We start from the raw sequence: 41,650 nt of genomic DNA on the forward strand, positions 1-41,650 counted from the left end.
CGCGGCGGCAGACCGCGGGCGCCGCCGCGGCCGATGAGGTCGGTGGCGAGGGCGGTCAGCCGCTCGGGGTCGCCGAGCGCGTGGGTGGCGCGCAGCAGCTCGTTCCACAGGCGCTCGTCGGCCGGGGCGGTGCGCAGTGCGGCGTTGAGCGCCTCGATGGCCTTCTCCGCGCGGTCCTTCTCCATGTGGAACTCGGCGAGCGCGAGTCCGGTGTCCGCGACGAGCAGCGGCAGCTGGGCGTCGACGATCTCATGGGTGAGCCAGCGGTAGCGGCCGGCGGGCCGGTCGGCGAGCAGCGGCCCGCGCACCAGGACGAGCGCGTCGGTGAGCAGCCGCCCGCGCACAGCCCGGTTGCCCACACCCCGGCCCTGCGTGGCCTCGTGGTAGAGGGACCGCAGGACGTCCAGGTCGGAGACGACGGACTTGGCGAGGACGAGCCGGCCGGTGTCGTCGGTGCGCAGGCGGGGCGTGCCGTCGGGGTCGGTGCCGAGCCAGGCGCGCAGCCGCTCGATGAGTGCCTCGCGGACGTCGTCGGTGACCCCGCGCGGCCACAGCGCGGAGGACAGCACGCGCGGGTGCACGCCCTCGCGGTGCAGGAGCAGCATCGCGAGCGCCTCGTGCAGCAGGGCGCTGCGCTCGCCGTCCGGGGCGTCGAGGCCGATGATCTCGTACGAGCCGACCAGGCGGGCGTAGACGGCGGGCCGTCCCTGCTCGCTGACGTCGACGAGGAACGGCGGGGTGCTGGACGGGCCGTCGGGCCCGCGTTCGGGGTCGGCCTCGACGAACAGCTCGACCACCGCGCGCTGCTGGGCGGTCGGCAGGAGCTGGGCGTCGAGTTCGAGGCCGAGGAGCGGGGCGAGCAGCCTGCCCTCGCCGGTGATCTCCATCTCCCAGGCGGCGCCGGGCAGTTCGCCGGTCTCGGTGCCGACGAGGTAGCCGATGCCGAGGCGGCTGGCGTCGGCGGCGAGTTCGGCGAGCTTCACGGCGTCCTCGGGGGACGGCACGGCGGCGAGCAGGACGAGGTGGGGGGCCCAACGGGTGTGCTGGGCGGGCCCGGTGCGGCCGGTGAGCACGGAGTCGTGCCCGGCGGCGCCCAGCGCTCCCCTCCGCTGCCGGGTCTCGGCCTCCATGGTCTCCAGCAGCGCCTCGATGCCGTCGAGGTGGCGCAGCCGGTTCGGGGCGAGCGGGGTGAGGTCCTCGCCGAAGCCGACGAGGGTGATGGTCATGCGGTCCGACCAGCCGTTGGTGGCCAGCTCGGCGGCGACGGAGGCGAAGACGGCGGCGCGGTCGGCCTCGCGGCCGGAGAGGGAGACGAGGCCGGGCACCGACTCCAGGTTGAGCAGCAGCCGGGAGTCGTCCATGGTGCCGAGGCTGACGAGGCCCGGGTAGGGGGCGGCGGTGTCGGTGTCCTCGTACCTCTCGGCGTCGTCCTTGGCGAGCATCCAGAACGTCTGGTCCTGCCCCAGCTGCCAGGGCGTCGGCGGCTTTCCGGCGGGCTGGGCGAGCTGGAGGTGCAGATCGCCGTTGCTGAGCCAGGCCGCGTAGACGGTCGGCAGCGGCCGCGACTCGGCGGCGAGGGAGGCGGCGAGCCCGCGCAGCGACCGGTCCAGCAGCCGTACGCCCTCGGGGTCGGCGCCGACGAGGAGCGCGTCCTGCGCGTCCTGCGCGTCGCCGGTGGGGGTGGGGGGCTCCATGCCGCGCCGCCCGGTTCCGATGCCGCCGAGCGCCGACTGCCACAGGGCCTGGCGGCGCCGGTGGCCGAGGGCGCCGAGGAGGCCGGCGGCGAGGAGGGGGGCGCCGAGGAGGGCTTCGGGGAGGCCGAAGGAGTCTTTGTGGGCGGGGGCGGCGTGCTGCGGGGCCTGCTGGTGCCCGGCGTTGTCGTGGGCGGTGCTCTCCTGGGCGGGGGCGGGCCGCTGCTCGGGCAGGGAGATGGGCGAGGAGCCACCCCCGGTCTGCGCCTGCGCCTCTTTCCCTGTCCCGGTCTGCGCGTAGTCGTGGATCTGCTGCTGGACCTCGGGCGAGACGGCGGGCGCCTCATCGGGCATCTCGACCAGCTCGCCACCGCGCGCGTCGCCCGGCATCTCCATGATCCAGCCGGGCCGGATGAGGCTGGCCTCGGACAGCTTGGAACCGTCGGGCTGCGTACGGTCCTTGTTGAGCTCGAAGATCTCCTTGTAGCGGCGTCCGTCGCCGAGGTGCCGCTCGGCGATCTCCCAGAGGGAGTCGTGGTGGCGCCCCTCGGGCGGCTGGATCCGGTAGAACTTTGTGTCCCCCTGCTTGGCGCTCCCGTCGGCGTGCGCGGCGGCGTGGGAGGCCTGCTCGGCGAGCGCGGCGGCGGCACCGGCGGCCTGCTCCTGCTGCTGGGCGAAGAGCCCGGGCGTCTGCTGGGCGGCGGCGACGGACGGCTTCTGGTTCCCTTCCAAGCTCTGTCCCAGGGCGCTGAGTCCGGGCGTGAAGCTGGCCGCGGTGGCGCCGACGAGGAGCAGCGCGGCGACGAGCTGCCGGGCGAGCAGCTGGCTGGGCCCGGCGCCGGGCACCCGCCCCGGCACGCCGACGCCGGACAGCGCGGCCTTCATCTCCACGAGCACACAGGCGGTGAACTGCGCCCAGGCGAGCCAGACGACGAAGGTGAGGATCCTCAGGAACGTCTCGGTCGTCACCGGCTGCCGCAGCCACTCCATGGGCTCGAACGAGCTCGGCAACGGCCACCCCGCCTGTGTGGCGAGCGCGAACGGAACGCCGACGAGCAGCACGAGCAGCGCGACGAACGCGAGAAACGCCTTGAGGAAGTCCCCGAACGACCGCCGCCGCACCCGCACGGGCTGCGGCGTCCGGTTCCGCGGCACGGCGGAACCTCCCGCGGGGCTTCCCGACGAGCTTCCCGTCGAGCTTGACGGGCTTGAGGTGCGGCGTCGCGGCATGGCGGGTGTCCTGGTGTGGTCGTGTGGGAGGAGCGTGTGCTGCTGTGGGGTGTGGCGGCTCACGGGTCTGCTGAGCCTACAGAGATCTTATTGACTCGTATGGCCGCAGTCGAAGCACCGAGGCGGCGGCCGGAGTGAGACGACCGCCACCGACAGCGTCGCACGGGGCGACTTCATCCCCTTCGCAACCGCTACGCACCAACCTCACGTCCCCCACACAAGACCCCATTGCCTCTCAACTCGGCATCTCCACCCCCTGATAGCTTCGTTCTCTGTTGCACACAGCCGAACCAGGGGGAGACCGATCGTGGCCCGCCGCACCCTGTCCACGACCACCGCAGCACTGACGACAACCGCGGCCTTGCTGCTGACGGCTTGCGGGGGTGACAGCGACGCACCGGATGACATCAAGGGGGCGGACACGGGCGGCAGCCCTTCGGCTTCGACGAGCTCCGGCGCCGACTCGGGCCGTCCGGACATGAGCCTGCCGAGCTACCTGAAGGTCGAGTTCGAGGTGGATCAACCCTCCGACAGCCGTCACGCGGCAGCCCTCGACAACGCCAAGAACTACATACTCGCCCTGAATCACGGCATCACCGCCCAGGACCCCGAAGACCCGGCATATCGGTTCTATTCGCTCGGCAACGCTACCCAGTACGCCAGGAAACAGATCCAGTCCTGGGTCGACGACGAATGGACCGCTACCGGAACGGACGACTACTACGACGCCAGGACCGACGACGTCGCGAGTTCCGGCGGCGTACTCGTCACGATGTGCCGGGATCAGAGCAAGTTCTACGGCAAGAACGTGAAGACGCGGAAGATCAGGTACACGAAGGAAAGCCTCAACGACTACCAGGAGTTCCGGCTCCTGATGAAGCCGCCCCAGGGGGGCCAGAAGATCTGGAAGGTCCTGCAGATCGAGGTGCAGGGTCGGGTGAAGGAGTGCCGGCGATGACGTCCGCGCGGCACATCCTCAGCGGTACCGCAGCCCTGACTCTGATGGCCGCGCTGTGGTCGGGGAGCAACGCCCACGCAGCCGGCCCCGGCGACAACACCACGGTGCCGCCCGCCGATCAGCCGAGCGGTGGCACGGACGGCAAGGGAACGCTGTCAGCAGGTGTGTCCAGCATCCGCATCTCGTATCCGAGCGGCGGGAACGGTGGCGGCAGGCAAGGTGGTCTCGCCGCGATCGACCCGAACTGGAAGCCTCCTGCTTGCTGGTACGAGCCCGCCTTCACGCCCGAACAGCTCAAGAAGTTCGTGGACACGGACGGTGGCGGCGATGTCGGCATTCATGAGTCGTGGTTCGGCAAGGAACTGTGGACCGACCACTACCGGGACGGCAAGCCGGCGGAGAACTTCGACCTCCACGCACCCGCCAACAGCACGGCCGAGGGATACAAGGACTACAACCTCGGCAAGGACGGCTACTTCTGGCGGGGTGTGGCCCCCGACTCGTCGGATCCGGATTCCTGGGACTGCGGACGCATCATGTTCTGGGTCGACGCGGGAGAGATCCCCGACGATCCGAATGCTCCGACCCCGGAGATGCTCGCCGCATACGCGTACAACGCGATAAAGGTCCCCGAGACCGAGGTCGAGCTGAAGCCCGAAGCCAAGTCCACGGTGAATCTGCCGACCTGGGTGTGGCTGGACAAGGGCACCTTCAAGGAGGTCAAGGTCCGCGCCGAGTTGCCGGGCACCGGCCTGTGGGCGGAGACAACGGCCAAGCCGATCGCCCTGCACCTCGACCCCGGTACGAAGGACGCGGAGACCTACCCCGCCTCCGGCGACTGCGAGATCAACGAGGACGGTTCGATCGGCACGCCGTACACCAAGGGCAGCGCCGACATGACCCCACCCTGCGGCATCCGCTACCTCCGCGCCTCCAACGGCACCCCGTACCAGCTCAAGGCGTCGATCACCTGGCAGATCTCCTGGGCGGGAACAGGCGGCGCGACCGGCGACCTCCCCGACGGCACCTTCGAGACGACCCAGGACATGAACGTCCAGGAGATTCAGTCGATCAACCGGTGAACCGGGCTCACGCGTGCAGGTCGGCCTCGTCCATCAGCCGACAAGGCCGACCGACACGAGTCCCCCACCCGCGGCGACCGCACAGGCAACACTCCGCTGCCACGCGGCGACGCGCGCGGCATGCCCCCGCGTCGCCATCACCATCACGGAGTTCGCGGCGAACGCCGGCAGCAGGACGCCGAACATCGCGAACGCACCGACCGCCGGCAACGTCAGCTCAACCCCGGTCACCACGGCACCCGTCACCATCGCGACCACGGCCACCGCGTACAGCAGCCCCGCCACGTGCGTGACGTCGTCCCTCTTCAACGGAGCGGGCCCTCGCCGCTCGGCGTGCTCCCAGTGGCGCCGCTCGGTCCCGACCCGCGCCGACACGATGACCACCACTTCCACCACCAGCGCGATCACCGCCACATCCTCGACCGTCATCACGCACCTCCCTCACCTCGGCGGCCGAACCCGAATCTACGGCCGGGATGATCACGTTTGTGGCTTCTTGAGCAACATCAGAGGTTGATCTGCCCTGGGACCGATCGACGCATCACGCCGCGACAAGGTCACACCACACGTACTTGCCCCTGCTGCCGTCCCGCGCGAGCGGCTGCCAGCCCCACAGGTCGGAGCAGGCCCGCACCAGCGCGAGGCCCCGCCCCTCCTCCGACTCCGTGAGCCTGTCGAAGCAGCCCGGTGGGCCCGGCGGTTCCGGATCCGCGTCCCAGGCCCCGATCCGCAGCACACCGGCCGACCAGCGCACCCGGAGCGCCGCGGGCCCCTTCGCATGCCGTACGGAATTGGCGACGAGCTCCGCCGCGAGCAACTCCGCGGTGTCCGCGAGGCCGATCAGCCCGTGCATCGTGAGGATCAGCCGAACCGTGCGGCGACAGACGGTGACGGCTCGTACGTCGTTCGGGATGGACAGGGTGTACTCCCAGGGTGCTGGGGCGGTCTCTTCGACACCGGTTTCGGGCATGCGTGAACTCCCTTCAGGGGAAGGGGGATTGACTCATCGGCGGTATCGCGGGCGGTGGCTTCGCCGCAGCCGTCCTGGCATGACGGAGCGGTGCGCTTCCGGGGCCCCCGCGTCGCCGCACTGTGTGCGTCGCATCACTGACCGTAGGGCCACAATTTGGGACGTCGCAAGTCGTTGCCATAATCTCCACCCCGAACGTGTCACTGCCTCCCGGAAGTTGGAGGCGAGGAGGAAGCCATGCCGCGCAGGCAGCAGGCCACCGCACGCCAAGCACGGCTGGGCGCCGAACTGCGGAAACTACGCGAGGCCGCCGGACTCAAGGGGCGTGAAGCGGCGGCACTGCTCGGCACCGACTCGGCGCAGATGAGCCAGATCGAGGCCGGCGTGGCAGGCGTCAGCCAAACACGTGTACGGCAGCTCGCCGCTCATTACTCGTGCACCGACGAGCAGTTGATCGAAGCGCTGGTGGACATGGCGACCGACCGGACTCGCGGATGGTGGGAGAAGTACCGGGGGCTCCTGCCCACGCCGTTCCTGGACCTCGCCGAACTGGAGCACCACGGCGCCTACCGCATGGACGTCGAGTTCCTGCACGTACCGGGCCTCTTCCAGACCGAGGACTACGCCCGCGCGGTCTTCTCCTACCGGGTGCCCCAGCTACCCACGGAGGACCTCGACCTGCGCGTGCAGCACCGAATGGAACGCAGGAGGATCATCGAGGGCCCTCGGCCCGTTCCCTTCACGGCCGTCATCCATGAGGCGGCCCTGCGCATCCGCGTGGCGGACCGCACCGCCAGCCGCGCTCAACTCGGCCGCATTCTGCAGCTTTCTGAGGCGGACCACATCACCGTACGGGTCATCCCGTTCGACCTGGACGGCTTCGCCGGAGCCACCAACGCCATGATGTACGTAGGCGGAGTCGTCCCCAGGCTGGACACCGTCGTGCGGGACGCCCCACAGGGATCCTGCTTCATCGACTCGGAAGCTCAACTCACCTCCTATCGCACGCTGTTCCATATGGTGGAGTCCGTGTCACTCGACCCCGACCGTTCGCGTGACTTCATTCACCGTCTGACGAAGGAGCTATGAGGCAGCCGTGCCCACCCCCGACATTTGGCAGAAATCGTCGTATTCCGGCAGCGGCGACGGCAACAACTGCATAGAGATTGCCTGCTCCCCCGCCCGGATCTCCATACGCGACTCGAAAGTCCCCACTCACGCCCCCCTCTCCTTCCCCCACTCCGCCTTCATCTCCTTCCTCCAAACCCTCAAAACCGCCCCCCAGGGAAACAGGGCATGAGCTTTCGGGCGGCCAAAAAAACAGGGCAAGCGAGGCGAGAAGTAAATCCCGCCCCGCTTGCCCTCGGCGTCCCTGTGTCGGGACGTACGTCAGTACAGCGTCGCGCTCAGGTGGCCGTCCACCGAGACGCCCTGCGGCGAGACCGCGGCGCCGACGCCCGCGGTGAGGCCGAGGTTGCCGGCCTCGACGTGGACGCCCAGGGCGCCGGGCTCGGCGTGGATGCCGAGATTGAGGCTGGTGGCGACGCCGGCCTGGCCGCCGGAGACGAGCTCCAGGTCGGCGTCGGAGATTTCGGCGGTCTCGACCTGGGGGGCGAGGTTCATGACGCGATTCCCTTCATGTCAGCTTTCGGTGGCGGCACCCGCCCGATCGATCGGGGGATTCGCTACCGGCGATCTGCGCGAGCCGATCAAAGCACGTTCATGAATGAGCAGCCAGCCGTGAGGGAGCGATGCGGGAATTCCACGACGTCTCGAGGTCATCATTGTGAATTCCGCTTCACCGCCGGTCTCGAGTTCTTCACGCAAACCGGCCGTCCAGCGGGTTGCTCCCGTCCCTCACGGCGGTCGATCCGCGGTCATCGCCGGGCCTTGCGGCCGGTAAACGGCCTCCGCGTGAAATCTGTGCAGATCCATGGCAGGTTGGCGTCGTGAAGTTCGAGCTGATGCCGTACACCATTCGCCCCAAGAAGCAATTGCCGACGGCCGGAATCAAGGGAGAGGTCGGGCACTTCGGATCGGTCGTCGTGGCGCGCTGCCCGCTCTACCGGCCTCTTGAGAAGGGAATGGACACCGCGACGCTGAGCGGTCCCGCCTTCCCGGAGACGATCTTTCGGGGTAGGCGGAGGACGGGGCGTCCCTCGCTGTTCAAGGCCGAGCTGACGCTTGGCGGTCGCCGCGCTGAGCTGCGGTTCAACTCCCGGGCGCTGCGGAAGGCAGATCGCGCCCTGCGGATCACATACGGCGAACGGGGCTACACCTACACCGTGCAGGACCTCGGCATGGTGAGGATCCTGGAGAGGGAGGGAGTTCGGGTCTCGATCACACCCGGGCGACACGTCCCGCCGGCCACGACGTTCAGCGAAGGCACGGCCACCGGTCCCGTCGACGCGGTAGACCTGGCGATCGCCATCGTCCTCGAGGAAGTGGACACGGATGTCCTCACTCTGGGCGGAGCCTTGTCGTCCTCGCCGTTCGCTCTGCTGCAGTACTTCTCGGACCACGCCGACTGATGCTGTCCGGCTCGCTCAGCCGACCTCGTTCTCCGCGATCGCCTGGCCGTGGACCGTCACATCTCCGCCGTAGAACATGCCCGTGAAGACGGGGGCGTACGTCAACTGGACCTCGACCTCGACCTGTTGTGCGTTCGCCGCCACGCAGTGGGTCGCCGCGATGTCCGGGCCCGACATGTCCATCTCGCGGGCGAAGGCCTTCACGCGGGCGTCGCAGTTCTCGTAGTTGATCGGGGCCGGGCCGCCCACGTCGTCGTAGAGGGCCTCGCGGTCGATGTCCTGGGCGGCGTAACGGGCCGCCTGTTCCGCGATGTCGGCCGCCCGCTCCCGCTTGGAGATGGACATGCCGCCGTCGATCACGAAGGCCGAGAGGGAGAGGAAGACGAGGGCGAAGATGATGACCGCGCCCGCGCCCGAACCACGGTCGTCCAGGCGTGAGAAGCGGTTCAGCAGCCACGCATGCAGCGCGTCTCTCACGCCGTCCTCCGGTACGGATCCAGCGGCGAGCTGAAGCTCGACGTCAGCGTCGTCGGGATGTCCAGGCCCAGCATCGCAAGGCCCCGCACCTCGCAGCTCACCTCGACCGTGAAGATGGTGTCGGGCTCGAAGCCCGGGCTGGTCTGGACGACGGTCACCGGGCCCGCGCAGACGTCCGCGAGATTCGCCTCCGCTGCCTTGCGTGCCTCCGCCATCGCCGTCGCGTGGTCCTTCTGGATGGAGCCCGCGCGTGCCGCGTCGCGCGCCGCACCGTCCAACGCGCCCCGCCCGTCGACCAGTTGACCGAAGGCCACCAGCACCAGGATGAACAGGATCATCACCGGGGCGAGGATCACCACCTCGACGGTGGACAGGCCCCGGTCGTCGTCCCCCCGGACCGCGCGGGTGCCGAAGAGAGGGAACTCCATCTACGGCTCCTCCTGCACGAAACGCTCCACCGGGCCGACCGACTGCGCGTGCACCGTCAGATCCAGGCCCGGGAACACCGTGGGAATACGCGCCGTGACCTCCACGCCCACCGTGTTCTGCTCCGGCTGGAGCATCTTCACGTCCGGCGCCAGCACCAACTGCGGGCCCAGTTGCCGGATATAGCTGTCCACGACGTCCCGCGCCTCGCCGCGCCAGCCGCCCGGCTCGGCGTCCGCCGTCGCACGCGCCTTGCGGGCGCCCGCCTGCGCCGCCGCCTGGGCGACGTGATCGGCGAAGAAGTACAGCGCGAACTGCACCGTCGCGAAGATCATGAAGAACAGCACGGGCGTGAGCAGCACGAACTCGATCGCGGACATGCCGGAGTCACCGCGGGCGGAGGCGGCCTCGACCCGTCGGCGTACCCAGCGGCGTACCCGGAGGGCGCGCGTGGACATCGGCGTCGTACGTCCGGTCAGCAGGTCTTGCCCGCGTCCGCGCCCTTGATGCAGTCGCCGACCTTGTTGGCGCCTTCGCTCAGCGCGGCGTTGATGATGGCGGCCACGACACCGACGATCGCCACGACGACCGCGGAGATGATGACCCACTCCACCGCGGAGGCACCGCGGTCGAGTTCGCCGGAGCGGGCGCGCTCCACGCGGGCCCGCATGAAGGTGACCAGGAAGTCGACGGCGGGGATGCCGGTGTGGAAGGTACGGCCGTGGAAGGTACGTCCGTTCATGACGCGTTGTCCTCTCGAATTCGGTGCACGGAAAAGACGTAGGGCTTAAGGAGACACGTTCAGGGTCACGGTTCTCACACCTGGAACACCCGCATCGCCGCCGGGAAGATCAGGAACACGAGGAACCCCGCACACAGCAGCAGCTGCGCCACGAGCATCGACTGGGACTTCTCGCCCGCGCTGCCCTCGATCTCGGCGAGTTCGCGGTGCCGCATGGTCTCCGCGCGGGAGGCGAGGGACTCGCGGACCTTGGCTCCGTCGTCGGCGACGAGCGCGAGGGAGGCGGAGAGGTCCTTCAGCTCCTCCACGCCCAGCTCCTCGCCCAGCTGTCCCAGCGCCTGCCACTGGCTGATGCCGGTGATGCGGGCGTCGGCGAGGGCGTTGCGGATGCGGTGACTCGCCCAGCCGTCGGACACCTCGGCCGCCGCCATCAGCGCTTCGGGCAGACCGCGCCCGCCGGCCAGGCTCATCGACACCAGGTCCAGATAGGCGCCGATGACCCGGCGCAGGTCGCGCCGCTTCTCGGCGGCGTCCCGGCGTACCTCGAGGTCGGGCAGGAAGAAGAAGACGACGGCGCACAGCAGCGCCAGCCACACCGGAATGATCGGGCTCTTGCTGAAGCCGATCGTCCAGACGACCGCGAACAGGAACGGCCCGAAGAACAGCCCGCCCGCCGCCAGCAGCACCTTCGTCGCCAGGAACTTCTCCCAGCTGCGCTCCAGCACCGCCAGGTCGGCCCGCAGCGAGCGCTGCTCCCAGCCCTGCTGCAGATAGAACTCGGCCACCCGCGCGCCCACTTCGGCCCGCAGCGAGCCGAAGCGTCCGCTGTCCTGCCGCGCCGAGCGCGCCGACTCGTAGGCCGCGCCGCGCGCCCGCATCGCGTCGATCCGCGCGACCTGCGAGATCGCGCTGCGCCTGGTCGGCATCAGGGCGCGGACCAGGACGTAGACGCCCAGGCCGACGATCGCGCCGACCACGATCGGCATCGTCAGTTCCTTCACCGCCGTACCCCCTCTTCCTGCGGCAGCTGCTGCGGTGAGGCCGCGGCCCCGACCGTGCTCCGGGGCCGGACGAACTGCACGGCCGCCTCGTCGCGCACCAGGAAACGCTCCGGCGTCTCGATCGTGGACAGCTTGCGCAGCCACCAGAAGCCCAGCGCGAACAGCCCGCAGACACAGGCGAGGACGAGCTGCCCGACGGCCGTTCCGTACGGCTCGACGAAGTCGCGGTTGAAGATGGACAGTCCGAGCACGAACGCGATCGACACGGCGACGACGATCTGCACGGAGCGGCGGGTGGACGCCCGCTGCGCCATCACGCGCTGCCGCATGTCGACCTCCTCGCGCGCCGACTTGGCGAGCGCGCCGAGCACCTGCCGCAGACCGGGGCCGCGCAGCCGGGCGTTGAGGATGAGCGCGGCGACGATGATGTCGGCGGAGGCGTCGTCGATCTCGTCGGCGAGCTGCTGGAGCGCGTCGGGCAGCGGGGTGCGGGCGCGCAACCGGTCGACGAGAGCGTCGAGATGCGGGCGCAGCACGGGCGCGGCGGCGCGGGCGGAGGCCGGGATGGCCTGCTCCAGGCCGACGGCACCGGCGATGGTGTCGCGCAGCGACTCCGTCCAGGAGGCCAGCGCCTCCACCCGCCGCATCGCGGCCCGCTCTTCGGCGGCGCCGCCGAAGAGGCGGTCCCAGAAGAAGACGAGGACGGCGGCGGCGATGCCGGCGACGGCCCATCGGGTCAGCAGCAGCACGACGAGGCCGACGATCGCGGCGAGCGAGCCGCGCCGGCCCGCGAACCGGATGAGCTCGTTGGCCCGTTCGGTCGCCTTCTGCTTCTCGTGCTCGGGCTTGGCGGGCAGTCCGCGTACGGCGACGGCGAGCAGGGCGAGGCCGCCGCCGACGGCGACACCGCACGCCAGCGCGTAGAGCACGGTGGTGGAGAACAGCCCGCCCATGGAACCGAGCGAGCCGAGTGCGGCGAGCGTCATCGTCCCGGTCACCCCCACGTTCCGCTGGGCCGGTAGCCGTGTGCCATGAGTTCCTCCAGGCAGGCAAGGGGGGCGTGCGGCACGACCCGGCCGTCGGGAGTCTCCGCGAACACCTCGCTGGACAGCACCCGTCCGTCGACGCCGTTGACCTCGCGGACCGAGGTGACCATGCGCTGGAGCCGGCCGCCGTTCTGGAAGTCGTTGCGCCGCTGGATGAAGACGACGAAGTTCACCGCGCCCGCGATCAGCATCTGGCTCGCCTCGATCGGCAGCCGTTCGCTGGCCTGCAGGGCGTAGGTGGAGATGCGGTTGAAGACCTCGCTGGAGCTGTTGGCGTGGATCGTGGACAGTGAGCCGTCGTTGCCCTGGGACATCGCGTTCAGCATCGTCACGATCTCGTCGCCGAGCACCTCACCGACGATGACGCGGGAGGGGTTCATACGGAGACTGCGGCGGACGAGTTCCGCCATGGAAATGGCGCCCTGCCCCTCGGAGTTGGGCAGCCGCTCCTCGAACGCCACGACATTCGGGTGCAGTTCGGGGAACTGGTCGAGCCCGAGCTCCAGGGCGCGCTCGACGGTGATGAGCCGCTCGTGCGGCGGGATCTCGTTGGCGAGGGCGCGCAGCAGCGTCGTCTTACCGGCGTTGGTGGCGCCCGCGATCATGATGTTCTTGCGGGCGCGGACCGCACAGGCGAGGAAGTGGCCGAGCTCGGGAGTGAGGGTGCCGTTCCCGACGAGGTCGGAGATGAACACCTTGCCCATGCGCGCGCGACGGATGGACAGCGCGGGGCGGCGCGCCACGTCCATCACGGCGGAGAGCCGGGAGCCGTCCGGAAGCCGCAGATCGAGCTGGGGGTTGGCGGAGTCGAAGGGCCGGGAGGACAGTCCGGAGTACGCGCCCAGCACCTGGATGAGCTCGATCAGCTCCTCGTCGGTCTCGGCGACGGGCTCGCCGCGGACCTCGCGGCCGTCGGAGTAGCCGACGAAGACCTGGTCACAGCCGTTGATGTCGATGTTCTCGACCTCGGGGTCGTCCAGCAGCGGCTGGAGCCGGCCGACACCGAAGAGGGCGGCGTGCACGGCGGCCGCGTACTGCTCCTCCGTCTCGGCGTCCAGCGGAGTGCGGCCCGCGTTGATCTCGGCGCGGGCGTACTCCTCGAGTATCTGGGCTATGACGGCACGGGCGTACTGCCGCTCGTCCTCGGTGGACATCGGCGTGACGCCGTTGACCTGGTCGAGACGGCGCTGTTCGGCGATCCGGTCGCCGGCGTCCTGACGGAACCGCTTGACCAGCTGGTGATCGACAGCGGTCATCGCCCGGCTCCGGCGTGGCCGGTGACGGGGCCGCCGCCGTGGGGGTGGGCGGCCTGGGGGTTCTGGGGCTGGTACTGCTGGGCGTGCGGGGGCTGGGGGTGCGAGACCTGCTGCGGGGGCTGGGCCTGGGCGTGCTGCTGGGCCTGGGGCTGGGCCTGGGGCTGGGGCTGGGGCTGTACGTGCTGCTGAGCCTGAGCCTGCTGCTGGGCCTGAGCCTGGGCCTGGGCCTGTGCCTGCTGGTGGTGCTGGGCGTTGGCGGAGGCGGTCCAGGCGGCGCCGTACTGCTGGTACAGGTCGGCGGTCACCTTGCGGGCGGAGCGGATCAGCAGCGACTTGTCGAGCCGGCCGCGCCTGCGGCCCGCGAGCTGCTCGGCGCCGGCCGGGTCGTCGGCGAGGGTGCCGACCACGCGGGCGCCGGTCTGGGCGTGCACGAGCATGTCGTTGACCTGGGAGGCCAGCTTGGCGGCGTTGCCGGTGTCGGCGACGAGGACGACGCCGATGGCCGGGTTGCCGAGGTTGGCGGCACCGCGCGGGCCACCGTGCAGCTTGGTGGCGAGGGCGGCGGCACGGTCCCGGACGCGGGCGAGCGCCTCGGGCTCGGTGCGGGAGATGAGCAGGACGAGGGCGGCGTGCGGGAACAGTTCGACGGCCGGGGTGTCCCCGCTGATGCGCCCGCAGTCGGCGATGACGTCGGCGGGCGCGTGCGGGGAGTCGGCGAGCGAGGCGAAGGCACGGCCGAGGGTGGGCCACAGCCCGGCGAGCCCGGCGGCCTGCTCGGCGATGCCGAGGCCGACGAGCACTTCGAGGCCGCCGCTCAACGGCTGGACGTGGTCCCAGAGTTGGTCGGGCACGAGGCCGCGGCGGGCGGTGGCCGCGATGGAGAGCATGCCGGTGTTGGGGTTGAGCGGCCCGCCGTGCGCGGCGGCACTGCGGTAGACGAGGTCACCGCCCGCCGGGTCCGTCTCGGCGAGCAGCACGCGCCGCGGCCAGACCGCCGCGAGGGCGACGGCCGCGGTGGTGACGCCGGGGGAACCCTTGTCGGCGGCGAGGGCGATGAGGGCCATGGGTGGGGTGCCGCCTTCTCAGTTGCCGGGGACGTGCACGATGGCGACCTCACCCGCGGCTGCCGCCGAGGCCAGCGCGGCCGCGTCGGCCTGGTCGACGAGCAGGGTGAGCGTCTTGCTGCCGGTGCTCACGGTGGAGTCGCTGTCGTCCTTCACGGTGTTCACCCGGGCGTCGTCGACGAGGGCGCCGCCGGAGGAGGAGCCGGTCGCCCCGGAACCCGCACCGTCCGAGTCGTCGGAGCCGGCACTCGTGCCGCCGACGCGGTAGGCCGCCACGACGTCACCGGACTTGATGTCCGCGGGGTACTGCCCCTCCTTGAGAGCGAGACCGACGGACGCCTTACCGGCGGGCAGACTGCTCTTCTTGCCGAACATCTGCCCCTGGACGACCGTCTCCGGGTAGATGGTGGTCTTGGCCTTCAGCGTCTTGAGGGTGTCCAGCTGGCTCCAGAGGACGTAGTTGATGCTCTCGTCCTCGGCCACCATCACGGAGGTCACGTCGCTGTCGGTGACGGACGCCCCGGCCTGGATCTCGTTCTTGACCTTCACGACCTCGATACGGTCACCGGCCTGCAGCACCAGCATCGTCGCGCCGAGCGCACCCACCAGGATCAGCAGCACCGCCAGTGCGGCCAGTGCGGGTTTGCGCTCGCGAGGCGGCGTGGGAAGCCGGTCACCGACCGACGGCTGAGCAGGAGCCGCGGAACGACCTGCGCCCGCCCCCGTACGCTCTTGGATCTTCACGCAACCGCTCCCCGTACACCCAAGACGATGTCTGCCAAGTTCTCAGAAAATTCGGACACTTCACCCGCGTCCACTCGCGCGCAGACATGCGGGACGCGTCGGACGTACCCTCCCGACCTGGGCGGATAGCCAACGCTGAGGTGAGTGTCAAGCCCTCGCACCGTATCAGCCGCTCATACGCCCCTCAAGGCGCACCCGACGTCATGAACACCACACGGCACACTGTTACCCGCCTGCAACTGCAGCCCCGTGAAACCGGGTTGACGCCTACCCAGACCCCCATGTCACGCCCTGTGCGCAAGCGAACCGCCAACGTGCCGCGTCACCGCCCCCGCCCGCCCGATTCGTCACGCCTCACCCATCAGCCCTGCACGATTCACTCACGAGAGTCCACCCGGCCCATGCCATGATCTTCGCCCGGAACGGTGACACGGGGGCTTCAGGAGCGACGGGCGGTCAGCCGTTCACCTGCCGTGCGGCACGACTCTTGCCCTTGCCCTTCTTCCGCAGCTTCCGCATCCGGTCCCGCTCCTCCGCCCGCCGGGCCTCGAGGACGCCCCGGCGCCACCGCCGGCCGAGCAGACCGAGGGCCGTCACGGTGACGACGTAGGCGAGGAAGGCGGTGCCGGTCCCCGGGACGTACTCGCAGGAGGACGACCGGCAGTTCCTGCCGCGCAACCCGCTGAGCAGCAACAGCACCGGCCCCATCGCGGCGACCCAGCACGCGGCGGTTCCCGCGGAACGAGCGGCCCGCAACAGCCGTGGCTCGCTGTCCCCGTTCGCGACCCCGGACCTGGCCAACGCACCGAACCAGCCCAGCACGCTCACGATGCCCAGCACAGCACCGGCCGCCCAGGCCCCGCCAGGAATCCCGACGAGCGCCGATATCGCCTCCCGCCCGAGCCACCGGGCGCCTCCGAAGAACAGCAGAACGACCACGAGACCGACGACAAGGAAGAGGACGAAACCCGCGACCCCCCACGCATCCCTCGCCCGAAACCTACCGCCGGCCATCTCAGCCCTCCTGCTCCCGATCCCGCGCACCCCGGCCACCCGATTCGTCACGCCTCACCCACGAGCCCTGCACGATTCACTCACGAGGGGCCGGGCGGCCCATGCCATGATCTTCGGTCGGACCGATGACGGGACACCGCAGCAGGCCCGTAAGCAAGCCCCTCGAGGAGCCCCCCACATGAAGCGCACCGCGCTGACCGCCTCCGCTCTGTCCGTCCTCGCCCTCGCCACGCTCACGGCGTGCGGCGGCGACAAGGAGCCGGACAACTCCACCGGAGAGCCGAGGCCGACCACCTCCCAGGCTCAGCAGGCCACTCCGGCCCAGCGGCTGGCCCAGCTGATGGTACGGCCGGCCAACGTGGACGGGTTCTCGGTGGACAAGCCCGATGCCGAGTTCGCCTTCGCCACGTCCCCTGAGGAGGTCAAGGTCGACAAACCGGCCTGCGCTCCCCTGGCGTACGCGATGAACCAGCTCCCGCTGGGGGACCCGACGGCGGACCTCACACGGGTGGTGTCGAAGAGCATCAGCGACGCACACACGCACATCACCCTGACCACTTACGAGACCGGGGCGGCGCAGCCCGCTCTGGCCGATGTGAGGAAGGCCCTGAGCGCCTGCGGCGACGGCTTCACGGCGAAGGCGAGCGGCGGCACCAACACCTACGACTCGGTCACCGAGGAGAAGGTCGCCCCGGCCGGCGACGAGACCCTGGGCTTCAAGGCGACGATGACCTTCCGCGGCATCTCGCACACCCTGCACACGCAGGTGGTCCGCAAGGCCGACGTCCTCGGCGTCTACCACTCGGTCGACGGCCTGGCCATCGCCCAGGCCAGGCCGAGCGACGCCAAGCTGTCGGCGGCGGTGGTGAAGGCACAGAACGCGAAGCTCGGGTGACGGCCGTGGCGTCCCTGACCTCCGTGGTGTCCAGCGGCATCGGCGCGAGGGCCGGCCGCCTGCTCCTGGCCCTGTGCGCCTGCGTCGCCGTACTGACGACCGCCGCACCGCAGGCCCAGGCGGAGCCGCAACCGCGCCCGCGGGCACAGTCCCAGGCGGCCTACCTCGCCGACCGCCTCCGCACCCACCCGGTCCACGTCACCGACCAACTCCCCCGCGAGGTCCCGCTCTCCCTCGCCGACGACTTCGCCCGCGTGGCGAAGCGCACCGGTGTCCCCACGTACGTCCTGGTCCTGCCGGGCCAGAGCGCGCGCGAGGACGGCCTGCTGGCCGAGGTGCACGACCGGCTGGGCCGCGACGGACTGTACGTGTTGATCGACGAGTCGGAGGTCACGGAGGCCCGGGCCCACGGCGTGCGCGTCCCGGCGGAGGCCGCCGCGACCGTCGTGCGCTACGAACTCCCCTTTGACGCGGGCCCGTTGCGTGCCTTCGAGCGCTTCGTCGAGGTCGCCACCATGGCCCCCGAGGACGCGGAGAAGCTGGCCGCGGCGGCGAGCGAGGCGTACGGGGAAGACGGCGGCCCCGCCGACCTGTACATCGGCCCGGCGGACCGCCGTAACCAGTCCTTCCTCACGGGCATAGCCGTCACCGGCGTACCGCTGTCGATCCTGCTGCTGGTCCCGTACATACGCCGCCGCCGACGCGGCCCGCCACCGGCGCGCGGCAAGAAGAAGTCCCCCGCCGGCGCCCCTCTGTGGCGTCGCCTGCTCCTGCCCACGATCGCCCTGCTCACAGGCGCGGCGATCGCCGGCACCGCTCCCCTGGTCTTCGACCAGACCCGCAGCAGCGCGGCCCCCACACCGTCCCCACAGGACATGTCCGCGCGCGTCGAACGCGTCGCGGCGGCCCTGGCCCGGGACCCGATCTACCAGGACCCGGAGAGCCCGCAGAGGCTCAGCCCGTCCCAAGTCACCCGCCTGCAGGCCCGTATCGACCGATTCGCCAGGTCGGAAGGCGGCGGCCCGGTCTACGTCACGCTGATGCCGCACATGCCGGAGGACGAGACCGCCGGTGACGAGGACCGCTTCGCCGCGGCCGTCCACGCCAAGCTCAAGAAGGACGGCGTGTACGTCACCGCGGACCCGCTGAGCGGTTACATCCGCGCCTTCAACCACGGCCTTCACGTGGACAGTTACGACCTTCTCTTCAACGTTCCCGAATCGATCGAGTACGGATCCGCGAAGGCGGATCAGGCCGAGGACCACCTCCTCGGAGAGCGCCTCGACGCCTTGATGACGTTCCTCGACGAGGTGCCGCGTACCGAGGAACCGCGCTACAGCGGCACACCGCTGTCCGCCCCCAGCCCCGCCAAGGAGCACGCCCTCCCACCGCTCTTCGCCACCGACTTCTGGCCGGGCCTGATGGTCGGCGCCCTGGCGGCGCTGCTGCTGCTCATGGTGGTGGCCGCGATGTGGCCGGTGGTCGCCAAGGCGGGCAGACGTCTCGGCTGGGGACCGAGCCCGGACTCGCGCGACGCGGCACCTCAGGCTCCGTCGGAGGCGTACCTGCGACGCGTGGCGCGGGCGGAACTCCGAGCGGCGGCCGCGGCCGTCAAACGGACGGCGAGCGCGGACGACGAGGACGCGAACCCGTCGGCGTACACCCGATCCCGCAACGCCCACGACCGCTACGAGGCGGCGAAGTCCCTGGCGGGCGCCGACACGTCCCGCCTGCGCGACCCGGCGCTGGACCCGGCCCACTTGCTGGCGATCGCCGTCCTGGCCCGCGCGGCACGAGCGGCCCTGGACGGCGACTCCAGCCCACGCTGCTGCGCGGTGAACCCCCTGCACGGCTCCGCCGTCACTCGCCAGGACGTCCGCGTGTCGCCCGCGGGCAAGAGCAGGCGCCTGCTCCCGGTCTGCGAGCCCTGCCGCGATGCGGCGATCGCCGCGCCTCGCGAACTCCCGGGCCGGTTCCTGACCCTGCCGTGCGGACCCGACGGCACGGCCCGCATCCGCTACGACGAGGCCTCGCGCCGCCTGCTGTCACCGCTGTCGAAGGGATACGGCGAGCTGGTGACAAAGGTGAAGGAAGCGGCGCATGCCGGCTGAGCATCAAGCAAGTTCGCGGTGGCGAAACCACGAACCACACCAGTACCGTCATTGCCCTTGACTGCACATCTGTCCCACGGGGAGTCACTGTGAAGCGCCGAACTTTGCCCGTTGCTGTCGCATGCGCCGCGACAACAGCCCTCCTGCTGACGGCCTGCGGAGGCGGGGAGGAGAAGGCCGGCGACAACGACAAGATCGCCGGCGCCGACCAGGGCGCGGAGACACCGAAGGAGTCCACGAAGCCCTCGGCGGCCCCGGCGGAGGACAGGCCGGACGGCGTGGATGTGTCCCTGCCGAAGGACATGAACCTGGTGTTCGACTGGGAGAAGCCGAAGGACAAGAACGAGGCGGCGGCGATGGAGGACGCGGCGAACTTCCTTCGGGCCATTTATCGGGGCGTCGACAAACGAACGACCAAGGACGCGGCGGTGACGGCGTACGCCACGGGCGAGGGGCTGCACTACGCGGAGGTGCAGATCAACGAGTGGATCAAGGGCGGCTGGACGGCCACCGGCACCCTGCGCCACTACGACGCCGCCACACGGTCCGCCGAGAACGGCAACTCGGTGGAAGTGGCGTTCTGCGCGGACTCGGGCAGGTTCTTCGGCAAAGAACTCGAGACCGGCAAAATCCTCAGGACCAAGCCCAGCATCGAGGATTTCGACCACTTCAAGGTCATCATGGTGAAGCACCCCGCAGATGAGGGCCTGTGGCAGGCATCCAAGGTGTTCGTCGAAACCAAGGCGGCGAAGTGCCGATGAGCCGATCGCGACTCGTACGCCTCAGTGCGGCAGCCTTGACGTTGGCCCTCGTGCCCGTCGCTCTAACGGAAGCCGCCTATGCGGCGAAGCCCGTAGGTTCTGGCAAGGGAGCCAGCACAGAGGAGACCGGCGGAGGCGACAACAGCGGCATCTACGCCGCCGCCCGCATCCAGTACTCCGGCTCTGTCGCCAAGAACGGCGGCACCGGGAACGTGACGTCCACCGACGTCAACTGGACGCCACCGCCCTGCTGGTACGCGCCGTACATGGGCGCCAAGGACTTCAAGAAGAAGATGTCCAAGGACATCGAGAAGGCCAAGAACACTCCGGGCATGGGTGGCACCGCGGGCTCGGCGGTCGGCGAGGTGGAGCGCCACTACGAGGACGAGTACGGCTGGACCGACACCCCCGGCTACAAGGACTACAACGTCGAGAACGACGGCAAGGGGATGTTCTGGGCGGCCGTCGAGAACCCCGACGAGCCCGACCCCTTGAAGCGAAGCTCGTGCAACGACCTCCCCTTCTGGGTGCCCAACGGCGAGGCCCCGCCGCCCCAGTACGAGGAAGCCATCACGCCCGAGATCCTCGCAGCCCTCGCCTACCAGCACATGCAGCTCCCGGACACCAAGGTGACCCTCGCGCCGGCGGCCGCCACGAAGGTGAACCTGCCAACCTGGGCGTGGCTCGACAAGGCCGTCTTCGACGAGGTCCAGGCCACGGCGGCGATCAACGTCCCCGGCTTCAACCTCCAGTCGACGACCACGGCCAAGCCGGTCTCCCTCAAGCTGGAACCGGGCACCAAGGACGCCGAGACCTACCCGGCCTCCGGCGAGTGCGTCATCAACGCCGACGGCTCCATCGGCGAGCCCTACGCCAAGGGCAAGGCCGACGAAACCCCGCCCTGCGGCATCAAGTACCTCCGCTCCTCGGGCGAGGACACCTTCAAACTCCAGGCCACCATCACGTGGGACATCACCTGGCAGGGCACGGGCGGCGCCGGCGGCGACCTCCCGGACGGCACGTTCGGCAATGACCAGGCGGTGACAGTCCAGGAGATCCAGGCCGTCAACCGGTGATTAACGGAGGACGGCAAAGGTCGCAGAGCTGCTCACCTCGGGGGCGGCGCCGTCGCGAACTCTTCCTTGGCCGGGAGCAGGTCAGAGATCAGCTGCCAGACCTCCTTGGCATCGGTCCGAACCAGCTTGAGCGGGGTTGTGCCATCCACCTGGCCGGGCAGGATCGGCTCGGCGGGCAGCTCACGATGCCAATAGCCGAGAGGTCCGCAGTCCCACACTGCGAATCCGCGCACCTGCATGGCGGGAGTCCCCTCATCGTGGCCCCGCCATGCGGCAGTCATCCGCCAACTGGCACGCATTCCGGCGATGAGCTTGGCAAGCGTGCTGAGTTGCGACTTCTGGGTGAGTCCGGCGTCCTTGAGCGCCTCCCCGATCCGGTTTACGCCTTCCTCGGCCGTCAGGTTACGGAGGCTGTCCAGGGTGCTCAGCCCTGCGTTCAGGACGGCCATGGTGGTCTCGATCACCGGCGTGGCGACCTGAACAGTCTCCTCGCCCTGGAGGTTGACCATCCGCGCCAGCGCCCAGACGAGCATGTTCGGCTCGAGCCGGACGTACTCGGATTCGTCGGAACCCGGCCAGGACTCGTGGGAGTAGACGTAGCCGTCGCCGATGGTCACGCCGTGGTGAAGGGTGCCGTGCTCACCGAGCGCCTCCACGTGCAGGACGACGGTGGGTGCTCGCAGGGTGCTGACCAATGGGCTCAGCAAGATGTCGAGGTTTCCCGCCTCGTCCATCAGGCCGGCGTCGCGCAGTTCGCGGTCGGCCTCGTCCAGTTCGGAGGGTACTTCTTCCCCTGCGATGCGATGACCGATGACGGCCAGGTGGCTCTCGGCGAGCCGGAACCGACCCCGGGTGCTGTCATATGAGGGCATTGGGTGTCGCTTTCGCTAGCTGCAAAATGTGGCGGCGCTGACTCAGGAATTCCATCGGGTCAATGGAAAATGTCCAGCCAATTCAACGACCTGCTGAAAAAGGCGCGAACGGCCCCGCCTCTGGTCAGATTGCGCGTATTGACGCCGCACATCACGGCGGCCAGGGCGAGGTCAGTGGCGTCGGCCGGCCCCAGGACGGTGAGAGTGGCCTTCTTCCGTGCACCGCTGCCATGACGACGGGTCCGGATCTCCACCCCGTTCCTGACCAGAGCCCGGTCCCGGTGCCGCGCGCTGGTCGCGAGATAGCGATACTCCCTCCCGGCAACCTGCATCCGGAGCGCTCTTCCCGCTCTGGTCTGTGCCCAGCGGTTGCGCTTGAGCCGGACTCCTGCCCCGCCGACATTGAGCTCTGCAATGTAGAGCGAGGGCTTGCGTCCGTAAGCCCAGCCCATGAACGAGGTGGCGGGCACAGTGTCCCCCTTGACCTCGGTGACGTGACGGTCGCCGTGCCGACTCGCCGGGTAGACCACCTCGATCCGGCCGAACTCGCCTACGGTCCCCCGGTACCCGAACTTCCAGGCCAGTCGATGGCCCGAGCGGTCCTCCCAGCCGTCTAGAGCGTACGTGTACTGCTGCATGGTTCCTTCCCCTCGCGCCGTTCGGGCGCGGATGTGGCGTGGTCGGCATCAGTCGAACGGGTTGAGGGCACTGCCGAGTTTCTTGGCTCCATCGGCAATCGCCTCACCTGCTTTTTCAGCCTTGTCGCCGACCCACTCTGCGGCGTCACCGATTTTGTCCGCATGGTCCCAGGCCAGTGTTCCGGCATAGGCAAGTCCAGTGGCCGCAGTGAGACCGAGAGTGACGGGGTTGGGGGCAACCATGGCCGCGGTGAGCGAAGCGTTGAAGGCCGTCCCGGTCCAGTTGGACAGGTATTTGGCCTTGTCTTCCTTCCACGCTTTGCCGTGATCCATGGTTGCCAGGTTGGCGACGCCCCAACCGGTGGCGCCGAGCGAACCGACGATACCGGCGCCGCGAATCCATCCGGCGGCCTTGGCCGCATTCGCGAGACCCCCGCGTTGGGCGACCCGGAGCAAGTTGGACTCGGTCGCAGTGGGCATGTAGAAGGCGCCGTTGCGCATGTATCCCGCGAACATCGCCGCCTCGTCGGAGCCGGCCAGCACGCCGGTCGGCACCCGGGCCAGCCAACTCCCGGCCCTGGGAACCCTGGACAGCTTGTCCCAGTGACCACTGATCAGGCGGGCGGTGAGGGTGCCTGGCGCGTTGAGTATCTTGGATGACTTGAAGTAGGCACGGACCGATTTTGCGCTGAGCAGCCCCACGGTTGTCGACGTGAAGAACGCCGACAGATTGGCCGCTCCCTCGATGTACGTCGCGACTGCCTGACCCAGCTTCTCGTTGCCGGTGAGCTGAGTGACAGCATCGCCCTGCACCCTGACGAGCCAGTCGTCGAGAGACTCGCCGTCCTTCCTCTTGAGCCAGCTGTCGTCGAGCTCGCTGTTGGACGCCGTCGCATTGGCGACCAACAGGATGTCCGGCGGCAACTCCTTGTTCTTCAGTTGCTCAGGGGTGAACCCGGCGAGCAGCAGGCCGGCCAGCGGATCGTCGTTCTCCAAGCGGGCATATGCTGCTTTCCTGCGGAGTTCGGGCGCAGTATCCGAAACCCAGGCACGCATGGGCCGTATCGCGCTCAGCTTGTCCGACACCCCGAGTGCCGAGGCACGCGTGAAGGCCTCACCGAGTCTGTCTCCCATTCCTCCCCGCCCGTCGAGCAACTTGGCCAGCTGCTCGAGGTCGTTCGGATTCACCACTCTGTTCGGCTTGCCCGTCACACATCTCCCTCAGGTGATCAACAAAGCTCCTTCCTGAGCAGGAAGCAGCACAAGTGGTCGAATACCTTACCGTGGACGCAGATTGAACCGACGCCCACAGTCTCGGTAGAAACTCGGAGTACAAACGAATGTGGGTGATCAGATCTGGCGCGCTCGCGTCAGTGCGTCCAGCAGGGCATCGCGGTCGTGGGTGGCGATCAGCAGCGACTCGCCCTGCACGGTCTCGACCACGATCTCGTCCATACCCATCGGCACAGACCAGCCTCCTCCCATGAGCCGAGGCGGCACAGCCGCACGGCTCGCTCGACGCAGCTCCGCGAGTTCCTGAGGCGACCGAGAACCGAGGGCGGCGACGAACTCCGCATCAGTGGGCTGCTCACGAGCTTCCCTGAGCGAGTCGACGGTCAACGACTCCACCGCGATCGTCTCCCGCCCCACGGTCAACTGGCCGTTCTCAAGGCGGACTCGGTGGTAGATGCGCTTGGAAAGCGGCACGGCGTTGAAAACGACCGCAAGAAGCGTCGAGGCACCGACAATCACCAGCCAGACAGTGCTGTCCTCGGGAAGCAAGATACCCCCTTGATAAAGGACAAAGGCGACAAGAACCGCGATGCTGGCAATCATCCAGCGCTTCGGCAGCTTCTCTTGGTGCACCACCGCGCGCCCGTACGACGCCGTCGCCACGTTGTCACCAGATCCATACACGCCGCCCACGACCGCTCCCCTCAACTCCATCCGCTCTCCATGCCGGCCAGGCTACCCAGCGCCCGTGGCTGCGAGCCACTGCCCCTTACCCTGGGCGCCCTTTCCTGAGTCGTCAAGGACGGCGATTCTGATCCCTAGGGTGCCGAGTCGCCCGCCCAGAGTCCGCTCATTGTGAAGTGATTGTGGTGACTTCATGGCGAGCGCGATGGAGGTCGTCGACACCGCGAGCGTCGTCGCAGAAGCGTGGATGGCCGGGCAGCGATCGAACCTTAATACCGTGCCTTTAAGATCATTCAGCGTACCGACTGTCGCCCTGCATCACGGTGCGATGCTCGGTCCACTGTTTTCCACCGGTCAATGCAGAAACGGAATCGACAGACGTATGGGCGGGATGACATTCAAAGTGCAGCGCGCGGCATCCACCAAGGGAAGGCGGGGCGAAGCCGTTTCATGGATTGGGGATATCGCTGGACTTGGCCGCGTTCAGCTCACCTTCCCCACAGAAAACAGCAACTATCCGTCTACGTATACCGAGGTGTCAGTGAGTGGGGAGGGCTTCCCTCTCGTCACATATCTCGGTCTGGGCTACTTGCAGCGCCCACTGCTGGCCAGAGGGGAGCTGAACGTCGACTGGGAACCCGCCGAGCTATCCCGAAACAGGTGGCTGCTCACCAGGAACGCGCGCGCCTTGCGGATTCGGACCAAACGGCGCTCATACGCCTATACCCAACGGGGCGGAAAACGCGATCACGAGCTTGTCCGCACCGGAGCGGCTGTACACATGCGGCGTTCGAGTTGGGTCAAACCACGCACGATCACGGGTACCTGCTCAGGTGATGTGGATTCCCTCGACATCGCCATCGCGCTGGTCCTGGAGGGCGTGTACACGCGAAACCTGACGGTGTACGGCGCACTTGTGTCACTCCCCGGCCGTGCCATCAATCGGTTCAACGACATCTGAGCCAGGCCGGTAATGACTTCCTGAGGTGATGAATCGCCTGGGAGAATTCCGGACCTTCTGTGAAGTGTCTGTGACGACTTCGCGACGGGCACGGCAGGACGGGCGGCGGCACAGGGGGAGGCGTACCGCCCGCGTAAGCTTCAGCGACGGCGTAGCGCGCAGCGCACGTGAGACGCCGGGCATTTCAGTCAACGGGGAGGAACTCGGCCGTGGGGCCCACAGACGCAGACAGTGCTGTCGAATTGAAGAAACGAGCCGACAGACTGCGGGACTGTGCGAGGGAGGCGCGGTCACTCGCTCGCAGACTCGGGCCACTCCTCGACGACGCGGTGCGGAAGGCAACGCCTCGCGCCACTGCCTCACGAGCCAGCAACAGCGCGGACGCCATCTGGCAGGGTCCCTTCGCCGACGAGTGCACCGCGACATTGCAGCAGCGGAAGGGCACGCTCAACACCATGGGCGGTGCGCTGCTGGCCGACGCCACTCGCTGGGAGAACCAGGCGGATGAACTCGATCGCCAGGCCAAGGAGAAGGACCGGTCAGCGGCCGTGGCAGGCGGCAACTGATGGCGTTCCGAGGATTCGACGCCGGCAAGCTCACGGCTCTCGCCAACGATCTGGACGCGCTGTCCGGGCAGGCGGGCAAGCTGCACAGCCGACTGGCTGCCGTGCTGACCTCCGCACAGCAGAACCTGCCCTCGGGCCAGAACGCCTCGCGCGACCCCGACCTTCAGGCGCTCGTCGGTGACGTGGTTCCGGTGCCGTCGATCTTCGGCGGCCGCCGTCGACTGCCAGGCTCACTCGGCCCCGAGCTCGGGGACATGCAGGCATCGATGAAACGGCGTATCCGGCAACTGGAGGGCCTTCAGGAGCTTGCTCAGCATGGCTACCCCGTGAACGACGGAAGCTTGTTCCTCGATGAGCGGGCGCCCGACGCGAAGAAGATCGACGAGGCACTGCGCAATCTGCGGGGTTTGAAGGGGAAGGACTTCGGCGCCAACGGCAACCGTGAGGATCTGGAGAAGTTCGCTTCCCAACTCGGCGGACTGACAGCCGCAGAGGCGGACGCGTTCATGTCGAAGGCATCCCCGAAGGACCTGGCTTTCTACAACGAGCTGCTCAGCGACACGAGCGACTCCGGCTGGACCCCGTTCGACGAGAACGGCCTGCCCGAGAACAAGCGCCGGGACACACTCAGCCTGCTGCTGTCGAAGATCAGTGTCCAGAGCATCCCGAAATTTCAGGTTGCCTTCCCCGGCATGCAGCCCACATTCACCAACACCGACGCCTACGAGAACGGCGGGAACAGCCAGAACGGGCAGACCAACAGCGGCATTCACTGGGCGCCACCCAGCGATCCGCTGTTCCAGAACGGCGTGTCGGCCGACGACGTCAACCAGAACCAGTTCGGTGACTGCTGGTACGTGGCCTCGCTGGCCGGTCTGGCGCAGAGGAACCCCCACTTCGTGCAGGAGGGGATCAAACAGAACCCCAACGGCACGGTCAGCGTCCGTGTCTGGGACAAGGAGGGCAACCACCACTAGGTCACGGTGACGGCGGACCTGCCGACGGACCAGAACGGCAGGCCGATCAGCACCTACGGCAACGGTGAGTCCTGGCCGGCGTATTACGAGAAGGCCTTCGCGATGGTCTACTCGGACGACGGGGACAACGAGCGCGGCTACGGCGGCATCGAAGGGGACGATCCGAAGAAGTCCGCCCCGTACTTGACCGGCCGGGAGGGTGAGGACCTGAGAACCGGTGGTTTCCTCGGTATCGGCGAGCACGACGACATGAACCTGGATTCCCTGAAGAAGGCGTTCGAGTCCGGAAAGGTGGTCACCGTCTCCACTCCGGCCGACGAGAGTCTGGACAAGAACCACCCCAAGGAGTGGGGCAGCACTTATCACAGCAACCACGCCTACTACGTCCGCGGCTTCACTGATGACGGCAAAGTCATTCTCGGCAATCCCTGGGGTGTGTCCGGGTATGCGCCGATCGAAGTGACCCAGGAGCAGTTCGACAAGTACTTCCAGATGCCCGAGGCATTCGATGTCCCCTGATATCCGTGACACCCGGCAGGTGAGCGCAGTGACCGACCGTCCGCAGGTGAAGTATCCGTTCGAGTTCGACGGTCGCTGGGTGCTTCGCTACCACGTCCCGTACACCGTCGAACACGACGGCCGCACTCATCGCGTCGTGGCAACGATCTTCATGCAGCCCTCGGTGCACGGCCGTATCCAGGTCAACTGCGAGGGCCGGCTCATCGCCGAGTACGACGAGCTGGTACCTGGGCAGATCGTCGAGATCACCGGGGACAGCTGGCGGGTGGCCGCTGTCGAGTACCGGACACGCATCGTGCTGGAGCGAGTGGCTGACAACAGTGCGCAGAAGGAGAGTCAGACACGTGAGTAGGTTCCGCTTCGCAGGCGCCGTGCTGGCCGTGCTCGCGTTGGCCGGCTGCGGATCATCCGGCGAGGAGGGCCGGAAACCCACGCCCACGCCGACGCCCACGCAAGCGTCCCGGGACAAGGGGCCGGCGTGTGTGGGGGAGGCCCCATCCGGCGATGGCTTGCACGTGCTGCGTGGCGGTGGGTTCCGGTTGCCAGGCGGGGGAGGGGTCCAGTACGAGGCCACGCGTGCCGATGGGACGACGCGGGCGGCGACCCTGCGTGAAGGAGCGCGCTACGAGTCGGGGCAGCGGCAGTGGACCGTCGAGCGAGGAGAACGCGTCAGCGTCTCCGGGCACGCCTACACCGTCCGGCAGATCTGCTCCTACCGCGTCGTCCTCGAACCCGAGGCTGCCGAGGACAGGGCAGAACTCGCCGCCTCACCCTCCTCCATGAAGCCGACGGGGGGTTCCGCGGACGGGCCGCTGTGCTTCACCACCAACCGCGACGTTCTGGACGCCGCGGCGAAGGGCTTTCCTCCCAAGGGCCGGCCTCTCTCACTCCTCGCCAACGGCGGAGTGCAGCGCTTTCCCACAGGACTCGCTGTGACCATCGCCTACGCCGATACGGCGGCGGGAACGGCCGGCCTGGGCGCGAACTGCGCAGGGATCCCGGTCGCCAAGTATGACGATGTACGCGTCGGCGACACCGTGGAGCTCGCGGGCGTGCTCTTCGAGGTCTCGGAGCTCACAGAGCAGGCCGTGCGGCTCACGCGGACAAGTGACTAGCACGCCGCACGCGATGTCATGCCGGTGGTGATGCAGGCCATCCGCCTCCACTCTGATCAGCGTCACGCACCTCGCGGTTGATCCGCTCCAGCGGGCTTGGCGAAATGGATCATCTTCCGATATCGCTCCGGGAAGGCGGTGAAGGCGGTCAGGTCGTCCTTCGCTTCCAGCAGTGTGTGTTTGGCCTTGGGGAACTGCTTGCCGAGCATGTCGGATCGCTCTTGGACATCCCGGCCTCCGTGCCGAGGGCCTTGACCAGGTCGTCGACCAACCGCATGGTCAGACCGTGGACGTAGGCCTCCAAGATGTCGGCGTGCAGGACTTGGCCGATGCTCCCCGACCGCAGCTTGGGGATCGCGAGGTCCAAGTCGCCGACCTGGGTGCTGTGCGTCTTGTCGCGGTGGCCGTTGCGAAGCACGATGCGCGTCTGGGTGTGCTCGTTCCATCCGCGCCGATCAAGGCCGTGGCCTCGGCCTCGATGGCCCACCTTGCGGGCAGGGATCCAGAGTGCATAAGTACACGCCCCGGCGCACTCCCTACGGTGATCGGCTACGCCACGAGAGGGACGCCGCCTCTGTCTTGGCGCCCCGGTGAAGTTCACGGGCATGCGTTCGAAGTCTCGGCGCTCACCAATCAGGCTGTGTGACTCACGCGTAAGAGTGGCTAGCGCGGTGCGGGACGAAGAGGCCTCCCTCAGCGTGAAGGGGAAGGACGCTCCGTCCCATCATCCTCGGTGAGACCGGTTATTTCTTCTTGTCCTGCAGATCCTTGGCCTCCTGCGCGCACTGGTGCGCCTCGTCACGCAGCGCCTTGGCGACGGTGCCGCATTTGGTCTGCCAGGTCCTCAACTTGCCCCGCACTTCGTCCGCGTTGGGGCCGGACCAGGACTTCATACCCGTGGTGCTGTGGTTCTTGGCGGCGTCCACGAGCGAGTCGATGTGATCAGCCAGCGAACGCAACTGCCCCGCACGCTGATTCAGTTCCTGTATGTCTGGATTTGCCATAGCAGCCTCCCCCGCCGTGTCGGCGCCCCAGGATACTCGCGGCGCGCACAGGTCCTTCGCCAGGGCGTACGATCGCCACAAACAGCCCGATGAGCACGAGTTGTTCACGCGACGTACTCATCCTGGGCGGCCCTGAACGGGAACTGCCCATGGTGCGGTAGCGTCCACTGTTGCAAACGGACAGTCCGCTTGTTCCTGATGACACGGGGAGGATCGCCATGGATCGCGGTGCAGATCTCACACGGCTCCGGGAGTTGTCGAAGCTCTACGCTCGGAAGGCAAACGACCTTCAGGGCCTGATCAAGGACCTTCAGTCGGCCACGGCTGACAGCACCGGCTACTGGAAGGGCCCGAAGGCCGACCGCTTCCGTGACGACTGGCGCGATGTGAAGCCCACCTTCGAGAAGTGGGTCGACACGCTGAACGAGGCCAGCAAGTCCGCGAACACGAGCGCCGACAACATCGAGCGCGCCACCTGATTCACAGGCCGGCAACGCGGCGTGCGCGATGGACAGCGGCGCCGGGACCACACCCCTCGTGGCTCCCGGCGCCGCTGCCACGTTCACTGAAGTCCTGCGTCACACACTCTCGCGGTACGCACGCGCCTCTGCGGTCGGCACCTTCTCCGGCTCACCCCGGATGGCCGCGTCGACGATCGGGATCAGTCTGCCCACCTGCTCGCTGAGTCTGCGGTGGCGTCCGCCCAACTCCCGGTGCCAGGCTCGGGCGTTCTTCCCCACCCAGACCTTGTCGCCTCCGATGTCCTCGGTCGGCCGCTTGAGAGCCTTGCCGAGCTTCTCCACCTCCTTGGCGAGATCAGTGCGGAGCTTCTCCAGATCCGCCTTTCTGGGATTGGGAACCTTCGAACCGGATTCCACCACGAGTCACCTTCAGCTTTTCATATTTTCATGACGGTGAACCAGCACGATAATGCGCGTTGATCCACCGCGTGCCGTCTCATAATCTAAGCGAATGACCTCGAGCGAAATGCTGCGGCCGAGTCCCGAATACCTCGTCCTCCCCACCCTGAGCGAGGTGCGGCACTCACCGGACGACGGCCCCTCGCAGGACGGGACGATCGAGGTGACCCTCCTCCCCGTGACCGGCGACGACGGGGTACGGCACCTCGCCGCACTCGCCTTCAGCTCCGTCTCCCTGCTGGTTGAGGCGATGGGCGAGCAGCAGTCCTGGGTGATCGTTCCGGCTGCAGAGCTCGAGGGTGCGCTGAGGGGATCAGGAGCGCAGGCCGTACTCGTCGATCCCCAGCTCGCCGGCAGCGCGGAATAGGAAACCTCTGGTGGTCGACCCGAATTTCTCCGGAATCAATCCGGACAACCTGCTGCGCACTATCAAGGATCTCGAATCGAGCAGCAAGGTTCTGCACGATGCGAAGACGTTTTACGCTGCTCGGTTCAAACGGCTCGGTCTGGACACGGCACACCTCACGGAGATCGGAAGGATCGCCCGCTGGGTGGACGACGAGCTTCCCATGCTGCGGCGCAGGCAGGCCCTGGCCGCGGCGATGGAACTGGATCCGGGGAGCCGGAAGCGCGATGCCATGGTCACGCTGCCGGAGCCGGTCGCGTCCGTGGCGGAAGCACGCGCCGCCGGCAAGAAGCTCGCCGAGGACATCAACGAGGTGGCAGATCTCGCGTCCGGCAAGGCGGGCGCGGAATTCCATCGCATCGCTGAAGTACTGGCCAGGCACAAGGGTGATCCGGATTTTGTCTCGGCGTTCTACGCCAAGATGAGCCCGCACCTTCTCAAGCATCTGCCGGTCACGGTCGCCGCCATCGGCGCATCGACCGCGGAGAACGACGTCAAAGTCTTCGGCTCCGCCTTCACGACTGCCGTCACCTACGACCATCCAGCGCCCGGCTTTGAGAAGGCGGTCACTCTGTTCCATGGCCCGATCGCCAAGGACGCACCCACCGCCTTCTTCAACCGAGCGCTCATGCAGGGCGACGATGTGGACCTCTGGGCCCTTGCCTGGAAACACACGAAGATCGCTGTGAAGAAGCTCGGCGACCCCGCGGACACGTGGTCCGACACGGCCGGGGCGGTGGGCGCCATCATCGGAACCCAGGCGAAGTACGCCGGTCACTTCTGGCATCAGGCACAGAAGCTCGACATGGAGGCGCGGCGGCTGAGAGAACAGCGTCTCGGCAGTATGAGCCGGGCGGAGCGGAGACAACTCAAGAACGCGACGGGGCGTGCGGGGCGAGCAGCACGGCAGTCCGCCCGCGAGGCCGAGCGGATCCTTGGCAAGTTCGGCATGGGGTCGTTGTCCCGGCTGATGGAGGCATCGATCGCGGACGGCGGAAGCTGGCTCAGCGGCAAGGTCCCGGGGCTCGCTCCTCCCCACTCGACGACTCTCTTCGGCCGGACCCTGCATACAGCTGGCAAGTTGCCCCTGGTGGGTACGGTGCTGACGGTCGGGGCCATTGGCTGGGACATCGCCCACGGTGAGGAGAAGGATGTCGCGGTCGCGGCGAATGTGGGGGGCATGGCGGCGGGGACGGCAGCGACATGGGGTTCGATGGCCATCGTCGCGACGGCCGGGGGTCCCGTCGGCTGGGGCATCGCGGCCGGGGTCGTCGCGGGTTTCGGGGTTGGGTACGGCATTTCTTATGCGATCAAGAGCCCCGCTGGCGCTGAGGCAGTCAATGCGGTCACGGGCGCTGTTAAGGATGCGGGCAGGGCCATCGGCGATGCTGCGTCCAGCGCCAGGAGAACGGTGAGCGGATGGTTTTCGTGAGGTGGGTCGACGATGGCTAAGAGGAAGCGCCCTGGAGGCCGATACCGGCTGCCTCCCAAAGTCGCTCAAGCTCAGCAACTGGCCGCCAGAGCCGCCGCATACAGACAGCAAACGCGTCCCATGCTGCCGCAGCGCCGCCTGATCCTCGGTCTCTTCGGCCTGTTCACCTTGTGCCTAGGGATGGCTCTCTTCTTTTGCCTCCCACCGCAAACGTTGGTACAGAGCTTGCGCGAGCGCGGGATCACAACCGCCTCCACGGTCACCGGTGTCGACAACAAACCCAAGTACGTCGAAGTCCGGTTCATGCAGGGATCCGACAAGGGCACGGTCGTCAGGCTCTCGGACTATGCGGGCATGCTGCCCGACACTCGTCCGGGTGAACTGTTGCTCGTGACGTACGACCCGAACGACCCTTCGCGCAGTCTCGCCCACAGTTGGGTGACGGATCCGCCGGCGAACGTACCGGCATACGGCATGTTCGCGCTCACCGGCTTCTTCCTGCTGGGGACCGTAGGAGTGGCTCTCCGCCGCCGCTGGATCCTCCGCACCCCCTGGCCCCCCGATCCCTTCGCCCCGGACACCGCGGACTCCCACCAGCCCGTTCGGCTCACCAAGCCCTGAGCACCCTGCAGGGAAGACCATGAGGCCCCAGCATCGCCACCGCTGGGGCCCCGTCCGTGTCAGCCGTTCATCACCGCCTGGATCGGCATGAACGAGCCGCCCGCGACGAACAAGCCGCTGCCCGCCGAACCGCCGCCGCTGTTCGACGGCAGTCTGATGCCGAACATCTCGCCCTCCGAGGGGCTCTGCGGTGTCAGCAGCAGGCCGTTGCGGGACTTGCGGGCCTCGACGGCGAAGCCGCGGTACTGGCCCGAGAGGCTGTCCGTCGCCCCCGCGACGAGGAGACCGATACCTCCGTCCGCCCCCTTGCGGACGACCGCCTCCAGGGCCTCGTCGAGGCGCGTGTCGTAGAGGAGTTCCGCATCGTCGACGACCACGACGTACGAGCCGTCGGGCGCCTGGTCCACCAGCTCCTCGAGGTCCTCCTCGCGACTGTCGGCGTTCAGGAGGCCCAACACGCCCTTGCAGCCCTTGAGATCGCGCAGGGGCGAACGGCGCGGTGCGACCAGCACCACCGGTGTGCCCGAGCGCAGCAGTGACTCCGTGGCCGCCACCAGGAGCGTGGAGCGGCCCGACTTCGGCGGACCCGCGATGACGAAGCCCGGCCCGTTCTCCTCCAGGTCGATGCCGATCGGCTGCAGTTCGTCGCCACCCACACCGATCAGCGCCCACAGAGGCGACGGCGCGGTGAAGTCGGGATCGAGGGCGAGGGCCTCCGACGCGGTGATGCGCGACGGCAGCGCGTCGACCCGCATGGGGCGCCGCCCGGCCGGCAGGCGGCTGTGGCGGGCCGCTGTCTCCTCCGCGATCTCGCGCAGCGCACGCACCTGTGCCTGACCGGCGGGGTCCGCCGTCAGCAGGCCGATCTGAGTCTCGTCCACGCCTGTGTCCGTGATGCGCAGGGCACGGCCCGAAGGCATGTTCTTGGGAACCTCGCGGGGCTGAAGTCCCGCCGTGGAGTAGTCGTTCGGGTCGGCGAAGCGGAGCACCAGGCGGTCGGCGAAGGCGGACGAGACATGGCCGCTCAGCCCGCTGCGGTCGGCGGTCATGACGACCTTGAGGCCCACCGCGGATCCCTCGCGGAAGATGCGCTGCGCCGACTCGAGCAGCTGGCCGTAGTTGTAGCTCTCGAAGGTGGAGGCGAAGCCCTCCCAGCTGTCCAGCAGGAGCACCATCCACGGCAGGCGGTCCTCCGGCGCGGCGGTCGCCCGCTGCTCCGCGGCGCTCGAAGCACCTTCCATCGCGAGGAGCTGCTGCCGTCGGGCGATCTCCGCCAGCAGGCGTTCGATGAGGCGGCGGACGCGGTCCGGTTCGTCGCGGGTCACCACCGCGCCGGCGTGCGGCAATCTCATCAGCGGCAGCAGCGCGTTGGAGCCGCAGTCGATGCCGTAGAGGTGCACATCGAGGGGGGATGTGGCGCGGGCCAGCGAACCGGCCAGGGTCCGCAGGGCGGTGGAGCGGCCGGATCGCGCTCCACCGAGCAGCATTGTGTGTTCGCCGTGCACCAGGTCCAGGCACAGCGGTGTGCGGGACTGCCGGGCGGGCTGGTCGATCAAGCCGTACGGGATGGGGGGGACGTCGGGCAGGGTCGCGGTGACGGACTCGTCGGCGTACGCCGCCAGTTCGTCCAGGGTGACCAGCTCGGGCAGGGGCGGAAGCCAGGGGCTGCGCTGCTCTGCGAAGCCCATGCGCCGGGCACCGTCACGGACCGCGTCGACGAGAACGGCGAGGTCGGTGACCATCGTGCCGTCGTCCTCGGCCTCCTCCCGTTTGGGCAGCGGACGGCCATGGGCGTGCCAGGGAAGCGGCGTCAGCGTGGCCTTGGGGCCGGTCTGCCCTATGGCGGGCCGACGGCCTCCGATGCGGGCGGACTGCACACCGACCAGCGACTGGGCACCTGAGCGTACGTACATGCGTCCAGGAGTGGACTTGGCGATGGCCCCCGAGTCAGGCGCCTCGATGACGTCCATGGACTCCGAGGCGTCGGTCACGCGCAGGGCGATCCGCAGGTTGGTGTTGGCGCGGATGTCCGCGCTGACGACACCCGCGGGCCGCTGAGTGGCGAGGATCAGGTGGACACCGAGGGAGCGACCTCGGCGGGCGATGTCGACCAGGCCCGCGATGAAGTCGGGGAGTTCGGCGACCAGGGACGCGAACTCGTCGATTACCAGGACCAGTCGGGGCATCGGCTCCAGTTCCGGGCGAAGCTTGCGAGTGTCGTTGTAGTCCTCGATGTCCTTGGCGGCGGCATCGAGGAGGATCCTCTCCCGCCGGTGCAGCTCGGCCGCGAGAGAGGCGAGGGCACGCTCGGTCAGGTGGGAGTCGAGGTCGCTGACCATGCCCACCGTGTGCGGCAGCCGGGCGCAGTCCATGAACGCGCTGCCACCCTTGTAGTCGATCAGGACGTAGTTCAGCGCGTCCGGCCGGTTGACGACGGCGAGGGAGGCGATGATCGTCTGGAGGAGTTCCGACTTACCGGCACCTGTGGTACCCGCGACCAGCGCATGCGGTCCGTCCCGGCGGATGTCCAGGACGAACGGGCCGTCCGCGGCGATACCGACGGGCGCGGCGGTCGTGGCCCCGCCGGTGCGCCAGATCCGCTCGACGTCGGTCCCGGTCGGATCCGGCATGCCCAGCAGCGTCAGCAACCGGGCGGAGGTGGGCAGGGCGCTGCCGGCGTCGTCCCGGCTGACGTCCCGTACGGGAGCGAGTGAGCGGGCGAGCAGCTCGCACCACTCGGGCGTGACCTGGTCGGCGAGCACGTCACCGGCCGCTTCCAGCCCGTGCCCGCGCACGCGTACGTGATGAGTCTGGTCCGGTGACCACGCGACGACGGCCCGGCACTCCTCCGGCAAGAGCCGCTCGTCCTCGTCGACGCACAGCGCGAGAATGCCGTACTGCGGTCCCTCCGCGAGGAGTTGCGGCACGCCCGGAACGCGGCGCAGCAGGCGGGCACCGTCGAGGATCATCAGGACGGTGGGGTCCGGGTACAGCTGGCTCGCCATCGTGCCCTGCTCACGTGCCGCCTTGCGCCGGGCCAGCTCGTTGAGCAGTTCGTTGACGCGGCGGGTGATGCACTCCGCGTCGAACCCGACCAGGGCGACGCAGTCCTGCCCCTGGGCGGGGCTCGTATGCGGCAGCCAGTGGAGCCAGTGCCAGTCGGCGCCGGCGGCAGGGGTGGCGGTGAGCCCCACGAGCGAGAAGTCTCGTGGGCTGTGCAGCACCGCGGCCTGCACGGCGAGCCACCGGGCGGTCGTCAGCGCCCGGGACCGGTCGCCGGCGACGCCCACGACGCCCAGTTCGGTGAACGGCAGGGTGACCGGCACGTCCGGAAGAACGGGCGGCTCAGGGCGCTCCTCCTCGTGCAGCGAGCCGCCCCGTCCCAGGACGAGCTCGACATCGGAGGGAAGGTTGCCGAGGCCGACCCTCAGTTGCAGCGCGTCGGGGTCGGTGAGCCGGCGCTCCCACAGGCGGCGGCGCGGCCCCGTGGCGAACAGAAGCACTTCCGCCGGGTCGGGGCTGTCCGAGCGGCGGGCCCGCTTCTCCTCCTTGCCGAGCCGGGCGAGCTCCGCCTCGTGGGCGGCAAGGTCCTTCTTGTACTGCTTGACGGAGGTCTTGTGCTTCTTCTTCCCCTCGCGGTTGTCGCTGATCCACTGCGCGGCCATCATCAGCGGGCTCATCAGGCAGAAGAGCAGCATGTAGATCTGCTGCGTGAGGAAGTACATGCCGATGCCGAACAGCATGGGCATGAACGCCATGATGAACTGGAAGCGGGCCCGGTCACCCTTGCTGGGCGGCACCGGCACCACGAGCCGTCGCCGGGGCCGCATCGGGGACAGACGGGGCGGGCGGTTGTAGGCGAGACCGCCCTCGCTCATGGCGGAGAGATGGGCGTCCGGCTCCGCGACCCTGTCGAGCACGAGCAGTGAGTCCCCGGCCCGCACGACGGCACCGAGCGGCCAGGGCGTATCGGCGTTCACGGCTTCGTCGTCGAGGAGTACGCCGGTACCCGCCTCGGGTACGAGGGTGGCGTTGCCCTGCATGTCGAGGGTGATCCGTAGCGCCACCGGTGGCAGGGAGGCGTCCGCCAAGGGCAACGTGCAGGTGGGGGCCGAGCCGACCGTGGCTGCTCCGACCCCCAGCCGCACGACCCGGCCGGCGGCCGGGCCACCGGCCGTCCTCAGTTCGTACTGGCCCACCGGCTCGCCCTTGCGCAGCAGTGGGCCTATCGAGTCGTCGACGGACAGCCTCATGCCGTCCTGAAGGACGGCGGCAGCGGGCGCGGACGGATCGCAGGGCACGCCATCGGCCCAGAGCAAGGGAGTTCTCCCGGCCGTCGCCGCCTCCAGGGTGTGCAGGGCCGAAGTGGTCCCTGGCATGGCGACCACGTTCACCGGCAGGCCTACCGGTCTGGCTGCGTCCTGGAGGGCCGCTGTCAGCGCCTGAGCGACATCGCCCGCCGTGGCCGTGTCATCGGTGGTGATGACGACGTCCTGCGGCTCGCCTCCCTCGCGTACGACGGTGACCAGCATCTGCATGACGGTGTTCCTCCCCGCCGGCCCCCTGCGGCCGTGTTCGTTTCCTCGGTCCGAAGGCCGTGTGGGTCTCCGGACGTTCGTTGCGTCGCCCTTGTCGTCTGCGGGCTCACACAGCCGGCAGCGCGTAGACCTCCGCCCCGTGCGTGACCAGCAGGCGGTTGCCGGAGAGGGCGAGCCGCCAGGGTTCGCCGTTGCGTTTGTTGTCGTCGTAGACCCAGCGGACTTCGCCGGTCCGGGCCTCGAGGGCGACGATGCCGCCGGCCAGGCCTCCGGTCGCGCCGTAGAGGGACGTGCCGGCCCGCAGGAACGTCTCCGGTGCCTCGACCTCGAGGTCGTCGCAGAGCCAGATGCGCTTGCCGGTCTTGACGTTCACCGCCCACACGCCGTCGTCGTGGTCGCCGGCGTAGAGCACGCCGTCGATGACGGTGGGGTTGCGGAAGCCGCCCCGGCCGGCCGACGGCAGGGTCCAGCGGGTGGTCCCGGTCTCCACGTCCACGGCCGTCATCTTGTCGCCCGGGAGGAAGACGAGGCCGTTCGCGACCGTCGGCTGCCAGGTCCAGTCGTCACCGATCTTCTCCGTCCACAGCTGATCACCGGTGGCGGTGTCGCGCACGGTGAGGTTCAGGTTGGAGTCGGCGTAGACCAGGTACTTGCCGGACACCGTGCCCTGGACGTCGTAGTCCTCGGTGCCCCAGTCCCGCTTCTGCAGCCAGACCTTCTTTCCGGTCTCATGGCTGATGGCGGCAACAGCCGTACGGTATTCCGTGGCGCTCTTCGATTCGCCGAAGTCCTTCGCCGTGACGTAGACGTTCTTGTCGTCGATCGCGATCGCGGCCTCGACGGTCAGGGTCTTGCCCAGGCGGCTGCGCCAGACCTCCTCACCGTCGGTGACGCTGTAGGCGACGAGCGCGCCCTCGTAGTCGCCGTCTGCCAGGAACACCTTGCCGCCGTGGAACAGCAGCGGCTCTCCCGGCCGGCAGATGCCCTCCTTCGACCAGCGGGCATCGCCCGTCTTCACGTCGTACGCCACGAGCGGGTCGCCGCTGACCAGGAGCAGGCCGGCGTGGCTGAGCAGCGGTACGCCGGTGTTGGTGCTGTCCTCGGCAGCCGACTCGTGCCACAGAGGCTGCGGCGCCACACCGGGCGGTGGCGTGGTGAACCGCTCCCCGGCCGGCGCGGCCGAACCGCCCGTGCCCGCCGCGCCGTTGCCGGACGAGGAACTCCCGCCGCTCCGACCGAGCCACCACGCCGCTCCCCCGCCCACGGCCGCGACGCCCGCCACGGCGCCGAGGGCGAGGCCGAGCACGCTGCGCCGTGACCGGCCGGAGGACGGCTCACCGAGCTGAACCGTCCCCGGCAGCGGTGTGCCGTCGTGCTGCCCCGGTGCGGGAGTGCCACTCGGCTGGGAGCCGTAGCCAGGGGTCACTGCGCCGCCGTACGCCGGGGACGGCGTGCCCCCGGGCGGAGTTCCCGGGACGACGGTGGGCGTCTGCGCCGATGACGCCGACGCGGCCTGCATGGCCGGCGGCGGACCGAACGACGCCGCCGCCGCGGCCGCCGGCGCGTCGGGGGCCTCCAGGTCCAGTATTCCCGCGGCATGCGTCGCGATCGTCGACGCCACCGCCGACGGCAGCCAGTCCGACAGGACCGCTTCGACGCCCTGCGGAGCGAGAGCCGTGACGATCTGGGACGGCGTCGGCCGCTGACCCGGGTCCTTCGTCAAGCAGGCGCGGATCAGACCCGTCAACGACTCCGGCACGCCGCCGAGATCGGGCTCGCCGTGCACCACCTGGTACAGGAGCGAGGCGTGCGAGGCGGCGCCGTCACCGAAGGCGCCCCGTCCGGTGGCCGCGAACGCGAGCACCGTGCCCAGCGAGAAGACGTCGCTCGCCGTGCCGACATCCTTGCCCATCGCCTGCTCGGGCGACATGAAACCGGGCGAGCCGACCACAACGCCCGTCTGGGTCATACGGCTTCCGTCCACCGCGCGTGCGATGCCGAAGTCGATCACTCGCGGACCGTCGGCGGCCAGCAGCACGTTGGAAGGCTTCAGGTCACGGTGGATCAGCCCGGCCGCGTGCACCTCCTGCAGCGCGGCGGCGAGACCCGCGGCCAGGGCATGGACCGTACGCTCGGGCAACGCCCCGTGCGCGGCGACGACTTCGGTGAGATCGGGACCGAGCACGTACGACGTCGCCAGCCACGGCAGTGCGCCGTCCGGGTCGGCATCCACGACGGGGGCGGTGAAGCGGCCCGAGACGGCCCGGGCGATCTCGACCTCGTGCCGGAAGCGGGCACGGAAATCGGCGTCCGCCGCCAGGTCCTGGCGGACGACCTTCACGGCGACGGTGCGTCCACCGGGCGAGCGGGCCAGGTAGACCCGGCCCATACCACCGGCACCGAGCCTCCGCAGCAGTCGGTAGCTGCCCAACTCCCTTGGATCATCGGGCTGCAGTGTCTCCATGTGGGCCTTCCCCGTTGCAATGGCGTTGCGTGGCGCATGATGGCAGTGGTGCTGTTCGCTATCGCAGACACATTAGTGACTGCTGTTGCGTGAGGGGGACGGGGTATGGGTGGGGGTTCGGCGAAGCCTGGGCGGCGCAAGGCCGCGGGCCCAGCTTTGCGGTACGAGCACCGGCCGGGGCGGCCCTCCGCCGAGGGCGGGAAGAAGAAGATGACGGTCGGGGAGAAGGTGTTCGGGTGTCTGGTGCTGCCCGGCTTCGGCGTCCTGCTCCTGCCGCTGGTGTTCTTCGAGATGCACTGGGCCCACACCGTCTGGGGCAGTGTGGCTCCCGCGTGGCCGGGCGGTGCGTACGCGTTCGCCGCCTCGGTGGGTGCGCTCGCTCCGCTGGTCCTCGTCGCCTTCGCGGCGCCGCTGTACCGGATGAACTGGAAGAAGAGCAGGGTCCGTTCCCTGGCCTGGGCGGTGGCCTCCCTGCCCGGCCTGGCAGGCTGCTACCTGGTGACGGGGTTCATCTTCTCGGCGACCTTCCGGCCCAAGCGACGCAGCGACTGGGACGCCGACTGCTACCGGGAGGGCGGGACGTGCTGGGTGCACGAGGAGTACCCGTTCCTGTGGGCGGTGGGACTCGCCACGACACTCGCGGTGATCGTGCTGCTGATCAGCCTGGGCATGAAGTACGGCGGCAAAGAGCGCTCGGACGCAGGCTCCTCCGAGCCGGCCGCCGCTACTTGATCCTCGACAAGCGCGCCTTCGGCCTTCCCGAGTCCTTGCTGTCCGACTCGTAGACCAGGTCGTCGCCGACCGGGGTGAGGCGGACCGTGTGCAGGGCCTGGTTGCAGACGTCGCGGTTGGCCTTCGCGCCGACGGAGGTCGCGACGAGCTGCTTCTTCGTGACCTGCTTCAGGGTGAGGACGTCGTCGCAGATGCCGCCGAAGATGTCCGTGTGGCGGACGGTGCCCACCTGTTCGCCCACCTCCGCCTGCTTCACCGTCATCCGGAACGTCCCGAGCGGGATGGAGATGCCGTCGCGGGAGTTGGCCTGCCCCTCCCACGTGCCGACGTAGGCGGCGGGGACCGTGGTGGGCGGCGCCTCGTACGCCGGGCCTCCGCCGGCGCTGGAGTCGTCGTCAGCTCTGTTGCCGGGGAGCAGGTCGAAGACGAACACCGATCCGACCGTCACGGCGGCCAGCGCCCCCGCCACCGCGAGGGCGACCGTGCAACTCACGCGCCGCGCCCGCCTGCCCTGGGCACCGGGTTCCTGGGTGGAGGTGGCCGTGACGGAGAGGGAGAGCCTTCCGGGTGAGTTGCCGGGAGCGGGGGGACGGTCACCGGGAGGCGTCCCGGGTGCCATGGGCGATCCCGGCCGCCCGGAGGGCTGAGTGGGCGGATGCGGCACCCGCTGCTCCGGGATGGGCGTGTGGGCCGATGCCTCGCCGCCGCCCGGCATCACCGGGGCGGGACCGAAGCCGACGGGCGCGGGAGGCGCGGCAGGTACAGCAGGCGCGGCAGGTACGGCAGGCGCGGCAGGTACAGCAGGCGCGGCAGGTACAGCAGGCGCGGCAGGTACGGCAGGCGCGGAGTCCTCCGCCACGCCCGGCGTACCGGACACGGCGCCTGGAGCAACC

General features: G+C 68.9%; 44 protein-coding genes and 1 pseudogene. 20 read left to right on the forward strand and 25 right to left on the reverse strand.

All coding sequences use genetic code 11. The features are described 5' to 3' along the window. On the reverse strand, positions 1-2,921 hold a 2,921-nt coding region (locus tag N4P33_RS07780; RefSeq protein WP_260825570.1), incomplete at its 3' end, for a BTAD domain-containing putative transcriptional regulator. 307 nt (positions 2,922-3,228) lie between these two features. On the opposite strand from N4P33_RS07780, the gene N4P33_RS07785 reads away from it, so the two are divergent. Both N4P33_RS07785 and N4P33_RS07790 read left to right on the forward strand, forming a co-directional pair. Then, positions 3,229-3,879 carry a hypothetical protein gene (locus N4P33_RS07785; protein WP_260825571.1) on the forward strand — a complete coding sequence of 217 codons (651 nt, stop codon included), beginning with the start codon at positions 3,229-3,231 and terminating at the stop codon, positions 3,877-3,879. Then, positions 3,876-4,961 carry a hypothetical protein gene (locus N4P33_RS07790; protein ID WP_260825572.1) on the forward strand — a complete coding sequence of 362 codons (1,086 nt, stop codon included), beginning with the start codon at positions 3,876-3,878 and terminating at the stop codon, positions 4,959-4,961. The genes N4P33_RS07785 and N4P33_RS07790 overlap by 4 nt, the downstream gene beginning before the upstream one ends. Before the next feature lie 33 nt (positions 4,962-4,994). Here the strand turns inward: N4P33_RS07790 and N4P33_RS07795 are convergent, their stop codons facing one another. Continuing rightward, the gene (locus N4P33_RS07795) at positions 4,995-5,390 is read right to left on the reverse strand and encodes a hypothetical protein (RefSeq protein ID WP_260825573.1); all 396 of its coding nucleotides are present in this window, start codon (positions 5,388-5,390) and stop codon (positions 4,995-4,997) included. 112 nt (positions 5,391-5,502) lie between these two features. Continuing rightward, on the reverse strand, positions 5,503-5,931 hold the full coding sequence (locus N4P33_RS07800; protein ID WP_260825574.1) for an ATP-binding protein: 429 nt from the start codon (positions 5,929-5,931) through the stop codon (positions 5,503-5,505). Between the two features lie 237 nt (positions 5,932-6,168). On the opposite strand from N4P33_RS07800, the gene N4P33_RS07805 reads away from it, so the two are divergent. Further along, positions 6,169-7,020: a helix-turn-helix transcriptional regulator gene (locus tag N4P33_RS07805; protein ID WP_260825575.1), complete on the forward strand. Its 852-nt coding sequence runs from the start codon at positions 6,169-6,171 to the stop codon at positions 7,018-7,020. Between the two features lie 7 nt (positions 7,021-7,027). Next, positions 7,028-7,231: a DUF397 domain-containing protein gene (locus N4P33_RS07810; RefSeq protein WP_260825576.1), complete on the forward strand. Its 204-nt coding sequence runs from the start codon at positions 7,028-7,030 to the stop codon at positions 7,229-7,231. Between the two features lie 89 nt (positions 7,232-7,320). Here N4P33_RS07810 and N4P33_RS07815 read toward each other — a convergent pair whose 3' ends face one another. Next, positions 7,321-7,554 carry a hypothetical protein gene (locus N4P33_RS07815; RefSeq protein WP_260825577.1) on the reverse strand — a complete coding sequence of 78 codons (234 nt, stop codon included), beginning with the start codon at positions 7,552-7,554 and terminating at the stop codon, positions 7,321-7,323. A 326-nt stretch (positions 7,555-7,880) separates the two neighbouring features. Here N4P33_RS07815 and N4P33_RS07820 point away from each other — a divergent pair, with 326 nt between their 5' ends. Then, on the forward strand, positions 7,881-8,462 hold the full coding sequence (locus N4P33_RS07820; RefSeq protein ID WP_260825578.1) for a hypothetical protein: 582 nt from the start codon (positions 7,881-7,883) through the stop codon (positions 8,460-8,462). Positions 8,463-8,477: 15 nt separating this feature from the next. Here N4P33_RS07820 and N4P33_RS07825 read toward each other — a convergent pair whose 3' ends face one another. The 10 genes and pseudogenes from N4P33_RS07825 to N4P33_RS07870 all read right to left on the reverse strand — a co-directional run bounded on the left by N4P33_RS07825 (position 8,478) and on the right by N4P33_RS07870 (position 16,232). Beyond that, complete coding sequence (locus N4P33_RS07825) at positions 8,478-8,939, reverse strand: TadE/TadG family type IV pilus assembly protein (RefSeq protein ID WP_260825579.1); 462 nt, start codon at positions 8,937-8,939, stop codon at positions 8,478-8,480. Beyond that, positions 8,936-9,367 carry a TadE/TadG family type IV pilus assembly protein gene (locus N4P33_RS07830; protein WP_260825580.1) on the reverse strand — a complete coding sequence of 144 codons (432 nt, stop codon included), beginning with the start codon at positions 9,365-9,367 and terminating at the stop codon, positions 8,936-8,938. The genes N4P33_RS07825 and N4P33_RS07830 overlap by 4 nt, the downstream gene beginning before the upstream one ends. Next, positions 9,368-9,823: a TadE family protein gene (locus tag N4P33_RS07835; protein WP_260825581.1), complete on the reverse strand. Its 456-nt coding sequence runs from the start codon at positions 9,821-9,823 to the stop codon at positions 9,368-9,370. It abuts the gene before it with no gap. Positions 9,824-9,840: 17 nt separating this feature from the next. Continuing rightward, entirely contained in the window at positions 9,841-10,107 is a 267-nt protein-coding gene (locus N4P33_RS07840) for a hypothetical protein (protein ID WP_260825582.1), read from the reverse strand. A 74-nt stretch (positions 10,108-10,181) separates the two neighbouring features. Then, positions 10,182-11,093, reverse strand: a complete 912-nt coding sequence (locus N4P33_RS07845; RefSeq protein ID WP_260825583.1) for a type II secretion system F family protein — start codon at positions 11,091-11,093, stop codon at positions 10,182-10,184. An 11-nt stretch (positions 11,094-11,104) separates the two neighbouring features. Continuing rightward, entirely contained in the window at positions 11,105-12,061 is a 957-nt protein-coding gene (locus N4P33_RS07850) for a type II secretion system F family protein (protein ID WP_399028980.1), read from the reverse strand. A gap of 41 nt (positions 12,062-12,102) precedes the next feature. Next, positions 12,103-13,410, reverse strand: coding sequence for a CpaF family protein (locus N4P33_RS07855; RefSeq protein WP_260825585.1), 1,308 nt, complete (start codon positions 13,408-13,410; stop codon positions 12,103-12,105). A 179-nt stretch (positions 13,411-13,589) separates the two neighbouring features. After that, positions 13,590-14,474, reverse strand: a pseudogene (locus N4P33_RS07860) (hypothetical protein); the annotation flags it as partial. An 18-nt stretch (positions 14,475-14,492) separates the two neighbouring features. Then, positions 14,493-15,218 carry a hypothetical protein gene (locus N4P33_RS07865; protein WP_260825587.1) on the reverse strand — a complete coding sequence of 242 codons (726 nt, stop codon included), beginning with the start codon at positions 15,216-15,218 and terminating at the stop codon, positions 14,493-14,495. A 456-nt stretch (positions 15,219-15,674) separates the two neighbouring features. Next, positions 15,675-16,232 (reverse strand): hypothetical protein, encoded by a 558-nt coding sequence (locus tag N4P33_RS07870; protein WP_260825588.1) that lies wholly within the window; start codon positions 16,230-16,232, stop codon positions 15,675-15,677. Between the two features lie 178 nt (positions 16,233-16,410). Here N4P33_RS07870 and N4P33_RS07875 point away from each other — a divergent pair, with 178 nt between their 5' ends. The 4 genes from N4P33_RS07875 (at position 16,411) to N4P33_RS07890 (ending at position 21,075) form a co-directional block, all read left to right on the forward strand. Next, positions 16,411-17,127, forward strand: coding sequence for a hypothetical protein (locus tag N4P33_RS07875; protein ID WP_260825589.1), 717 nt, complete (start codon positions 16,411-16,413; stop codon positions 17,125-17,127). Between the two features lie 5 nt (positions 17,128-17,132). Next, positions 17,133-19,238 (forward strand): hypothetical protein, encoded by a 2,106-nt coding sequence (locus N4P33_RS07880; RefSeq protein ID WP_260825590.1) that lies wholly within the window; start codon positions 17,133-17,135, stop codon positions 19,236-19,238. Positions 19,239-19,327: 89 nt separating this feature from the next. Next, a complete protein-coding gene (locus tag N4P33_RS07885) occupies positions 19,328-19,999 on the forward strand; it encodes a hypothetical protein (protein WP_260825591.1) in 672 nt (223 codons plus the stop codon). Continuing rightward, positions 19,996-21,075, forward strand: a complete 1,080-nt coding sequence (locus N4P33_RS07890) for a hypothetical protein (protein WP_260825592.1) — start codon at positions 19,996-19,998, stop codon at positions 21,073-21,075. The genes N4P33_RS07885 and N4P33_RS07890 overlap by 4 nt, the downstream gene beginning before the upstream one ends. A 32-nt stretch (positions 21,076-21,107) precedes the next feature. Here the strand turns inward: N4P33_RS07890 and N4P33_RS07895 are convergent, their stop codons facing one another. The 4 genes from N4P33_RS07895 to N4P33_RS07910 form a co-directional block, all read right to left on the reverse strand. Continuing rightward, complete coding sequence (locus tag N4P33_RS07895; protein WP_260825593.1) at positions 21,108-21,947, reverse strand: hypothetical protein; 840 nt, start codon at positions 21,945-21,947, stop codon at positions 21,108-21,110. Between the two features lie 59 nt (positions 21,948-22,006). After that, positions 22,007-22,585: a hypothetical protein gene (locus N4P33_RS07900; protein ID WP_260825594.1), complete on the reverse strand. Its 579-nt coding sequence runs from the start codon at positions 22,583-22,585 to the stop codon at positions 22,007-22,009. 48 nt (positions 22,586-22,633) lie between these two features. Continuing rightward, positions 22,634-23,797 carry a hypothetical protein gene (locus N4P33_RS07905; RefSeq protein WP_260825595.1) on the reverse strand — a complete coding sequence of 388 codons (1,164 nt, stop codon included), beginning with the start codon at positions 23,795-23,797 and terminating at the stop codon, positions 22,634-22,636. 138 nt (positions 23,798-23,935) lie between these two features. Continuing rightward, positions 23,936-24,511, reverse strand: coding sequence for a hypothetical protein (locus N4P33_RS07910; protein ID WP_260825596.1), 576 nt, complete (start codon positions 24,509-24,511; stop codon positions 23,936-23,938). A gap of 184 nt (positions 24,512-24,695) precedes the next feature. On the opposite strand from N4P33_RS07910, the gene N4P33_RS07915 reads away from it, so the two are divergent. The 6 genes from N4P33_RS07915 to N4P33_RS07940 all read left to right on the forward strand — a co-directional run bounded on the left by N4P33_RS07915 (position 24,696) and on the right by N4P33_RS07940 (position 28,640). Further along, complete coding sequence (locus N4P33_RS07915; RefSeq protein WP_260825597.1) at positions 24,696-25,463, forward strand: hypothetical protein; 768 nt, start codon at positions 24,696-24,698, stop codon at positions 25,461-25,463. A 329-nt stretch (positions 25,464-25,792) separates the two neighbouring features. Next, complete coding sequence (locus N4P33_RS07920; RefSeq protein ID WP_260825598.1) at positions 25,793-26,029, forward strand: hypothetical protein; 237 nt, start codon at positions 25,793-25,795, stop codon at positions 26,027-26,029. Further along, positions 26,029-27,006 carry a C2 family cysteine protease gene (locus N4P33_RS07925; protein ID WP_260825599.1) on the forward strand — a complete coding sequence of 326 codons (978 nt, stop codon included), beginning with the start codon at positions 26,029-26,031 and terminating at the stop codon, positions 27,004-27,006. The genes N4P33_RS07920 and N4P33_RS07925 overlap by 1 nt, the downstream gene beginning before the upstream one ends. A 6-nt stretch (positions 27,007-27,012) precedes the next feature. Next, on the forward strand, positions 27,013-27,525 hold the full coding sequence (locus N4P33_RS07930) for a hypothetical protein (RefSeq protein WP_260825600.1): 513 nt from the start codon (positions 27,013-27,015) through the stop codon (positions 27,523-27,525). Positions 27,526-27,553: 28 nt separating this feature from the next. Beyond that, the gene (locus N4P33_RS07935) at positions 27,554-27,877 is read left to right on the forward strand and encodes a hypothetical protein (RefSeq protein ID WP_260825601.1); all 324 of its coding nucleotides are present in this window, start codon (positions 27,554-27,556) and stop codon (positions 27,875-27,877) included. A 187-nt stretch (positions 27,878-28,064) separates the two neighbouring features. Then, the gene (locus N4P33_RS07940; RefSeq protein ID WP_399028971.1) at positions 28,065-28,640 is read left to right on the forward strand and encodes a hypothetical protein; all 576 of its coding nucleotides are present in this window, start codon (positions 28,065-28,067) and stop codon (positions 28,638-28,640) included. 62 nt (positions 28,641-28,702) lie between these two features. Here N4P33_RS07940 and N4P33_RS07945 read toward each other — a convergent pair whose 3' ends face one another. From N4P33_RS07945 to N4P33_RS07955, 3 genes are all read right to left on the reverse strand, one after another. Next, positions 28,703-28,849: a hypothetical protein gene (locus tag N4P33_RS07945; RefSeq protein ID WP_260825614.1), complete on the reverse strand. Its 147-nt coding sequence runs from the start codon at positions 28,847-28,849 to the stop codon at positions 28,703-28,705. Next, positions 28,789-29,247 (reverse strand): transposase, encoded by a 459-nt coding sequence (locus N4P33_RS07950; RefSeq protein ID WP_260825603.1) that lies wholly within the window; start codon positions 29,245-29,247, stop codon positions 28,789-28,791. Before N4P33_RS07950 ends, N4P33_RS07945 begins: the two co-directional genes overlap by 61 nt. A gap of 136 nt (positions 29,248-29,383) precedes the next feature. Continuing rightward, positions 29,384-29,644, reverse strand: a complete 261-nt coding sequence (locus N4P33_RS07955; RefSeq protein WP_260825604.1) for a WXG100 family type VII secretion target — start codon at positions 29,642-29,644, stop codon at positions 29,384-29,386. Between the two features lie 218 nt (positions 29,645-29,862). On the opposite strand from N4P33_RS07955, the gene N4P33_RS07960 reads away from it, so the two are divergent. Further along, complete coding sequence (locus N4P33_RS07960; protein ID WP_260825605.1) at positions 29,863-30,123, forward strand: WXG100 family type VII secretion target; 261 nt, start codon at positions 29,863-29,865, stop codon at positions 30,121-30,123. Between the two features lie 99 nt (positions 30,124-30,222). Here the strand turns inward: N4P33_RS07960 and N4P33_RS07965 are convergent, their stop codons facing one another. Beyond that, positions 30,223-30,522, reverse strand: coding sequence for a hypothetical protein (locus N4P33_RS07965; protein ID WP_260825606.1), 300 nt, complete (start codon positions 30,520-30,522; stop codon positions 30,223-30,225). A 94-nt stretch (positions 30,523-30,616) separates the two neighbouring features. Between N4P33_RS07965 and N4P33_RS07970 the strand changes: the two genes are divergently transcribed. The 3 genes from N4P33_RS07970 to N4P33_RS07980 all read left to right on the forward strand — a co-directional run bounded on the left by N4P33_RS07970 (position 30,617) and on the right by N4P33_RS07980 (position 33,023). Then, positions 30,617-30,931 carry an SAV_915 family protein gene (locus N4P33_RS07970; protein WP_260825607.1) on the forward strand — a complete coding sequence of 105 codons (315 nt, stop codon included), beginning with the start codon at positions 30,617-30,619 and terminating at the stop codon, positions 30,929-30,931. A 10-nt stretch (positions 30,932-30,941) separates the two neighbouring features. Then, positions 30,942-32,402 carry a hypothetical protein gene (locus N4P33_RS07975; protein WP_260825608.1) on the forward strand — a complete coding sequence of 487 codons (1,461 nt, stop codon included), beginning with the start codon at positions 30,942-30,944 and terminating at the stop codon, positions 32,400-32,402. 120 nt (positions 32,403-32,522) lie between these two features. After that, positions 32,523-33,023 carry a DUF3592 domain-containing protein gene (locus tag N4P33_RS07980; protein WP_260825609.1) on the forward strand — a complete coding sequence of 167 codons (501 nt, stop codon included), beginning with the start codon at positions 32,523-32,525 and terminating at the stop codon, positions 33,021-33,023. A 59-nt stretch (positions 33,024-33,082) separates the two neighbouring features. On the opposite strand, the gene N4P33_RS07985 is transcribed toward N4P33_RS07980, so the two are convergent. Then, on the reverse strand, positions 33,083-37,561 hold the full coding sequence (locus tag N4P33_RS07985; protein ID WP_260825610.1) for an FtsK/SpoIIIE domain-containing protein: 4,479 nt from the start codon (positions 37,559-37,561) through the stop codon (positions 33,083-33,085). A 106-nt stretch (positions 37,562-37,667) separates the two neighbouring features. Next, a complete protein-coding gene (locus tag N4P33_RS07990; protein ID WP_260825612.1) occupies positions 37,668-40,025 on the reverse strand; it encodes a serine/threonine-protein kinase in 2,358 nt (785 codons plus the stop codon). Between the two features lie 105 nt (positions 40,026-40,130). Between N4P33_RS07990 and N4P33_RS07995 the strand changes: the two genes are divergently transcribed. After that, entirely contained in the window at positions 40,131-40,757 is a 627-nt protein-coding gene (locus N4P33_RS07995; RefSeq protein WP_260825613.1) for a hypothetical protein, read from the forward strand. Here the strand turns inward: N4P33_RS07995 and N4P33_RS08000 are convergent. Next, positions 40,750-41,376, reverse strand: coding sequence for a hypothetical protein (locus tag N4P33_RS08000; RefSeq protein ID WP_313904467.1), 627 nt, complete (start codon positions 41,374-41,376; stop codon positions 40,750-40,752). The genes N4P33_RS07995 and N4P33_RS08000 overlap by 8 nt on opposite strands. Positions 41,377-41,650 lie beyond the last annotated feature (274 nt).

The organism is Streptomyces sp. 15-116A, from assembly GCF_025290915.1.
Classification (GTDB): domain Bacteria; phylum Actinomycetota; class Actinomycetes; order Streptomycetales; family Streptomycetaceae; genus Streptomyces.

Coding starts and splice junctions, on each gene's coding strand:
- N4P33_RS07790 (WP_260825572.1), top strand. CDS start 3,876: ATGACGTCCGCGCGGCACATCCTCAGCGGTACCGCAGCCCTGACTCTG.
- N4P33_RS07795 (WP_260825573.1), bottom strand. CDS start 5,390: ATGACGGTCGAGGATGTGGCGGTGATCGCGCTGGTGGTGGAAGTGGTG.
- N4P33_RS07800 (WP_260825574.1), bottom strand. CDS start 5,931: ATGCCCGAAACCGGTGTCGAAGAGACCGCCCCAGCACCCTGGGAGTAC.
- N4P33_RS07805 (WP_260825575.1), top strand. CDS start 6,169: ATGCCGCGCAGGCAGCAGGCCACCGCACGCCAAGCACGGCTGGGCGCC.
- N4P33_RS07815 (WP_260825577.1), bottom strand. CDS start 7,554: ATGAACCTCGCCCCCCAGGTCGAGACCGCCGAAATCTCCGACGCCGAC.
- N4P33_RS07830 (WP_260825580.1), bottom strand. CDS start 9,367: ATGGAGTTCCCTCTCTTCGGCACCCGCGCGGTCCGGGGGGACGACGAC.
- N4P33_RS07835 (WP_260825581.1), bottom strand. CDS start 9,823: ATGTCCACGCGCGCCCTCCGGGTACGCCGCTGGGTACGCCGACGGGTC.
- N4P33_RS07840 (WP_260825582.1), bottom strand. CDS start 10,107: ATGAACGGACGTACCTTCCACGGCCGTACCTTCCACACCGGCATCCCC.
- N4P33_RS07845 (WP_260825583.1), bottom strand. CDS start 11,093: ATGCCGATCGTGGTCGGCGCGATCGTCGGCCTGGGCGTCTACGTCCTG.
- N4P33_RS07850 (WP_399028980.1), bottom strand. CDS start 12,061: ATGGGCGGGCTGTTCTCCACCACCGTGCTCTACGCGCTGGCGTGCGGT.
- N4P33_RS07855 (WP_260825585.1), bottom strand. CDS start 13,410: ATGACCGCTGTCGATCACCAGCTGGTCAAGCGGTTCCGTCAGGACGCC.
- N4P33_RS07870 (WP_260825588.1), bottom strand. CDS start 16,232: ATGGCCGGCGGTAGGTTTCGGGCGAGGGATGCGTGGGGGGTCGCGGGT.
- N4P33_RS07875 (WP_260825589.1), top strand. CDS start 16,411: ATGAAGCGCACCGCGCTGACCGCCTCCGCTCTGTCCGTCCTCGCCCTC.
- N4P33_RS07890 (WP_260825592.1), top strand. CDS start 19,996: ATGAGCCGATCGCGACTCGTACGCCTCAGTGCGGCAGCCTTGACGTTG.
- N4P33_RS07895 (WP_260825593.1), bottom strand. CDS start 21,947: ATGCCCTCATATGACAGCACCCGGGGTCGGTTCCGGCTCGCCGAGAGC.
- N4P33_RS07900 (WP_260825594.1), bottom strand. CDS start 22,585: ATGCAGCAGTACACGTACGCTCTAGACGGCTGGGAGGACCGCTCGGGC.
- N4P33_RS07915 (WP_260825597.1), top strand. CDS start 24,696: ATGGCGAGCGCGATGGAGGTCGTCGACACCGCGAGCGTCGTCGCAGAA.
- N4P33_RS07925 (WP_260825599.1), top strand. CDS start 26,029: ATGGCGTTCCGAGGATTCGACGCCGGCAAGCTCACGGCTCTCGCCAAC.
- N4P33_RS07945 (WP_260825614.1), bottom strand. CDS start 28,849: ATGCTCGGCAAGCAGTTCCCCAAGGCCAAACACACACTGCTGGAAGCG.
- N4P33_RS07950 (WP_260825603.1), bottom strand. CDS start 29,247: ATGCCCGTGAACTTCACCGGGGCGCCAAGACAGAGGCGGCGTCCCTCT.
- N4P33_RS07955 (WP_260825604.1), bottom strand. CDS start 29,644: ATGGCAAATCCAGACATACAGGAACTGAATCAGCGTGCGGGGCAGTTG.
- N4P33_RS07960 (WP_260825605.1), top strand. CDS start 29,863: ATGGATCGCGGTGCAGATCTCACACGGCTCCGGGAGTTGTCGAAGCTC.
- N4P33_RS07970 (WP_260825607.1), top strand. CDS start 30,617: ATGACCTCGAGCGAAATGCTGCGGCCGAGTCCCGAATACCTCGTCCTC.
- N4P33_RS07980 (WP_260825609.1), top strand. CDS start 32,523: ATGCTGCCGCAGCGCCGCCTGATCCTCGGTCTCTTCGGCCTGTTCACC.
- N4P33_RS07985 (WP_260825610.1), bottom strand. CDS start 37,561: ATGCAGATGCTGGTCACCGTCGTACGCGAGGGAGGCGAGCCGCAGGAC.
- N4P33_RS07990 (WP_260825612.1), bottom strand. CDS start 40,025: ATGGAGACACTGCAGCCCGATGATCCAAGGGAGTTGGGCAGCTACCGA.
- N4P33_RS07995 (WP_260825613.1), top strand. CDS start 40,131: ATGGGTGGGGGTTCGGCGAAGCCTGGGCGGCGCAAGGCCGCGGGCCCA.
- N4P33_RS08000 (WP_313904467.1), bottom strand. CDS start 41,376: ATGGCACCCGGGACGCCTCCCGGTGACCGTCCCCCCGCTCCCGGCAAC.